The following is a 57,330-nucleotide window of genomic DNA, read 5'->3' as shown; positions in this document are numbered from 1 at the left end:
GTCGGCGGCGCGGACGCGCGCCAGCGCGCTGAGGCCGTCCGCCGCTTCTTCCACGTTGAAGCCCCATGCGCGCAGCCAGTGCACCAGATGGCGGCGATTGACCGGATGGTCATCCACCACCAGCGCCGGCAGGCCCGGCCAGGTGGCGGCAGGCGGCAGCGCGCGGCCGCCGTGGGCCGGCTCGGCGCGGCGCTTGAGCCGCACCGTGAAGTGGAAGGTGCTGCCCACGCCCGGCGTGCTATCCACCCAGATGCGCCCGCCCATCAGCCCGACCAGCCGCGCCGAGATCGTCAGCCCGAGGCCGGTGCCGCCGAAGCGCCGGGTGGTGGAGGTGTCGGCCTGGGTGAAGGCCTCGAAGATCTGCGCCTGCTGCTCGGGGTCGATGCCGATGCCGGTGTCGGAGACTTCGAAATGGGCGATCAGTGCGTCGCCGCCCGCGGCGGACGGCTCGGCACGCACCCGCACCGCGATCTCGCCGGCCTTGGTGAACTTGAGCGCGTTGTCGCACAGGTTGGTCAGCACCTGGCGGATTCGGCCGGAGTCGCCCGCCACCACCGCCGGCAGGTCCGGCGAGAGCTCGTAGGCGAAACGCAGTTTCTTGCGCTCGGCGCGCGTCGAGATGCTCTTCAGCGCCTCGGTGACCGCCACCGCCGGGTTGAAGTCGATCTCCTCGATCGCGAGCTTGCCGGCCTCGATCTTCGAGAAGTCGAGGATGTCGTTGACGATGACCAGCAGCGATTCGGCCGACGACAGCACGATGTTGAGGTAGTCGCGCTGGGTGGGGTCGAGCCGGGTGTCGAGCGCGAGTTCGGTCATGCCGATGATGCCGTTCATCGGCGTGCGGATCTCGTGGCTCATGTTGGCGAGGAAGTCGCTCTTGGCCTGGCTTGCCGCCTCGGCCAGCTGGCGCGCGCTCTCCAGTTCCTGCTCCACGCGCTTGCGGTCGGTGATGTCGATCACCGCGCCCACGAGGCCGGTCACCGTGCCGTCGGCGCGGGTCAGGCGCGCCTTCCAGAACAGGCCGTCGCGGTGCTGGCCGGTGCGGCGGTTGACGATGCGCGCCTCATAGCTCTGGTGGCCCCCGTCCTGCAGCAGTTCGAGATCCTTCTTGTGCATCAGGCGGCCTTCGTCGCCCGGTACCAGTTCCAGCACGCGGCGGCCATACCACTTTTCGCGGTCGATGCCGTACATCTCCTCGAACGCGCGGTTGAAGCGCAGGTAGCGGCCGTCGGCGTCCTTCAGGTAGATCGCGGTCGGGATCGATTCGAGCAGCAGTTCGGTGAAGTGCAGTTGCTCGGCCAGGCGCGCCTCGATGTCCTTGCGCTCGGTGATGTCGGTGCGGATCGAGATGAAGCGCTCGGGCACGCCGTCGGCGTCCGGCAGCGGCACGATGGTGGCGCTGACCCAGAACGGCTCGCCGCTCTTCGTGCGGTTCTTGATTTCGCCATGCCATACGCGGCCGGCGCGGATCGTCCGCCACATGTCGGCATAGAACTCCGGCGGGTGGTAGTCGGACTTGACGATGCGGTGGCTGGCGCCGAGCAGCTCTTCCCGGCTGTAGCCGCTGATCTCGCAGAAGCGGTCGTTGGCGTAGGTGATGAGGCCGGCGCGGTCGGTGATGCTGACGATGCCGTGCTGGTCGAGCGCGAACTTCTGGTGGTCGAGTTCGCGCCGGCCGGCTTCGCGTTCGGCGACCAGTTCGCCGATCGCGCGCGTCACCGTCTCGATGTCGTCCAGCGGGGCGCCGCCGGCCGGCGCGTCGGCCGGCAGGATGGTGCCGAGCAGCGCGCGCAGCGAGGCGAGCGTCTTTTCGCGTGCCTCCAGTTCGCGCCGCAGGCTGTCGGAGGTGCGCGCCAGCACCTCGAACATCGGGCGGAATTCCTCCGGCACCTCGTCGATCAGTTCGCGCCCCGAATCGCTGCCGCGCGCCTGGTCGGCCTCGAAGCTGCGTACCCGTTCGAGCGCGCCCAGCATGCGCCGCAGCGGATACCAGATCAGCAACAGGCCGCCGCTGATGCTGGCCGCGCCCAGCGCGAGCGCGCCGAGCAGCAGCGCCCACAGCTGGCTGGCGATCACCTCGCTGGCGAAGCTCAGGCGCAGCACGCCGTAATCGACCCCGCCGAGGACGATGTTGCGATTGACCTGCGAGAGCTGTTCGGACACGGCGTCGTCCAGCCAGCGCGGCGCCGGCCATTTCGGCTGGCGCGGGCGCTCCGCGCGCAGCACGCCGCCCTGCAGGTCGATGAAAACCGCCGATTCGAACTGGGAGCGCAGGATGGCCTTGTCCAGCGTGCGCTTGATCGTGTCGTAGTCGCCGATGACCGCGCTCTCGCCCAGTACCTGCGCCACGACCTCCACCAGCATCGAAGCCGACTCCTGCGCTTCCTCGATGTGGCCGCGGAACTGGTACTGGTAGAACAGCCCGATGCCCACGCCGACGAACAGCAGCAGCGTCAGCGACGTGAGCGCATACACGCGGGCAACCAGCGAGCGCGGCAGCAGGGCGTTCATGACGGCGCGGACGCGCGCGCGGACGGGGTGGAGCGGCATCAGCGCAACGAGGCCGGCGCGGTGTCGTAGAACTTGCGGTAGTTGGCGAAGTCGTCCTGCGTCGCGGGAACGAAGTAGCTGCCTTCGCTGATGCCGACCTCGGCCGCGGCACGCTGCAGGATGTCGCGCCCGCGCGCATCGTCGCGCATCTTGACGAAGGCGCTGGCGACCGCCTTGAGGTCCTTTTCCGGCACCTTGGCGGAGGCCATCAGCGCGAGGTCGTGATAGGGCTCGGAGGTCCACAGCACGCGGAACTTCTTGCCCTCCTTGTTGGCGTAGCCGTCGATCAGCGCCGAATTGCTGCCGACCGCCTTCGCGCGGCCGGCGAACATCTGGCTGAAGGCCGCGTTCTGGTTGCCGCCGAACACCACCTGCACGTCGATGCCCTTACCAAGGAGATAGGCGTAGGGCAGCTTGTAGCCGATGAAGGCTTCCGGCCCCGCGAAGGCGACCTCCTGGTCCTTCAGCTCCTCGATCCGGGTGATCGGCGAGTCGGCCGGCACCGCGATCGCACCGCGGATCTCGGACGGCTGGCGGCGCGCGAACACCTTCCAGCCGAGCTTCTGGCGTTCCGGGCTGAACAGGTGGTTGGTGAACACGAACTCCACCTCCTGCGCCAGCACGTAGGAGGTGGTGTCGGCCGAGGTGCGGCCGATCTTCAGCTCCAGCTTCACGCCGCTCTTTTCCGACACGTAGTTGATGATCGGATTCCAGTACGCGGCGGTCTTGTTGATGTCCCACTGGTTGACCGGCGAGAAGCGGTAGACCGCGTCCTGGGCGAGGGTGGCGGAGGAGATGAGGGCGGCGAATGCGCCGACTGCGAGCGAGCGGATCATCTATATCGTTCGTATTAGATCGAATCCGCATTATAGGCACCCCGGCGCGCTTCGCCAGCGCCACGCGCGCGGGGCACGTGAAGTGTTTCGCAGCGGCGGGGCGCGCGTGCGTCAGCCGGTTGCGGCGACACGGCCCAGGCGGCTGGAGATCTGCTCGGCGCAAGCCTTCACGCGGCGCGCGGTGGGGCCTTCCCAGTCGGGGTCGAAGGAGCCCGCGGGGCCCATCGCGGTGATCGCCAGCGCGAGATTGCCGCTGTGGTCGAACACCGGCGCGGAAAAGGCGTTGATGCCGGGGATGGGGTTGCCGAGCGCGCGCGCCATGCCGTGTTCGCGCACCTCGGCAAGCACCTCGTCCACATGGCGCTGCGACAGCCGCAGCGCCGGTTGCGGCGCGCTGGCGAAGGTGGCGAGTTCCTTCTCCACCAGCGGGCGGGTGACCCGCGCCGGCAGCAGCGCGGCGAACACGCGGCCGGTGGCCGACAGCAGCAGCGGGGTCATCACGGTGCCGGGCCGCATGTTCACATGGATGGGCTTGCTGCTTTCCTCGATGCGGACGATGGTGGGGCCATGGTTGCCCCACACCGCGATCGCGACGTTGAGCTGGATTTCGTCGGCGAGGCGCGAAATCTCCGCGGTCGCGGCCTTCAGCGGATCGAGCGCGTGCAGCGCGGTCAGACCCATCTGCAGCGAGAACGGCCCCAGCCCGTAGCGCCCGGTCAGCGGGTCCTGCTCGATCAGGCCCAGCTTGCCGAAGCTCACCAGATAGGGATGGGCCTTGGCCGGCGGCATGCCGGCTTCGCGCGCGAGGTCCTTCAGCATCATCGGCGCGCCCACGCGTACCAGCGCCTGCAGCAAGGCGCCGCCTACCTCGATCGACTGGATGCCGCGGCGTTCGCTGCCGCGTTCCTCCTGGGTTCCGTTGTTGTCCGCGTCCAAGCTGGTCTCCTGAATGACGCGATGGTAGCAGTTCCGCCCGCCCGCACCGGCTGCCCGGTGCAGAGCCCGCCGCCGCGCGCTTCGGCGTAACAAATTAAACAATAACGAAGATATTGACGATTAACAAACGTCGGCCTAGCATCAGTGCCGTCCACCCAAAAAACGGGAATCCCCACATGAACACCAAAGCATTCGCCTCCCAGGCCGACCTCGAAGAAAAGAAGATCAGCTGGGACAAGCTGTCCGACAACGCCTATGCCTACACCGCCGAGGGCGACCCCAACACGGGCGTCATCATCGGCGACGACTCGGTGATGATCATCGACGCCACCGCCACCCCGGTCATGGCGCAGGGCGTGATCGCCAAGGTGCGCGAGATCACCGACAAGCCGATCAAGTACGTGGTGCTGACCCACTACCACGCGGTGCGCGTGCTCGGTGCCTCCGGCTACAAGAACGAGGGCCTGCAGCAGATCATCGCCAGCCAGGACACCTACGATCTCATCGTCGAGCGCGGCCAGCAGGACATGGATTCCGAGATCGGCCGCTTCCCGCGCCTGTTCAACGCGGTGGAGAGCGTGCCCGGCCTGACCTGGCCGACGATCACCTTCCAGAAGGAAATGACCCTGTGGATGGGCAAGCTGGAGGTCAAGATCCTGCAGGTCGGCCGCGGCCACACCAAGGGCGACACCATCGTGTGGATCCCGTCGCAGAAGATCTGCTTCTCGGGCGACCTGGTCGAATACGACGCCGCCTGCTACACCGGGGATGCCTACCTCGCCGACTGGCCGCAGACGCTGGACAACCTTGCCGCGCTCGGCGCCGAAAAGCTGGTGCCCGGCCGCGGTCCAGCGCTGACCAGTCCTGACCAGGTGAAGAAGGGCCTGGCGTACACCAAGGCCTTCGTCAGCGCGCTGTACGGCAGCGCCCGCGAGGCGGTGGCGCAGGGCATGGACCTGAAGGCGACGATGGCGCTCACGCGCAAGAACATGGACCCGCAGTTCGGCCAGGTCTTCATCTACGAACACTGCCTGCCTTTCGACGTGACCCGCGCCCACGACGAAGCGAGCGGCATCCGCGACCCGCGCATCTGGACGGCGGAGCGCGACCAGCAGATGTGGCACGCGCTGCAGCAGGATTAAGCAGAGAGATACCAGCCGGTGACACGCCCGCAGATGGCGGCGCCGGCGAGACAAGACAGTAGGAGGAGACAGCCGTGCTGAGCACGTATCAATACCCGAAGTTCGCCTACCGGCAGCCGCCGGAAATCGCCGAGAACCGCGACGGCCACTACCCGGTGGTCGTCGTCGGCGCCGGCCCGGTGGGGCTGGCCGCCGCCATCGATCTCGCCATCCAGGGCAAGCCGGTGCTGCTGCTGGACAACGACGACACCGTGTCGATCGGTTCGCGCGGCGTGTGCTACGCCAAGCGCGCGCTGGAAGTGCTGGACCGCCTCGGCTGCGGCGAGGAGATGGTGCAGAAGGGCGTGTCGTGGAACGTCGGCCGCACCTTCTTCCGCGAGGAAGAAGTGTTCAACTTCAACCTCTGCCCGCAGCCGGACCACCACCGCCCGGGCATGATCAACCTGCAGCAGTACTACCTGGAAGACTACCTGGTTCAGCGCGCGCGCCAGCTGCCCAACCTGGAGATGCGCTTCAAGAACAACGTGATCGCGGTCGCCCAGGACGGCGACAAGGCCACGCTGCGGGTGGAAACCCCGGACGGCGCCTACACCCTCACCACCGACTGGCTGGTGGTGGCCGATGGCGCGCGCAGCCCGATCCGCCACATGATGGGGCTGGACATCGAAGGCAAGATCTTCATGGACCGCTTCCTGATCGCCGACGTGGTGATGAAGGCGGAATACCCCACGGAGCGCTGGTTCTGGTTCGATCCGCCCTTCCATCCCAACCAGTCGGTGCTGCTGCACCGCCAGGCCGACAACGTCTGGCGCATCGACTTCCAGCTCGGCTGGCAGGCCGATCCGGAAGAGGAGAAGAAGCCGGAGAACGTCATCCCGCGCATCAAGGCGATGCTCGGCGACGACCGTGAATTCGAGCTGGAATGGGTCAGCGTCTATACTTTCCAGTGCCGCCGCATGAACAGCTTCAACCACGGCCGGGTGCTGTTCGTCGGCGACGCCGCGCACCAGGTTTCGCCCTTCGGTGCGCGCGGCGCCAACTCCGGCATCCAGGACACCGACAACCTGGTGTGGAAGCTCAAGCTGGTGATGGACGGCAAGGCGCCGCCCACGCTGCTCGACACCTACACCGAGGAACGCGGTTTCGCGGCGGACGAGAACATCATGAACTCGACCCGCTCGACCGACTTCATCACGCCCAAGAGCACGGTCAGCAAGACCTTCCGCAACGCGGTGCTGGGCCTGGCGGAACACCACGCCTTCGCCCGTGCGCTGGTCAATTCGGGGCGGCTTTCGGTGCCGAGCTTCCTCACCGGATCGCGCCTCAACACCGCCGACGCCGACATGTTCGCCGGCGACATGGTGCCGGGCGCGCCGATGGACGATGCGCCGATCGAAACGGCGGGCGGCGCGCGCTGGCTGCTGCAGGCGCTGGGCAACCGCTTCCAGCTGCTCTACTACACCCCCGATGCCGGCACGCTCGACGCCGCCACCGTGCAGGCGCTCACCGGCCTGGCCGACGGCGCGATCCCGGTGGAAGCTGTCGTCGTCGCCGAACGCGGCAGCGCGCCCGCCGGCCTGAAGACGGTGATCGACAGCAAGGGCCGCATCCGCGAGCGCTACGACCTCACCCTTGGCAGCGCCTATCTCGCCCGTCCGGACCAGCATGTCGCCGCCCGCTGGCGCAGCCTCGACGCCGCCCGCGTGCGCTCCGCCGTCGCCCGCGCCACCTGCAACGCCTGAAGGAGCACGCTCATGGCCTTGAACACCCAGCCCAATTTCGCCGAACCCGGCAAGCGTTACTTCCGCGCCTTCAGCCCCGGCGACGACTTCTACGAAATGCTGATCGACACCCATCGCGACCTCACCGACGAGCAGAGCGCGATGCTCAATGCCCGCCTGATCCTGCTGCTCGCCAACCAAGTAGGCGACCTTTCGGTGCTGCGCGAAGCGATGCAGATCGCCCGCGAAGGCGTCTGAACAGATTGAGGAGATCCACACCATGATCCGCAAGATCCACCACGTCGCCTACCGCTGCCGCGACGCCAAGGAAACCGTCGAGTGGTACGGCAAGTACCTGAAGATGAACTTCATCCTGGCGATCGCCGAGGACGAGGTCCCCTCCACGAAGGAGCCGGACCCCTACATGCACATCTTCCTCGACGCCGGCGGCGGCAACGTGCTCGCCTTCTTCGAGCTGCCGACCCGGGCGCCGATGGACCGCGACCGCAACACCCCGACCTGGACCCAGCACCTCGCGCTCGAAGTCGGGTCGATGGAAGAGATGATGGAGACCAAGGCGCGCCTGGAAGCCGACGGCATCCAGGTGGTGGGGCCGACCGACCACACCCTGTTCAAGTCGATCTACTTCTTCGACCCCTCCGGCCACCGCCTGGAGCTGGCCTGCAACACCGCCACGCCGAAGATGAACAAGATGCTCGACGAGGTGAAGTGGGACATGCTCAACGAGTGGGCAAAGACCAAGAAGGCGCCCAAGCACGCCGCGTGGATGCACGACGGCAGCTATCAGGACTGAGGACGCGCCGGGGCGGGCAGGTCCCGCCCCATGCCCCCGACAACGGAGAAGACGCACGATGAAACTCGCCACCCTCAAGCACGGCGGCCGCGACGGCACCCTGGTCGTGGTCAGCCGCGACCTGACGCGCTGCCAGACCGTCGCCGGCATCGCCCGCACGCTGCAGGCCGCGCTCGACGACTGGGACACCGTGGCGCCCGAGCTGGAGCTGGTGTACGACATGCTCAACGCCGGCCACGCCCGCCATGCCATCCCGTTCGATCCGGCGCACTGCCATTCGCCGCTGCCGCGCGCCTACCAGTGGGCCGACGGCTCCGCCTACATCAACCACGTCGAGCTGGTGCGCAAGGCGCGCAACGCCGAGGTGCCGGCCTCGTTCTACACCGATCCGCTGATGTACCAGGGCGGCTCGGACAGCTTCATCGGCCCGCGCGACAAGATCGTCGCCGACGACAGCTGGGGCATCGACTTCGAGGCTGAGGTGGCGGTGGTGACCGGCGACGTGGCGATGGGCGCGACGCCCGCCGAGGCCGCAGCGTCGATCCGGCTGCTGATGCTGGTGAACGACGTCAGCCTGCGCAACCTGATTCCCAAGGAGCTGGAAAAGGGCTTCGGCTTCTTCCAGAGCAAACCCGCCTCGGCCTTCAGCCCGGTGGCGGTGACGCCGGACGAACTCGGCGTCGCCTGGGAGGGCGCCAAACTGCATCTGCCGCTGCGGGTGGAACTCAACGGCGCCGCCTTCGGCTGCCCCAATGCCGGCCAGGACATGACCTTCGACTTCGGCCAACTGGTGGCGCATGTCGCCAAGACACGCGAACTCGAAGCCGGCTCCATCATCGGTTCCGGCACGGTCTCGAACAAGCAGGGCGGCCTGTGGGGCTCGACCGTGGCCAACGGCGGCGTCGGCTACTGCTGCCTCGCCGAGCTGCGCATGTACGAGACCATCGAGCAGGGCAAGCCCGTCACGCCGTTCATGAAGGCCGGCGACCGGGTGCGGATCGAGATGCTGGACGAGGCCGGCAACAACGTGTTCGGCACCATCGACAACACGGTCGTACCGCTGGGCGGCTGAGCGCGGCCGGCACATCGCACATAACAAGGAGGAGACACCGATGCACAAGAAAATCGCCGCCACGCTGCTGGCCGCGTCCGCGCTGTTCGGCGCGGGCGCCGCGCAGGCCGAGGAGATCATCCTCAAGGTCGCGCACTTCTGGCCCACCACCGCGCTGTCGCACCAGAAGGTGTTGCTGCCCTGGTGCGACAAGATCGCCAAGGAGTCGGCCAACCGCCTGAAGTGCCAGATCTACCCGGCAATGCAGCTCGGCGGCACGCCGCCGCAACTGATCCAGCAGGCGGCGGATGGCGTCGCCGACATCGTGTGGACCCTGCCCGGCTACAGCGCCGGCCGCTTCCCCTCGGTGGAGGTGTTCGAGCTGCCCTTCATGTCCAAGAAGGCCGAAACCACCAGCCGCGCGCTGTGGGATTACGCCGAGAAGTACGGCCAGAAGGACTTCGCGCTGGTGAAGCCGCTGGCCTTCCATGTGCACGACAACGGCTATGTGCACGGCAAGAAGCCGATCAGCACGATGGCCGACTTCCAGGGCCTGAAGATGCGCGCGCCGACGCGGCTGACCAACAAGATGCTGGCGGCGTTCGGCGCGGCCCCGGTGGCGATGCCGCTGCCGGCGGTGACCGAGGCGATGTCCAAGGGCGTGATCGACGGTTACGTGCTGCCGTGGGAGGTGATACCGACCGTGAAGCTGCACGAACTCACCCGGTACCACTCCGAAACCCCGGCCAGCGAACCCGCGCTCTACACCGCGGTGTTCACGATCGCGATGAACAAGGCCAAGTACGCCAGCCTGCCGGACGACCTGAAGAAGGTCATCGACGCCAACTCGGGCGCGGAGTTTTCCGCGATGATCGGCCGCGTGTGGGACGAATCGGCTCCCGCCGCGCGCCAGCAGGCGGTGGCCAACGGCAACCAGTTCGGGATGATCTCCAGCGCCGAGCTGGCGGGCTGGCGCAAGGTGGGCGACCGGCTTGCGGCCGAATGGGTGGAGGAGATGAAGGGCAAGGGTTATCCGGCGCAGGAGATGCTGGATAGCGCACGCGGGCTGATCGACAAGTACAGCCGCTGATCGTCTTGCCGCGAGGATCGCGGGCGCGGGGCCGGACGTTTCACGTCCCGGCCCCGTTGCGTATGCTGCGTGCAGCGGCGCGTCGCGCCCACCCGGGACGTGAAGGAGACACCATGAAGCTCTACACCTATTTCCGCAGCTCTGCCGCCTACCGCGTGCGGATCGCGCTCAATCTGAAGGGGCTGGACTATCACCCGATGCCGGTGCATCTGGCGCGCGATGGCGGAGAACACCGCGGGGAGGACTATCTGGCGGTGAATCCGGCCGCGCTGGTGCCGGCCTTGGCCGAGGATGGCCGCGTGCTGACGCAGTCGATGGCGATCATCGAGTACCTCGACGAAACCCATCCCGCGCCGCCGCTGCTGCCGGGCGCGCCCACGGACCGCGCGCGCATCCGCGCAATTGCGCAGGCGATCGCCTGCGACATCCACCCGATCAACAACCTGCGCGTGCTGCAATACCTCGGGCGCGAATTCGGCGTCGATGAAGCCGGCCGCAACGCCTGGTACCGCCACTGGGTGGAAACCGGGCTGGCGGTCGTCGAAAAAATGCTGGCGGGCGATGCCCGCACCGGCGCGTTCTGCCACGGCGACACGCCGACGCTGGCGGACTGCTGCCTGGTGCCGCAGGTATTCAATGCCCGCCGCTTCAACTGCCGGCTGGAGCACATGCCCACGGTGCTGCGCATTGCCGAGCGCTGCGAGGCGGTGGAAGCCTTCCGCCGCGCCGCACCGGCCAACCAGCCCGACGCCGAGTAGCGCCGTCGGGCGGTTGCGGGGTGGCTCAGGCGTTGGGGCCGCCGTAGCGCACGATGCCCGGCTGGCCGGGGCCGAGCTTCACATGGTGGATGCTCGACCCGGTCGCGCTGCTGACCTCGACCGTGTATTCGCCCGGCGGCAGCGCGCCGACGCGGCTGCGGCCGTGCACCTGCGCCTGCACCAGGCGCTGGCCGCTGGTCGAGAAGATGCCGACGCGGACCTGCTCGGCCTCTTCGTGGCCGCTGCCGGTCTGCACCGGGGTGACGATCAGCGGGTACTGTTCGCCGCGGGCGGCCAGCGCAGGGGCGCTGAGCGTCAGGCCCAGCAGCGTGGTGGCGAGCGCCAGCGCCCCCGAGCGCACCGGCTGCTCCTTGCGGCCGGTGCGGGCGCTGCGGCCGCGCGCCGCGGCGGGCTTCACCTCGAGCGCGGTCGCGGCGGTGTGCAGGAAGTCGTCCACCACGGCCGGGTCGAGGCGTTCGGCGGCGGGCGTGGGGTTTGCGGTCTTGCGGATCTTCATCTTCATGTCTTTGTTCTCTCGTTCCGGGTCGCTAGTTGGGGGCGGTCGCGGGTTTATCAACCCAGCTCGACCGGTACGAATATGCGTGCTTCATCGCGCTGGACGAGCAGCGCGACATGCTTGCCAGCCTTGGCCACCAGCGCGCGCAGCTGGTCCACCGTTTCCACCGGCTGGCCGTTGATCGACAGGATGAGGTCGCCGCGCTGGATGCCGGCGCGGGCCGCGGGCCCTGCCACCTCGGTCACGACCAGCCCGCCCGGCAAGCCCGCCTGGCGCCGCTCCTCGCCCGACAACGCGCGCACCGCCAGCCCGAGGCGACCCTGGTCGGCCTTGCCGGTGCTGCTTGCCACCTGGCTGTCGTCCGGGAACTCGCCGACCTTCACCTCCAGGTCGCGGCTTTCGCCCTTGCGCCAGACCTTCATGCGCACCGTGTTGCCGGGGCGTACCGCTGCCACGCGCGGCGGCAGGTCAGCCGAGTTGACGATCTTCTCGCCGTTCAGTTCGATGATGACGTCGCCGACCTTCAACCCGGCCTTGTCGCCCGGCGCGCCGGGTTCGACCGAGCTGATCAGCGCACCGCCGGCGCTCTTGAGGCCGAAGGATTCCGCCAACGCCTGATTGACGTCCTGCACGGCGACGCCGATGCGGCCGCGCGTGACCTTGCCGTGGGCCACGATCTGGTCGCGCACGCCGGCCGCGACGTCGATCGGAATCGCGAACGAAAGGCCCTGGTAGCCACCCGAGCGCGAGTAGATCTGCGAGTTGATGCCTACCACTTCGCCGGCAAGATTGAGCAGCGGGCCGCCCGAGTTGCCGGGGTTGATCGCGACGTCGGTCTGGATGAAGGGCACGTAGCCTTCATTGGGCAGCGAGCGCGACTTGGCCGAGATGATGCCGGCCGTAACGGAGTTTTCGAAGCCGAAGGGCGCGCCGATCGCGAGCACCCAGTCGCCCACGTGCGCTTTCTGGGGATCGCCCAGCGGCACCGTGGGCAGGTTCTTGGCGTCGATGCGCAGCACCGCGACGTCGGTCGGTTTGTCGACGCCGAGCACCTTGGCCTTGAACTCGCGCTTGTCGGTCAGCTTCACGGTGACTTCGCTGGCGCCGTCGACCACGTGTGCGTTGGTCAGCACGATACCGTCGGCGCTGACGATGAAACCGGACCCCTGGCCGCGCACCGGGCCCTGCCCCGGCGGGTTGCCGAACTGGGGGCCGAGCGGCGGGCCGAAGCGACGGAAGAATTCGGAGAACGGATCATCCGGGCTGAGGCCGCCGGACGGGCCCCCGGTGCGCACCGGGCCTTCGGTGCTGATGTTGACGACCGCGGGGCCGACGCGCTGGATGATGGTGTCGAAGCTCGGCAGCACGATGCTGCCGGCGGGCAATCCGCGTGGAGCAGGCGCCTGCGCCAGCGCGTCGGTGCCGAAGGCGCCGGCGAGGGCGAGGATCAGGGCAGAGGCGGTGGTAGTGGCGCGCAGGGGGTGTTGCATGCTCGGTCTCCTGGAAGGCTCGGTATGCGGTTGTTCCGCTTGCCCGGCACCTTAAGGGAGGCCGACTTAAAGCAGACTTAAGGTTCTACCCCTGCCGTGTTACCGGATGTCTCTTCCGCCGCGACCGGCGCGGCCGGCAGGCCGACGCGGACCGCCAGTCCGCCGCGCGCCGATTCGTCGAGCCGCAGTTCGGCGCCGTGCCGGTCGGCAATCGCCTTCACGATCGCCAGTCCGAGGCCGCTGCCGGGTTGCTCCTGCCCGGCGCGGCGGTAGAAGCGGTCGAGCACCCGCTCGCGTTCCTCGACCGGGATGCCGGGCCCGTCGTCCGCGACCTCCAGCCACACGCGGCCGTTCTCGTGCCATACCCGCAGGTCCACCCGGCCCCCGGCGGGGGTGTAGCGGATCGCGTTGTCGATCAGGTTGACCACCAGCGTGCGCAGGCTGTCGCGGTCACCGTGGACGGTGCTGCCGCTGTCCAACTGCTCGGCGCCCAGGTCGATGCCGCGCGCTTCGGCCAGCGCTTGCAGTTCGGCGGTGACCAGCGCAACCAGTTCGACCAGGTCCACGACGGCCGGGGGCGCACCCGCCGCGGCGGCGTCCGGCGTCTGGCGCGCCAGCGTGAGCAGTTGCTGGACCACGCGGGTGGCGCGCAGCAGCCCCTGGCGCAGTTCGCCGAGGGCGGCGCGGCGCTCCGCTTCGGACCCGGCGCGTTCGGTCAGTTGCAGTTGCAGCTGGAGCGCCGCCAGCGGCGTGCGCAGCTCGTGCGCGGCGTCGGCGACGAAGGCACGCTGCGCGCTCATCGCGTGGTCGAGCCGGCCGAGCAGTCCGTTCAGCGCCTGCACCAGCGGCTGGGCCTCGTCCGGCACGCCCGCGACCGCGAGCGGTGCAAGGCTGTCCGGCCGGCGTTGGCCCACCGCGCGGGCCAGCCGCTCCAGCGGGCGCAGGCCGCGCCCCACGAGATACCAGATCAAGCCGGCCAGCAGCGGAAGGATCACCAGCAGCGGCGTCAGCGTGCGCAGCGCCGCCGCGGCGGCGAGACGGTTGCGGTGAGACATCGGCTGCGCCACCTGGACCACGCGGCTGCCCATCACGATGGAATAGGTGCGCCAGTCGCCTTCGGCCGTCGGTACCGTGGCGTAGCCGAGCTGCGCGCGGTCGGGCAGCGCGGTGTGGGGGCGCGACAGATAGAGGCGCAGCCCCTGTTCGTCCCACACCTGGATGACCATGTCGAAGAGCTGGTCGTCGGGGCCGAGCTCCGGTTGGGCGCCGTATTGCGGCGCCCGCAGCGAGAGCGCGAGCTGGCGCAGGTGGTAGTCCATGATCTCGTCCACCTCGCCGCGCGTGGTCTGGTAGGTGGCGAGGCTGCCGATCAGGAATACGCCGAGCACCGCGCCGAGCAGCGTGATCAGCAACTGGCGCCGCAAGGACAGCCAGCCGGGCCGGTGGCGCGGGCCGGCGCGCCGCGCGAGGCCGCGGCGGGCCGGCCGGGCGGGGGGCGTGCCCGCGTCATCCGGGTGCGGCCGGGGCGCTTCAGCGCCGTGGACGGGCGCACGCGCTTCGGGTTCGGGGGCTGCGTCGTTCATGCCTGCACCGGGACGAACCAGCCGACGCCGCGCAGGTTGCGGATGCGCTCGGCGCCCAGCTTGCGCCGCAAGGCGTGGATGTGCACCTCCACCGCGTTGCTTTCCACCTCCTCGCCCCATCCGTACAGGCGCTCTTCGAGCTGAGCGCGCGACAGCGGTTTGCCGGGGTGTTCGAGCAGGGCCTGCAGCAGCGCGAATTCGCGCGCGGACAGCCGCACCGGGGCGCCATCGACGGTGACGGCGTGGGTGGCGGGATCGACCACCAGGCCGGCCTGCCGCACCACCGGTTCGCTGCGCCCGGCACGCCGGCGCAGCAGCGCGCGCACCCGGGCGCCGAGTTCGTCGAGGTCGAAGGGCTTGACGAGATAGTCGTCGGCCCCGGCGTCGAGGCCGCGGATGCGGTCTGCCACCGCGTCGCGCGCGGTCAGCACCAGCACCGGCACCGTGTTGGCGGCGCTCCGGAGTTCGGCAAGCACCGCCAGTCCATCCTTGCCGGGCAGGCCGAGGTCGAGCAGCAGCAGGTCGTAGGGCGCTTCGCCTCCGGCGGCCGGGGTGGTCAGGGCCAGGACGCCGGCGGCGCCGTCGCGTACCCAGTCCACGGCGTACCCGTCCTGGCGCAGGCCGCGTTGCACGGCGGCCCCGATCATCGGGTCGTCTTCGATCAGCAGCAGGCGCATGGAGTCGGGGCGGACACGCGGCCGGGCCGCGGGGGATGCGATTCTAGCCCGTCGGCGCGGGGAGCGCCGCGCCCCGGGCTTACAGACGGGCGGGGCGGTTGATCGACGTGCGACGGCCCGTCAGACGCCCCACACGACAGGGACCTTGGCGCGCTGCGATTGCTCGAGCATGTCGAGCAGCGGCCACGCACGCTGTGCGAGGCTGACCGGCGCCGCCATGCCGGTACGGCCGGCTTCGCGGTCGGCGGCTTCGTCGTCCTCGTTGCGGCCGGCATTGCGGGCGCGGTCTTCCTCGATCGCGGCCCGCAGGCGCGAGATCGCGTCCGGCAGTTGTTCGACGGTGACGATGCCCTGGGTGTCGGTAGCGTCCTTGCCCAGGATCGCGATCAGTTTCCTGGCCGCGTCGCCGAGCATCAGGACCTCGGCGGCGGCGTCGGATTTGAAGGTGTACAGCATCGCGTGCTCCTCAGAGTCCCTTGACGGCGTAGATGCCCGGCGCGTTGCGCCAGTAGCCCTTGTAGTCCATGCCGCAACCGAACAGGAAGCGGTCGGCGATGTCCAGCCCGGTGAAGTCGGCCCGCATGCCGGGGTAGGCTTTGCGATCGTGCAGCTTGTGCACCAGCACGGCCGACAGGACTTCGCGGGCGCCTTCGGCTTTCAGGTGTTCGATGATGGCCTGCAGCGTGTGGCCCTCGTCGAGGATGTCGTCCAGCACCAGCACGCTGCGCCCGCGCAGGTCCTGGGTGGGCCGCACCCGCCAGTCGAGTAGCGTGCCCTGCAGCGCGTGGCCGTAGCGAGTGGCGTGCAGGTAGGCGACTTCGAGCGGAAACGGCAGCCGCGGCAGGATGCGGCCGGCGAGGATCAGGCCGCCGTTCATCACCGTGTAGATCAAAGGGTTGCTGTCCGCCATGCGGGCGGTGATCGCGGCGGCCATGCGGTCGAGTGCGGCCTCGACGGCCGCGGCATCCGCGAGGCAGTCTGCCTCTTCGCGCGCGCGCAGGATTTCGGCCATGTCCATCGGCATCGGGTGCAGCTCCGGCGGGTGTTTGTCGGAAGGGAAATACTGTCAATTCTAGACCACGGCCCCGTGGGAGAGGCCGGGCGGCGCGCGCACCGGGGAGGGCAGGGCGACGTGGAAGGCGGATTTGCGCCGGGCCGTTCAGGCCTCAGCGGCGCTGGCCGGCCCGCATCCGCGCCTGCAGCAGCGCGGCGGCTGCGCGCACCAGCGGCCACGCCAGCCTTGCGCTGAAAGCGCCGCTGTTGGTGGCCCGGTGTCGCAGCAGCAGCCAGGCCAGCCAGCCGCCACGCCGGGCCAGCCGCCACGCCCGGCGCGGGCGCAGCACCGCCACCAGCGCCGCCGCGCCGGCCACCAGGGGGGCGTGGCCGCGTATCCAATCCAGCCCGCTGCGGACGTGGTCGACTACATCAACGGCGGGCGCGATGCCGCCCATGCGGCGCGCGATGTCCTCGCGCTGGCGTTCGGCCTGCAACTGGAGCCGCTGCTTGCGCAGCGCGAGTTCGACCAGGCGCGGGTTCATTCGCCCCGTTCCAGGCGCTCGCGGTCGCGCGTCAGTTCGGCCAGGCTGGCCGCGAACAGCTGCGAGCCGCGCCGCATCTCGCGCGCCGCGTTGGCCGCCGCCAGCAGGCCGCCGCCCAGGCAGGCGAAGGTCGCCAGTCCGAGCGCGAGCAGCCGGTGTTCGTCCCAGAACAGCACCGTGAGGAATACGGCGAGGAAGACCGCGCCGAAGCCCACCAGCACGCCGGCGAGCACGATGTTGAACAGCAGGCTGCCGAGGCGGAGTTTTTCTTCCTGGACTTCGACCGCGAGCAGTTCGAGCCGGATCTGCGCGATCTGCAGCGCGGTGTCGAGAAAGCCGCGCAGGCTTTCGAGCAGGCGCGGCCTGCCGGGTTCGGCCATGGCGGTCAGCGGCGGCTGACGAGCAGTCCGAGCAGGAAACCCACGCCTGCCGCGACGCCCACCGACTGCCACGGGTGCTCGTGCACATAGTCGTCGGTGGCGTGAGCGGCGCGCCGCGTCTTGTCGACCAGCGCGGCCTCGGCTTCGATCAGGCGTTCCTTCGCGATCGCAAGGCGTTCGCCGAGGCGGACGCGCACGTCGCCGAGCTTGTCGCCGGCCTGGCCCGCGGTGAGCTTGAGGAGTTCTTCCGCATCCGATACCACGACCTTGAGGTCGGACATCAGCTTGTCTTTCGAAGGGGCGGTGTCGTTCATTTTGTTGCCTCCGTTGCTGGATTATGACAAGCGCGCGGGCGCCGTGAGGTGGGTCAACGCTAATCCCAATCCGGGGTGAAGGCAATGCCGCTTGCCCTAGTGCGCCGGTGCATGCGGCGGTGCCACGCGCGGCAGCAGCAGGCTGAAGCGGGTGCCGCTGGAAGCTCCGCCCTGCTGGCTTTCCACCTCGATCTGTCCGCCGAGCAGGTCGGTGACGATCTGGTGGGTGACGTGCAGGCCGAGCCCGGTGCCGCCGGCGTGGCGGCGGGTCGTGAAGAAGGGGTCGAAGACGCGCTCGATCGCATCCGCCGGGATGCCGACGCCGTTGTCGGCGAGCGTGATGCGGACGTGGTCCGGCCCTTCCGCCACGGCTTCGAGCGTGATCGCGCCGGGGCGCTGCTCCGGGAAGGCGTGGGTCAGCGCATTGTCGAGCAGGTTGGTGACGACCTGTCCGAGCGGGCCTGGGTAGCTCTCCATCTGCAGGCCGGGCGCCAGTTTCAGTTCGAGGCTGACGGGCGAACCCGGATTCCATCTGTGCAACCGGTGATCGGTATCGACGATGACTTCGGCGAGATCGAAGCTGCGCCGCTCCATCGTCGTGCGGTCTATCGCCACCTGTTTGAAGCGGCGCACCAGGTCGGCGGCGCGTGACACCGCGCGGTGGGCGAGTTCCAGTCCTTCGTGGCTGGTGGCGAGGAAGCTCGTGAGGTCCGACTTGCGCAGCCCGGTGCCGATCTGCGCCTCCAGCGTCGCAACGCCCTCGCGCGCGGTGCTCAGCGCCATCAACGCACTGCCGAGTGGGGTGTTCAGTTCGTGCGCCACGCCGGCCACCATCAGGCCGAGCGAGGAGAGTTTGTCCGCCCGCGCAAGCTGCGCCTGCAGCGCACGCAGGTTGACGATGTTGCGTTCCAGTTCCGTATTGGCGCGGGCGAGTTCGGCGCTGCGCGCTTCGACCTGATGGACCGACCACGCCAGCCGGGCCGACAGCCAGAACGCGGCGATCAGCGCGACCGCCGAGAGCAGCGCAAGCATCAGCAGCCAGCGCGACTCCACCGGAGCCAGGACGCCTTCGGGCACCTGGACGATCAGCGTCCAGGCCCGCTGCCCGTTGTCGGCGTCCTCCGCGGGCGAGAACCGGGCGTGGGCCCAGATGCCGTCGGGATCGCGGTGGAGTCCGCGCGCCTGACCGCCGATCTGTGTCCACAACGCGGGGCGCGCGACGGGCAGCGCCGCCGGCGCGTCGCCATTGCCCGGATGCATCAGCCAGCGGCCCTGGTGGTCGACGAGGAAGGTGTTGAAGTCCAGCGTGCGGCCCAGTCCGCCCAGCCGGTCGAGCAGGCGTTGCGCCTGATAATCGAGCACGACGAGGCCGCGGCGCTGTTCGCCGTCCATGACCGGCGTGACCGCTCGCAGCAGCGGCAGCGTGGTCGGCGCGCCGGGGAGCCCGGTGCCGAAGCCCGCGACATGGAATTGATCGGCGGTCAGTGTTCTTGCGTCCACGAAGTACGCCGCGCCCGCTTCGTTGCGCAGTTCGGCCGCGGCCGCGATACGGGCGTGGCCGTCACGCAGCTCGATCCGGATGCGTTCGTCGCCGCGTTCATCGACCCACCGGGTCTGGGCGTAATTGCCGCCGTTGGTGGTGACGGTGTACAGCAGCTTTGTCGCTACCGGCGTATCGCCCAGCCCGCCGCCCAGCATCTGGGCGAGGAAGGTCGCGTCGCGCCGTACGGTTGCGAGGGTGCGGCCGAGGATCTGGGTGCCCTGGTCGAGGAAGTCGGCTTGCGCGCGCAGCAGCGGCCGTTCCAGCGACTGTCTCAGCTCCTGCCATACCAGCGGGACGCCGATGCTGAAGATCGCCAGCCAGGGCAGGAAGAACAGCAGCAGGCGCCGCCGTACCGGGCGCAGCGCCCGCGCGGCCTGCAGTAGCCGTGTCATTGCAGTGCCGGGCCGGACTGCAGGCGCGCGATCAGCCCGGCGACCGGCTCGGGCCGGGCAAACAGATAGCCTTGCGCGTGGTGGCAGCCGCGCGTCTTCAGCCAGTCGGCCTGGGCGCTGTTCTCTACGCCCTCCGCGATCACCCGCATGTCGAGCCGGCGGCCGAGGCCGATGATCATGTCGGCGATCGTCTGCCGCTCCGGCGTCACGCCGATTTCCTGCACGAAGCTGCGGTCGATCTTGAGCGTGTGGGCGGGCAGCGTGCGCAGGTAGGCGAGCGACGAGTAGCCGGTGCCGAAGTCGTCGATCGCGATCGGAAAGCCGGCCTCGCACAGCCGCCCGAGCATGTTGCCGGTGGCGTAGCGCTCGTCCATCGCGATCGACTCGGTGACCTCGATCTCGAGGATGTGCGGATCGAGCCCGTGCGCTTCCAGCGTGGCGCGCAGTTCATCCAGCAGGCCGGTCTGCGCAAGTTGCAGCGCCGACACATTGACCGCGATCGGCAGGTGGCCGAAGCCGGCCGCGGCAAGGCGGGCGAGCGCCTCGCAGGTGAGTTCGATGATGTGCTTGCCCAGCGGCGCGATGAGGCCGTTGGCCTCGGCCAGCGGGATGAAGGTGGTGGGCGGGATCGGCGTGCCGTCGGCGCGCGTCCATCGCGCCAGCGCTTCGGCGCCGACCACGGTGCCGCTGGCGAGGTCGTACTGCGCCTGGAGCGCAATCCCGATTTCGCGGCCGCGCAGCGCGTGGTGCAGTTCGCGGGCGAGCTGGAAGCGCAGGTTGTGTGGCGTCTCCATGCCCGGCTCGTACTCCACGACGCGCCCCGGCCCCTGGCGCCGGCTCTGCTTCAGCAGCAGGCTGCCGGTGGCCATCGCGCTCTTGGCGGAGCCCTGGTAGTGGTCGAGGTCGATGCGGGCGGCGCCGAGGCTGATGAAAGGCGCCAGCTCGTTGTCGTCCACATCCCCGGCTTCCAGGCGGTCGAGATGGGCCAGATCGAGGGCCGCCGGCGGACCGAGGACGGCGAAGGTGTCGTCGTGCAGGCGCGCGACCAGCGCGGGCGGAGGAAAGCTGCGGCGTAGCCGGGCGGCCATGCGCGCGAGCAGCAGGTCGCCCTGCTCGATGCCGAGCGACAAACAGCTTTCGGAGTACTGGTCGAGGTCGATGAACAGCAACGCACGGTCGCGCGGCGCAGGGCGGGCGAGGACGCTGTCGAGGCAGCGCAGCAGCGCGTTGGCGTTGGGCATCGCCAGCAGGCTGTCCTCGTAGGCCATGCGGTCGAGCTGGCTGACCAGGGAGACGTTGATCAGTCCCGAGTTGATGTTGCTGGCAAAGACCCGCAGCAGCTCGAGTTCGGTGTCGTCGAGCGCGCGCAGGGTGGCGACATAGGTGGCGGCGCGCGGGCCGTCGCCGCTGCCGGGGAAGTACAGCACCTGGCTTTCGGCGTCGGCCAGCGACTGCTGTTCGGCAAGCGCCTGGCGCAGCAGCTCGCGGATGCGGGTGTCGTCGAGCACCGACAGCTGGCCCGCGACGAGGTGGGAAAAGCGCCCCGCGGCGCCGACGATGGTGGCGCTCTGCGGGTCGCTGCCGGGGCCGTCCTGCACGCACACCAGCCCTTCCGGCGCCAGCCGCAGCAGGCGCGCCAGCTCCTTCACCACGCGCCCGGAGAAGTCGTGCAGCGTGCGCGAGGAGGTCAGGCTGTTGCTGGCTTCCACGATCATCTGCAGGCCGCGGCGGGCGCGGTTGAGCGCGTCGATCTGCTCCCACGCCCGCAGCGCGCCGGTCAGGATGCCGTGCAGGCGCTCGCGGTTGAGGTCGGTCTTGAGCCAGTAGTCGTTGATGTCGAGCCGGGTCAGCGAGGTCTGCATCGGCGCGACGCCGGGCTGGCCGGTCAGCAGGATGATGCGGATTTCCGCGTTCCCGAGCAGCTCGCGGATGCTGGTCACCAGGCGCAGGCCGGCGTCGTCCGACTCCATCACGACGTCGAGCAGCACCACGGCGATGTCGTGCCGCGCCGCGAGCAGCGAAGCGGCTTCGTTGGCGGAGCCGGCGGTGAGGAATTCGATCGGCTGGTCGCGATAGCGGAAGCTCGCCAGCGCGTAGCGCAGGGAATGCTGGAAGGCCGCGTCGTCATCGACGGAGAGCACGCGAAACACCTGCCGGCGGGAGGCCGGGTGCGCGTCTGTCGGCGGTTCTTCCGCGGCGAAGGCGAAGTGATCGTCGTCGTCGACGGGGGAGGGCGAACCCGCAGGCTGGATCATCCATCTTCCTCCGCGAGAGGGCGGCGGACGGGCCTGCGTGGGCGCCGGGATTATCGCCGCGGAATATCAGTGTCTATTCATATCGAGAAGATGAGACTCACTGTTGTATAGCACCATGGCAAGGCAACGCAAAGGCGGGCAGGTCCTCACAGATCGCCGTCGTAGTCCACGACGAGCGGAGCGTGGTCGGAAAAGCGCTGCGCCTTGTACACCGAACCGGCGCGTGCGCGCGCGGCGATGCCCGGGGTGGCGATCTGGTAGTCGATCCGCCACCCGACGTTCTTGGCCCATGCCTGGCCGCGGTTGGACCACCAGGTGTAGCTGTCGCCCGTGGCCTCGGGGTACAGCGCGCGGTAGACATCCACCCAGCCGTGGGTGTCGAACAGCGTGCCGATCCAGGCGCGTTCCTCGGGCAGGAAGCCCGAGTTCTTCTGGTTGCTCTTCCAGTTCTTCAGGTCGATTTCGCGGTGGGCGATGTTCCAGTCGCCGCAGATCACGACCTCCTGGCCGCAGCGCCGCAGTTCGGCGAGGCGGGGCATGAAGCGCTCCATGAAGCTGAACTTGGCCTGCTGGCGTTCTTCCGAACTGGAGCCCGAGGGCAGGTAGAGCGAGATCACCGAGAGGGCCCCGAAATCGGCCTGCAGGTAGCGACCCTCGGCGTCGATGTCGGCGATGCCCAGCCCTTCCACCACCCGGTCCGGCGCCTTGCGGCTGTAGATGCCGACGCCGCTGTAGCCCTTCTTCTCGGCGTAGTGGAACCAGCCCTGGTAGCCCGCCGGGGCGCGCATCGCGTCGGTGAGGTCGCCTGCCTGCGCCTTGAGTTCCTGAACGCATACGACGTCGGCGTTTTGGGCGGGCAGCCAGTCGAGAAAGCCTTTGGTGGTGGCGGAGCGGATGCCGTTGAGGTTGGCGGAGATGATGCGTAACATGGTCCCGTTTTTTCCTTATGAACGGCGCGCCTGGGTGCCGTTCGATGCGAATTGGATAAAGTCGTGGAAGCCGTTCACAAGGGCCCGGATTCTAGCCGGGATTTCATCGCGCTCGCATGCCGCAAGGGCGTGCTCCGCTTCGGTTCGTTCATCACCAAGGCGGGCCGCAATTCCCCCTATTTCTTCAACGCCGGCCTGTTCGACGACGGCGCCTCGTTCCGCGAGCTGTGCGGCTACTACGCGGGCGCCATCCGCCGTGCCGGCGTGGCCTGCGACATGCTGTTCGGGCCCGCCTACAAGGGTATCCCGCTGGTGGCCGGCACCGCCATCCGGCTGGCCGAAGACGGACTGTCGCTGCCGTTCGCGTTCAACCGCAAGGAAGCCAAGGACCACGGCGAAGGCGGCACGCTGGTGGGTGCGCCGCTCGCCGGGCGCGTGCTGATCCTCGACGACGTGATCTCCGCCGGCACCTCGGTGCGCGAATCGGTGGACATCATCCGGGCGGCGGGCGCAACTCCGGCCGGCGTGGTGATCGCGCTCGACCGCATGGAGCGCGGCAAGGGCGCGCTGTCGGCCGTGCAGGAGGTGCGCGAGAGCTTCGGCATCCCGGTGATCGCCGTCGCCACGCTTGAAGACCTCATCGGCTATCTCGCGGACAGTCCGGAACTGGTCGCCAACCTCGAGGCCGTGCGGGCCTACCGGGAAACCTATGGGATTGCGTCGCAGTCTTGAAGCCGGTGCCGTCGGCACCGCGCTGCTGTTGCCGTTTGCGCCGCTGATGGCGGCCCAGACCATCTATTGCTGCGACGTCGGCGGCCAGCCGGTGTGCAGCGATGTGCTGCCGCCGGCCTGCTACGGCCAGGCCTATCGCGAGATCGGTCCGCAGGGAACGATACGCAAGAAGGTGCCTGCGCCGCCGTCGGCCAGCGACATTGCCCGCCGCAACGCCGAAGCCGAGCGCCTGAAGGAAGAAGAGGCGCGTGCCACCAAGGTTCGCCGGCTGGATCAGGCGCTGCTGCAGACCTACACCAGCGTCACCGACCTGGATCACCGCCGCGACCGGGCGCTGGCCGACATCGACCGCACTCTCGACGAACTGCGCGAACGCGAAGAACGGCTGCTCGAACGCCGCAAGGCACTGCTGCCCGAACAGGCCGGCCAGAAAGCCAAACCGCAGAGCAGGGCGCAAGCGGAAGCGCTGCGCGACCTCGACAGCGAACTTGCCGCCCACCGTTCGGTGGTGGACGCGAAAGTGCGCGAGCGCGAGGGTGTGCGCCAGCGCTACGCGGAAGACCGCGAACGCTACCTGGAGCTGACCGGGGCGCAGAAGGCCGCGCCGCGGCAGCAGGAAGGCGGCAAGCCCGAGGGCGCGCAGGAGTCGCGCTGACGCCGGCCTGAGGCTGCGGTACAGACGGCGCTGACGGCGCCGGGGAGCGTGCGATGAGTGAGTCTGTCGTTGTCCGCGCGGCGTGCCCGCACGATTGTCCCGACACCTGTGCAATGGAGATCGGCGTGCGCGACGGCCGCGCGGTGAGCGTGCGCGGTGCCGCCGACATGCCCTTCACCAACGGTGCCTTGTGCACCAAGGTGGCCCACTACCTCGAACGCGTCTATTCCGACCAACGCCTGAGGCATCCGCTGCGCCGGGTCGGCGCAAAGGGCGAGGGCCGCTTCGAGCGCATCCGCTGGGACGATGCGCTCGACATCATCGCCGAGCGCTTCCGCGCCATCGCCGCCGACGATCCGCGCGCGATCCTGCCCTACAGCTACGCCGGCACGATGGGGCTGGTGCAGAGCGAAAGCCTGGACCGGCGCTTCTTCAACCGGCTCGGCGCGGCGCGGCTCGATCGCACGATCTGCGCGGCGGCCGGCGCAATGGGCTGGAAGGCCACCGTGGGCGCGTCGATCGGCGCCGACCCCGAGGCCGTCGTCGATGCCCGGCTGATCCTGATCTGGGGCGGCAACCCGGTCGTCTCCAACGTCCACGGCTGGCGTTACCTGCAGGAAGCCAAGCGCCGCGGTGCGAAGCTGATATGCATCGACCCGCGCCGTTCCGAAACCGCGGCGAAGTGCCACCAGCACGTCGCGCCGCTGCCCGGCACCGACGGTGCGCTGGCCCTGGCGATGATGCAGGTGCTGATCGCCGAAGACCTGCTCGACCACGACTACATCGCGCGCTGCACGCTCGGTTTTGCGGAACTTGCCGAGCGCGTGCGCGGATGTACGCCCGAATGGGCGGCCGGCGTCACCGGGCTCGACGCGGTCACCATCCGGGAACTCGCGCAGGCCTATGGACGGAGCGCGCCGACCCTGATCCGCCTCAACTACGGACTCAACCGCAGCGGAGGCGGCGGCATGGCGGTACGCAACATCGCCTGCCTGCCGGCACTCACCGGCGCCTGGCGCCACGCCGGGGGCGGCGCGCTGCTGTCGACCTCGGGCAACTTTCCGCTCGACCGCCACGCGCTTGAACGGCCGGACCTCTACCGGCAAGACCCGAGCCGGCCGTCGCGCACGATCAACATGACGACGATCGGCGAGGCGCTGCTCGAAACCCGCGATCCGCCGATCCGCGCGCTCTACGTCTACAACGCCAACCCGGTGGCGGTGGCGCCCTATAGCGCGAAGGTCAGGGCCGGGTTCCGGCGGGAAGACCTGTTCTGTGTCGTCCACGAACTGTTCCAGACCGACACCGCGGACTACGCCGACATTCTGCTGCCTGCCACCAGCCAGCTCGAACACCACGACCTCCACACCTCCTACGGTCACTTCTACCTGGTCGCCAATCGGCCGGCGATCGACGCGCAGGGCGAGGCCCGCTCCAACACCGAGGTGTTCCGCCAGCTTGCCGCGCGGTTGGGGTTCGACGACACCGCCCTGTTCGAGACCGACGAAGCCATCGCGGCGGCGGCCTTGCGGCGCGAGGACGCGCGCTCGCTGGGCGTGGGCGCACGACTGGCGGAGCGCGGCTGGGCGCGGCTCAACCTGCCGCGGCCGTTCGCGCCCTTTGCCCGCGGCGGTTTTCCGACGCCGTCCGGCAAGTGCGAGTTCCTGTCGTCATTCCTGGCTGCGCAAGGTCTCGACCCGCTGCCGGCCTGGCACCCGCCGTATGAATCGGTGGTGAGCAATCCGGCGCTGGCCGCGCGCTATCCGCTCGCGTTGATCTCGCCGCCGGCGCGCAATTTCCTCAACAGCAGCTTCGCCAACCTGCTGCGCTTCAGCGCCGGGGAAGGCGGGCCGCGGCTCGACATCCATCCTGACGACGCCGCCGCGCGCGGCCTGACGGACGGCATGCGGGTGCGCATCCACAACGATCGGGGCGCCTTCCATGCGTACGCGCGGGTGACTGAGGCGGTGCGCCGGGGCGTGGTCGCGGCGCCATCGATCTGGTGGCAGAAGCGCTCGGGCGATGGCGAAAACGCCAACGCGGTAACTTCGGACGCCCTCACCGACATGGGCGGTGGCGCGGTGTTCTACGACTGCCTCGTCGAAGTCGCGGGCGCGCCGGCATGACTGGATGAGAATGCAATGTGGATATCCGCTGCGGTGCGCGCGTACCACGGCGGTATCATCCGTGCTTCGCTGACAGCCGGGTCCCGCCATGGACGAATCCGCCACCCTCGACGCCGTAGCGGCGCTGCTCGCCGACGCCTCCCGCATCCTGTTCATCACCGGGGCGGGCATCTCGGCCGACTCCGGTCTGCCCACCTACCGCGGCATCGGCGGGCTGTATCACGAGCGGCTGACCGCCGACGGGCTCACGATCGAGGAGGCGCTGTCGGGCCACATGATGGCGGCGCGGCCCGCGCTGACCTGGAAATACATCGCCGAGATCGAGGCCAACTGCCGCGGCGCGCAGCCCAATGCCGCGCACCGCGTGATCGCTGCGCTGGAGCGCGAGAAGCCCGACGCCTGGGTGCTGACGCAGAATGTCGATGGCCTGCATCGCGCGGCCGGCTCCACCCGGCTGATCGAAATCCACGGCACGGTGCACCACCTGCGCTGCACGGAATGTCGCCACGAACGCACGGTGGAAGACTTCGCCGGCCTGCGCCTGCCGCCGGAATGCCCGGCCTGTGGCGGCGTGCTGCGGCCCGACATCGTGCTGTTCGGCGAAATGCTGCCGGCCGCCGCCGTCGGGCGGCTGGAACATCTGATCGATGCCGGCTTCGACCTCGTCGTGTCGGTCGGTACCACCAGCGTGTTCCCGTACATCGCCGGCCCGGTGTGGTGGGCGCGCCAGGCCGGCGTGCCGGCGGTGGAGATCAACCCGGGCGACACCGAGGTGAGCCACCTCGTGCGGCATCGTCTGCGCATGCCGGCGGCGCGCGCCTTCGAGGAGCTGTGGCGCCGCCTGCACCCCGAAGCCGGCTGACGCGGCGCGGGGGCGCGCGGGCGCGCTGGTATCATGCCGGCGCTAACCCTAGGACGTTCCCCATGCACTTCATGACCGCCCTCCGCGCCGCCTGGCAGCAGCGCGACAGCCTGCTCTGCGTCGGCCTTGACCCCGATCCGGCCCGGTTCCCTGCCCATCTGCAGGGCCGCCGGGACGCCATCTTCGAATTCTGTGCGGCCATCGTCGATGCTACCGCCGACCTGGTGTGCAGCTTCAAGCCGCAGATCGCCTACTTCGCCGCGCGCCGCGCCGAAGACCAGCTCGAAGCGCTGATCGACCACATCCACGCCCATCATCCCGGCGTGCCGGTGATCCTCGACGCCAAGCGTGGCGATATCGGCAGTACCGCCGAGCAGTACGCGGTGGAAGCCTTCGAGCGTTTCAAGGCGGACGCGATCACGGTCAATCCCTATATGGGCCGCGACTCGGTCGATCCCTACCTCGCTTACCCGGACAAGGGCGTGATCCTGCTGTGCCGCACTTCCAACCCCGGCGGCTCCGACCTGCAGTTCCTCGACGTCGGTGGCGAGAAACTCTATGAGCGCGTCGCCCGCCTGGTGGCCGAGGACTGGAACGCCAGCGGCAACTGCGGCCTGGTGGTGGGCGCCACTTTTCCGGCGGAGATCGCCCGCGTGCGCGCGCTCACCGGCGAGATGCCGCTGCTGGTGCCGGGCATCGGCGCGCAGGGCGGCGACATCGAGGCCACGGTGAAGGCGGGCCGTACCGCCGCTGGCGGGGGGCTGATGATCAATTCCTCACGCGCCATCCTGTACGCCGGCAAGGGCGAGGACTTCGCTGCCGCGGCGCGTGCGGCCGCGCTGCAGACGCGCGATGCGATCAACGCCTACCGCTGAGGCCGGCTCATGAAATACGAGGACCTGCGCGACTTCATCGCCCAGCTCGAAGCCCGCGGCGAACTCAAGCGCATCGCCGCGCCGGTGGATACCCACCTGGAGATGACCGAGATCGCCGATCGCGTGCTGCGCGCCGGCGGCCCCGCGCTGCTGTTCGAGAAGCCGGTGACCCGAGGTGTGCCACAGGCCATCCCGGTGCTCGCCAACTTGTTCGGCACACCACAGCGGGTGGCGATGGGCATGGGCGAGGACGTCGCCGATGGCGACTGGAGCACGCCGCTGCGCGAAGTCGGCCGGCTGCTGTCCTTCCTGAAGGAGCCGGAGCCGCCCAAGGGCCTGAAGGACGCCTGGGAGAAATGGCCGGTGCTGAAGCAGGTGCTCAACATGGCGCCCAAGGAAGTGCGCTCGGCGCCCTGCCAGCAGGTGGTGTGGGAGGGCGACCAGGTCGATCTTGGCAAGCTGCCGATCCAGCACTGCTGGCCGGGCGATGCGGCGCCCTTGATCACCTGGGGCCTGGTGGTGACGCGCGGGCCGCACAAGAAGCGTCAGAACCTCGGCATCTACCGCCAGCAGGTGATCGGCCGCAACCGGGTGATCATGCGCTGGCTGGCGCACCGCGGCGGCGCGCTCGACTTCCGCGAACACCAGCAGGCGCACCCGGGCGAGCCCTTCCCGGTGACGGTGGTGCTCGGCTGCGATCCGGCCACCATCCTGGGCGCGGTGACGCCGGTGCCGGACACCATCTCCGAATATCAGTTCGCCGGCCTGCTGCGCGGCGCCAAGACCGAACTGGTGAAGTGCCTCGGCTCCGACCTGCAGGTGCCGGCGTCGAGCGAGATCGTGCTCGAAGGCGTGATCCATGCGGACGACATGGCGCCGGAAGGCCCTTACGGCGACCACACCGGCTACTACAACGAGGTCGCCGACTTCCCGGTGTTCACGATCGAACGCATCACGATGCGGCGCGATCCGATCTACCACTCCACCTACACCGGCAAGCCGCCCGATGAGCCGGCGATGCTCGGGCTGGCGCTGAACGAGGTGTTCGTGCCGCTGCTGCAGAAGCAGTTTCCCGAGATCACCGATTTCTACCTGCCGCCGGAGGGCTGTTCGTACCGGCTGGCGGTGGTGAGCATGAAGAAGCAGTACCCGGGGCACGCCAAGCGGGTGATGTTCGGCATCTGGAGCTTCCTGCGCCAGTTCATGTACACCAAGTTCATCATCGTCGTGGATGATGACGTGAACATCCGCGACTGGAAGGAAGTGATCTGGGCGATGACCACCCGGGTGGATGCCACGCGCGACACCACGCTGGTCGATAACACCCCGATCGACTACCTCGATTTCGCCAGCCCGGTGGCCGGGCTCGGCTCCAAGATGGGCATCGACGCGACCAACAAGTGGCCGGGTGAAACGAATCGCGAATGGGGGCGTCCCATCGTCATGGATGCGGCGGTCAAGCGTCGCGTGGACGAAATCTGGAGCACGCTGGGCCTGTAGCCTGCGCCAAGGCAGGCGCCGGGCGCCTGCCGGGAGCGAGGAGAACGGGATGGCCGATACCCCCTACACCGTTGCCAACACAGGAACACGCCCGTCGGGCGGGCAACTCACCCTGACCCACGTGATGTACGCGCTGCACGCGTTTGCCGTGATCACCGGTGTGCTCGGGTCGGCCACCATCGTCGTCAGCTTCATCGCCAGCCTGCCGTCGATTGCCGCCGTGGTGCTCAACTACTGGAACCGCGGCGCCGTGCGCGGCACCTGGCTCGACAGCCATTTCCGCTGGCAGCTGCGGACATTCTGGTTTGCGGTCTTGTGGGTTGCGGTGGCGCTTCTGTTCGCGGTCACGGTCATCGGCCTGCCGCTTGCCTTCGGCGCTGTGGTCGTAACCGGGCTGTGGGTGCTTTACCGCATGGCGCGCGGGTGGTGGGCGCTGAGCCAGCGCCAGCCGCTGCCTGTCGATTGACCGCGCGGGCGGGCGCTCAGCGTCCGGCCCACACCCACTCCACCAAGGCATCCTGCGCCGCCGCGCTGGCCGCTGCCTGGGGGTGATTCACCATCATGACGACGATGTGGCGCTGCCCGCGGGCGTCGGTCACATAGCCCGCCATTGCGCGCACGCCTTCCAGCGTGCCGGTCTTGAGGTGGGCGTAGCCGTTGGCGGGGCTGCCGTTGAGGCGGCGGCGCGCGGTGCCATCCACGCCCGCCACCGGCAGCGCGGCGATGTACTCGGGCATCCAGGGCCGTTGCCACGCGGCCAGCAGCGTTGCGGCCAGGGTGTCGGCGCGCACGCGTTCCAGGCGGGACAGACCGGCGCCGTTTTCGATCACCAGGCCGCTGGTGTCGATGCCGGCCGCCGCGAGCGCGCGCTGGGCCGCGGCCGCGCCGGCCTCAACCGCGTCCCCCGGCTGGTTCATGCCGAGCGTGGCAAGGAGCTGGCGCGCGATGACGTTGCTGGACCACTTGTTCATGTCGCGTATCACGTCGGCCAGCGGCCGCGATTCCTCGTCGAGCAGGATCGTCGCGCTGCCCGGCGTGACCGCCTCGCGCACCGCATTGCCGGCGGTGCCGCCGAGTTCTCCCCACACTGCACCGACCAGCGCCGCCGCATAGGCGGATGGCGCCAGAGGCGCGGCGCTCCAGTTACGGACACCGCATGCCACCGGCAGCGAACCGGACAGAACGAGGCCGCCTGCCGGCGAGAGCGCCGCCTCCAGGCCGCGCTGCCATGGTTCGCAGGCGCCGCTGCCGCCCACCAGCCGGTTCTCGAGCGCGAGGCCCGCCAGCGGCGGCTCCGCCACCACGGTGACCGGGCCGCCGGCTTCGGCGGGAAACAGCGCGAGCTGCAGGGTGTTGTAATGCATCAGCAGGCCGTAGGGGCCGCTGTTGTAGGGGCGCAGCGGGCGGCCGTCGAACAGTGCCGGGTCGTGCGGCGGCAGCGCCAACGCCGACGCATCGAGCACGATGCCGCCGGCGATGTGCTGGACGCCAAGTCCGCGCACCTTGCGCAGCAGGCGGCGAACCCGGTCCTCGTCGAGCATCGGATCGGCGCCGCCGATCAGGAAAAGCTCACCCTCGAGGCGGCCGTTGCGCACTTCCCCGGCGCGTGCGACGCGGGTGTGCCAGGTGTAGGCGGGGCCGAGCTGCGAGAACGCCGCAAACGCGGTCACCAGCTTCATCGTGGAGGCCGGGTTCATCGGGCGCGCGGCATTGTGCGCGAGGGCGGGCGGGCTGCCATCCACCGGCTGCACCCAGGCACTGACGGCTTCGGCGGGGATGCGTGCCGTGTCGAGCGCAGCGGCGACGGCGGGCGGCAGCTCGGCGAAAGCCGGTTGCGCGGTGGCCGCCACAAGCAGCACGGCGAGCCGGCGCAGCAGGCCGGCGGTGGCAGGGCGCCGTGCAACGCCGGCGCCCGTTGCGGGTTGTGCCCGGTAGAATCCGCGCTTCATCGCAAGGGCCGCGGCACCAGGCATGGCAAGGCGGCAGCGGGCGGAAAAGGATAGGTGGGCATGAGCGGCTTCGGACACTACGCGCGGGATGCAATCGAACTGGAGCGGGAAATCGTCAAGCGCGGCATTCTGCTCGACGTCGATTGGGAGGACCACGCCGCGCTGCGCACGATGGCCCATGAAGCGCTGACCTGCACGCCGGAGTGCAACTTGCAGATGCTGCGCGACCCGGATCCGAAGCGGCGGGCCCGCGCCGAGTTGTATGCGTTGGCCTCGCTGATGCTCGAGGTGATGCGGCAGAGCGCCGAGATTGGCGTCCACACCCACGGAGGGCCGGCCTGGAAGGCCTTCGGCAGGGCGCTGATCGAGGAGGCGGAGCGGCTCGGCCCGCGCCCGCCCCCGGCTTGAGGGCGCAGCGGGCCGGCCCGGGTCAGGGAAGCAGGTGTTCGCCCGCGTAGAGCGCCTCGACCGTTTCACGTTCGCGCACGAGATGCACCTGCCCGCCGTCGACCATCACTTCGGCGGCGCGCGGGCGTGTGTTGTAGTTCGAACTCATCGTCATGCCATAGGCGCCGGCCGACAGCAGTGCGACGAGGTCGCCGTCGCGCAGCGCAAGCTCGCGGTCATGGGCGAGGAAGTCGCCGCTTTCACAAATGGGGCCGACGATTTCGTAGCGTTGCCGCGGAGCGTCACTGCGGCAGACGGCCACCGCCTCGTGGTAGGCGTCGTACAGCGCGGGGCGCGCGAGATCGTTCATCGCCGCGTCGACGATTGCGAAGTTCTTTTCCTCGCCGTGCTTGAGGTACTCCACCCGGGTAAGCAGCAGACCGGCGTTGCCGACCAGGGAGCGACCCGGCTCGAAGCAGATCTCTTCGCGGCGGTCGCCGAAGGCGGCCAGCAGCGGTGCGAGGTACGCGGCCACGCTGGGCGGCGTTTCGTCGCGGTAGCGGATGCCGAGGCCGCCGCCGAGGTCGATGTGATCGAGCACGATGCCCTCGGCCGACAACTGGTCGACGAGCCCGAGGACCTTGGCCGTAGCTTCCGCGACGGGCGCGGGATCGAGCAGCTGCGAGCCGATATGGCAGGCGATGCCGCTGATCCGGAGGTGGGGCAGGGTTGCGGCGCGACGGTAGAGTTCGAGCGCTTCGCCGAACGCGACGCCGAACTTGTTGCTCTTCAGCCCGGTGGAGATGTACGGGTGGGTCTTCGGATCCACATCGGGATTGACCCGCAGTGCGATCGGGGCGCGCTGTCCCAGTTCGCCGGCCACCTCGTTCAGCCGCTCCAGCTCGGGGGCCGATTCGACGTTGAAGCAGCGGATTCCGGCGGCAAGGGCCTGGCGCATTTCGGCGCGGCTCTTGCCGACGCCGGAGAACACGACGCGGTCGGCGCGACCACCTGCTGCGATCACGCGCGCCAACTCGCCGCCCGAGACGATGTCAAACCCGGCGCCGAGTTGCGCAAACACCGATAGCACGCCAAGGTTGGAATTCGCCTTTACCGCATAGCACACCAGGCTGCGGCGCCCCGCAAGGGCAGCCTGCCAGTCGCGAAAGGCTGCGGTCAGCGCCGCCCGCGAGTAGACGTAGGTGGGCGTTCCGAAGCGTTCGGCCAGGGTGGCGAGCGGAACCTCTTCCAGCATCAGGCCGGCAGGGCCGTCGGACAGGGAAGGCAGCGGATAGGCGGCGGACGCGGTGGAACTCATTGGGTCGTGGGCGGAGTCGGTTTGATATTATCGGCGCCCCCTTGGGTCTGGGTGGCGGGCGCGGGGCGGGTCTTGGCGGGGTCCGGGTGGTAGAGCGGGCCCTTGATGCCGCAACCGGTGAGCAGCAGCACACCCGCGAGGGCGGCCGCGGGCAGGATGGCACGCATGGCGGTCGGTCAAAAAAACGAAATGCTAACAGAAGGAGTCGGCATGGATGAGTCGGTATTCGAGGCCCTGGCCGAGCGGGAACTGGAGCGCATCGAGGCCGCGCTGGAGGACTGCGGCGCTGAACTCGACATCGAGCGCAAGCCGGGTGGCGTGCTCGAGATCGAGTTCGAGGACGGCACCAAGATGATCATCAACCGCCACGCGATCGCCCGCGAAATCTGGGTGGCGGCGCGCAGCGGCGGATTTCATTTCCGGCCGGAAGGCGGGCGATGGGTATCGACCCGCGACGCCGCGGAAGATCTTTACGCCGTGATCTCCCGCGTGGTGAGCGAGCAGGGCGGCCACCCCGTCGCGCTGGCGCCGTCTAGCGATTGACCGGAACCGGCACCCGTTCGACGACCGGGGCCGGCGCCTGGTGGACCGGGGGCGCGGGCGGGATGGCTTCCTCGGGGGCTTCCAGCGCCGGCGAGCGGTCCGAGAACAGACTGGAGGGCAGGTCTTCGCGCGGGGGCGGCGCGACCGGCTTGTTCTCTTCGTAGATGTAGTCTTCGCGGCTTCCGTCGCCGGCAGGCACCGCCAGCAGCCCGTCCGGCCGTGGTTGCGAGGTCTCGGGGCGGCCCTGCAGCGCGGTCTTCATGTAGTTGATCCAGATCGGGAGCGCCGCTGCGCCGCCGGTTTCGCCCCGGCCCATGTTGCGAGGCTGGCTGAAGCCGACCCAGGCCACGGCTACCAGGTCCGGGTTGTAGCCGCAGAACCAGGCGTCGAGGTAGTCGTTGGTGGTGCCGGTCTTGCCCGCCAGATCGGAACGGTTGAGCGTGCGCGCGCGAGTGGCGGTGCCGCGCCTGACGACGTCCTGCATCATCGAATCCATCAACCAGGCGTTGCGTGGGTCGATCACGCGGGGGGCGCTCTCGCCGGCCACTGGAGGGTCGGTCCGCGCCACCAGACGGCCGTTGCCGTCGTACATTTCCTTCACCACATAGGGTTCGATGCGGTAGCCCCCATTGGCGAACACGGAGTAGGCGGTCGCCATTTCCCACGGGGTCACCGAGCCCGCGCCGAGCGCCATCGTCAGGTAGGGGGGGTGACGCGCGGGGTCGAAGCCGAACCGGCCCACGTAGTCCTGCGCATAGGTCGGCGTGATGTTCTGCAGCAGTCGGATCGACACCATGTTCTTCGAGCGCGCCAGTGCGTCGCGCAGGGTCATCAGGCCATCGAACTTGCCGTCGTAGTTCTTGGGTTCCCAGGCCTGGCTGCCGGTGACGCCCGCAGGGAAATAGAGCGGCGAGTCGTCCACCAGGCTGCCGGGCGCATAGCCGCGTTCGAGCGCCGCCGAGTAGATGAAGGGCTTGAAGCTGGATCCCGGCTGGCGCTGCGCCTGGGTGACGTGGTTGAACTTGTTGCGGTTGAAGTCGAAGCCGCCGATGAGTGCGCGGACGGCGCCGGTATGCGAGTCGACCGAAACGAGCGCCGCCTGCACGTCCGGCAGCTGCACGATCTCCCAGCCCTTGTCGTCGACTTCACGCAGGCGGACGACGGCGCCGGGGCGCAGCCGGCGCGACTGCGGAGCCTTTTCGTACAGCATCGGTTGAACGAACTTGAGGCCGTCGCCGGTGATCGTGAGAGTCTCGCCGTGGCGGTACACCCGCACCTTCTTGGGTGCCGCTTCCACCACGAGACCGACCAGCAAGTCGTCATGATCGCTGAAGTCGGCGAGGAGGTCGTCCAGGGTCTCGGGGTCGCGGCCGGCCGGCAGCTCGACGAAGGCTTCCGGACCGCGGTAGCCGTGGCGGCGGTCGTAGTCCATGACCCCCTTGCGCAAGGCCGCGTAGGCAGCCTCCTGATCGGCGCGGGTCACCGTGGTCACAATCCGGATGCCGAGGTGATACGCGTCCTCACCGAACTGCTCCACGGCGAGCTGGCGCGCCATTTCCGCCACGTAATCCCCGTGCAGCACCGAGGTGTTCTTGGCCGTGCTGGCGGCCGGTGCCGTTTTCGGTGCGTTTGCGGCGACGCGATAGGCCGCTTCGTCGATGAAACCCGCCTCGAGCATCCGCCGCAACACGTACTGCTGGCGCAGCGCTGCCCGCGCCGGGTTGGCGATCGGGTTGTAGGCGGACGGCGCCTTCGGCAAACCGGCAAGCATGGCCGCCTCCGCGAGCGTGATCTGCCCCAGATCCTTGCCGTAGTACGCCCGCGCAGCGGCGGAAAAGCCGTAGGCGCGCTGGCCGAGGTAGATCTGATTGACGTACAGCTCGAGGATCTGATCCTTGGTCAGGCTGCGCTCGATCTTGAGCGCAAGGAGGATCTCGTAGAACTTTCGGTTGAAGGTTTTCTCCCGCGACAGGAAAAAGTTCCGCGCGACCTGCATGGTGATGGTCGAAGCTCCCTGCCCACGTCCGCCGGAAGTAATATTGGCGAGCGCCGCTCGCATGATGCCGATCAGGTCGATGCCGGGATGCTCGTAGAAGCGCTCGTCCTCCGCCGCGAGGATGGCTTGCTTGAGCGCCGGAGGAACCGACTCGATTCGGACCACCGAGCGCCGCTCCTCGCCGAACTCGCCCAGCAGGTGGCCGTCCGCGGTGTAGATCCGCAACGGGATGCGGGGGCGGTAATCGGTAAGGGTCTCGAGCGACGGCAGGTTGGGCCAGGCCAGCAGCGAGATGGCGGCCAGGGTTGCAACGCCGAGAATCACCAGTGCGGTCAGGGCTGCCAGGGGGTAGAGAACCCAGCGCATGGGATTTCCCGAAAGTTGTGTGGGGTCGGCATTATACGGGGCGCCCGCGAGGCATCTTCAAGGCGGCTGTGACCTCATATGACGATAGTGCAGGCTCCCGTTTTGCTTTACAGCCCTCATCGTTGTTGCTAGGATTTGAGAGCCTTATTCAGCATCAGCGCCTAACATAAAGAAATTTAAGGATTTTCTTTGTGATTGATTTCTCCCTGTTCGGTTCCAAGGCGCGCCAGCTCGCAGGTCTCGATATTTCATCTTCATCCGTCAAGCTGGTCGAGTTGTCGGGCGGGGACAAGGAAGGTTACAAAATCGAGCGCTACGCGATCGAACCGCTCCCGCGCGATGCTGTGGTGGACGGCAACATTGCAAACCTCGATGTCGTCAGCGAAGCCGTGCGCCGCGCTTTGCGTCGCTTCGGGGCAGGTGTAAAGAACGTCGCGATGGCGCTCCCTGCGTCGTCGGTCATCACCAAGAAGATCATCCTTCCGGACGGCCTGCGCGAGCAGGAAATGGAACTGCAGGTCGAGTCGGAAGCGAATCAGTACATTCCGTTTGCGCTGGACGAGGTCAACCTGGATTTCCAGGTGATCGGCCCTGCCCCCTCCGGAGCGGGCGAGGTCGAAGTCCTCATCGCCGCTTCCCGCAAGGACAAGGTCGAGGATCGCGTGGCGGCGGCGCAGGCTGCCGGGCTCAAGGCCGTCGTGGTCGATGTCGAGTCGCTCGCGATCGAATCGGCATTCGAGCTGGTAAGCCGGCAGTTCGCGAAGGGGGCTGACGACAAGGTCGTCGCGCTGATCGACATCGGCGCCAGCGTCATGAACGTCACGGTGCTGCGCGGCGGTCAGCAGGTCTATTCCCGCGAGCAGGCCTTTGGCGGCTTCCAGCTCACCCAGGATATCGCCCGCCAGTACGGGATGAGTTTCGAAGAGGCCGAAACGGCCAAACGCTCGGGTGCGCTGCCCGACGACTACGCGCGCGACCTGATGCGACCGTTCATGGACAGCCTGGCGCTCGAAGTGTCCCGCGCGCTGCAGTTCTTCTTCACGTCGACCCAGTTCAATCAGGTGGATTACCTCGTGCTTGCCGGCGGATGTGCTGTCATGCCCGGCCTCGCGGAGGTCGTCGCTGGTCGTACCCAGGTCGAAACCATCATAGCCAACCCCTTTGCAGGCATGACGCTTTCATCGAAGGTGCGCTCCAAGAACCTGCTGGCCGACGCTCCCTCGCTGATGGTGGCTTGCGGCCTCGCCCTGCGGAGATTCGACGCATGATACGGATCAATCTGCTGCCGCATCGCGAAGCGAAGCGGCGTGAGCGCAGGCAGCAGTTCTACGCCATTTCCGGCGCCATGGTCATTGGCGGCCTGGTCGTCGCGCTCGTCGTGCATCTCGTTTATGCAGGCTACATCGAGCGGCAGGAGCGCAAGAATGCCTTCCTGAAGGCGGAGATCGCCAAGCTCGACCAGGAGATTGCGGAGATCAAGCGTCTGCGCGAGCAGATCGACGCCCTGCTTGCCCGCAAGCAGGTGATCGAATCCCTGCAGGGGCGTCGAGCGGAAGCTGTCCATCTCTTCAACGAATTGGCTAAGGCGACGCCGGACGGCGTCTATCTCAAGTCGGTCAAGCAGGTGGGCGGACGTATCACGCTCGTGGGCTATGCGCAGTCGAACGCACGCGTGTCCAGTCTGATGCGCAATCTTGATGAGTCGCCTTTCCTCGAACAGCCTGGTCTGGTGGAAGTGAAAGCCGCCACCGTCAACAATCGCCGGGTCAGTGAGTTTACCTTGGGGATCAGTATCGAGCGGCCCAAGACCGAAGAGCCTCAGGCGGCGAAGCCGGCCGCGAAGCGCAAGGGAGGACGGTCATGAAGGGCCCGAACAAGTTGGGCAGCTTCGACTTCGAGCGTCTGGCACAAGACTTCAAGGGTCTTAACGCCAACGACCCCGGAACTTGGCCGCTCGCGCCGCGGGTCGCCGTGTTCGTGGGTCTCCTGGCCGTCACGCTGGCGGCGGCATGGTGGTTCGACTGGCGTGACCAGGCGCAGACGCTCACGCAGCGCGAGGCTGAAGAGGTTCAGCTGCGGCAGGACTGGGTTTCCAAGAAGAAGCAGGCCATCAGTCTCGACGAGCACAAGCGGCAGCTGGCCGAGATCGACCGGCAGTTTGGCGCTTTGCTCAAGCAGCTTCCGAATCGGGCTGAAATGGACTCGCTTCTGTCCGACATCAACCAGGCGGGGCTGGGGCGCGGACTTCAGTTCGAACTGTTCAAGCCGGGCGCGGATCAGGTGAAGGACTTTTATGCGGAAATGCCGATCGACCTGATCGTGACCGGTGGTTATCACGATCTTGGTGAATTCGCCGCCGACGTGGCGCGGATGCCGCGTATTGTCACCCTGAACAACGTCGCGCTCGAGTCGGCCAAGGACGGCCGTCTCAAGCTGAACGCCAAGGCGATCACCTACCGCTACCTGGACGAGGAAGAACTGGCGCGCAGGCGTCAGGCCGAATCGGCGAAGAACGCGAAGGGGAAGAAGCGATGAGAGCCGTCTGGTTGGCACTGTGCTGCGCCTGCCTGGCCGGCTGTTCCAGCGACCAGGAGAATATTCAGGCGTGGATGGAACACGAGGCCAAGGACATGCAGCCGTCCGTAAAGCCTCTCCCCGAGATCAAGCCGTTCCCGGGCGTGGATTATTCCGCGGCAGCCTTGGTCGAGCCTTTCCTGGCGGCGCGCATCGAGCCGGAAAAGAAGGGTGGCGGCGGGGTACGCCCGGATATGGATCGCCGACGCGAGCCCCTCGAGGCCTTCCCCCTCGAGTCGCTCAAGATGGTCGGCCTGCTGATGCAGGGCAAGGTGGTCCATGCTCTGATCCAGGCCGACAAGAGCTTGTATCAGGTCAAGGTCGGCAATTACATGGGGCAGGACTTCGGAGTGGTCACTTCCATTACCGAAGCCGAGGTGACGCTTAGGGAACTGGTTGAAGACATGAACGGCGATTGGGTTGAGCGTACCAGTACGCTGCAGTTGCAGGAGCGCCCGGAGGGCAGAAAATGAAGAACGGAATCCGTGCGCTGCTGTCCGCGGCGATATTGAGCCTCGTCGTCCCGGTCACGTCGGCCGTGGCGCAGGGCGAGGTGCAGTCGGCCGTCGCCAATCAGATCAAGGCTTTGGAAGTTGCGGAGCAGGGTGGCAGCCTTTACGTCCGGGTGGAAATGAAGGAGGCGCTGAGCGCGCCGCCCGCGAGCTTCAGCGTCGCCAACCCGGCGAGGATCGCCTTCGACTTCCCGGGTACCGCAAACGCGCTGGGACGCAGCGTCCAGGAGATCGGACAGGGGGAATTGCGTTCCGCCAACATCGTGCAGGCGGGGGATCGCACTCGACTGGTCCTCAACCTGGTCAAGATGACGCCTTACCAGGCACGGGTTGATGGCCGGAACGTCATCATTCAGCTCAACCCGATCAGCGAATCCGCCGTGTCGATGACTTCGTCGGCGCAGTCCTTCGCGAATTTCTCGGATTCCCGGGCAAGCGTGGGAGACGGAAACAGCATCCGCGACGTGAATTTCCGCCGTGGAAAGGACGGCGAGGGGCGCGTCATCGTCCAGCTCTCCCATCCCGATACCGGCATCGACATCCGCCAGCAAGGTGGGAAGCTGATCGTCGACCTCCTCAAGACGTCGCTGCCCGAGCATCTGCGTCGCCGCGCCGACGTGACCGACTTTGCGACGCCGGTGACCTCGGTGGAGTCCCAGCAGCAGGGCGACAAGGTCCGGCTGGTGATCACGCCGACCGGGCAGTGGGAGCATAACGCCTACCAGAGCGACAACCAGTTTGTGGTCGAGGTCAAACGCGTGGTCGACGATCCGACCAAGCTGGTGCAGCGCGGCCAGTATCAGGGCGAAAAGCTCTCGCTGAACTTCCAGAACATCGACGTGCGCTCGGTGCTGCAGGTCATTGCGGACTTCACCAACTTCAACATCATTACGTCCGACACGGTACAGGGCAACCTGACGCTGCGTCTGAAGGATGTGCCGTGGGATCAGGCGCTGGATATCATCCTTCAGGCCAAGGGTCTGGACATGCGCAAGAACGGCAACGTGATCTGGATTGCGCCGGGTGAGGAGTTGGCCACCCGTGAGAAGCTGCAACTCGAAGCCAAGGCCCAGATCGGTGATCTGGAGCCCCTGCAGACCGAGAGCTTCCAGGTGAACTATCACAAGGCCAAAGAGATTTTCGACTTCCTCAAGAACAAGGACCAGTCGATTCTCTCCAAACGCGGCTCGGTGGTGGTGGACGAGCGCAGCAACAAGCTGTTCGTGACCGACGTTGCGGCCCGTCTGGGTTCGCTGCGTCGCTTGATCAATGAAATCGATGTCGCGCCGCGGCAGGTGTTGATCGAGGCGCGGATCGTCGAGGCGAGCAAGGAATTCGCCCGCGACCTCGGCGTCCGCCTTGGCTATGGCGATGCCAAGGACAAGAGCCTGGGTGGCGGTGCAAAGCTGGGGTTCGGCTCATCCGAGTTCGTCAGCTCCACGACCACGGCTGGAACGGTGGATTTCCAGCGCAATGTGGGCGAGTCGGCCACCAGCGGCTCCGGCTTCCTTCCCACCGGTTTCGGCAGTCTCAACCTTACGCTGTTCAACAGCAGCCTGACCCGCTTCCTGAACCTCGAATTGGCGGCGCTCGAATCCGACGGTCGCGGTCGTGTGGTCTCCAGCCCCCGCGTGCTGACGGCCAACCAGGTGGAGGCGTCGATCGAGCAGGGTACGGAAGTGCCTTACCTGCAGGCGTCGAGTTCGGGTGCGACCAACGTGGCGTTCAAGAAGGCCGTGTTGTCGCTCAAGGTCAAGCCGCAGATCACGCCCGACGGCCGGCTGCAGTTGTCGATCGAGGTCAACAAGGATCGCCCGCTGTTCGAGTCGGCTGTGCTCAACGTCCCTCCGATCGAAACCAAGAACGTCAAGAGCGAGGTTCTGATCGACAACGGCGGCACGGTGGTGATCGGTGGGATCTATGAAGAGGAAGAAACCAATAACGAAGACCGGGTGCCTATCCTGGGCGAACTACCCGTGGTCGGCTTCCTGTTCCGCACCCGCAGCAAGATTTCGAACCGCAAGGAACTTCTCGTGTTCATTACGCCGAAGATCGTGTCGGACAGCCTGACGCTGCGGTAAGCGACACGCTGCTGCTACAATCCGGGGGCGGCCGCCTGAAGAGGGGCCGCCCCGTGCTTTTAGGAACTCCCGGCGAGTGCATGTGAGCTGCTTGATACTGATCGGCATGATGGGCGCCGGAAAGACCACGGTCGGACGGGAACTCGCGAAACGCCGCGGCATGCGCTTCGTCGACTGCGATCACGAAATCGTTGCCCGCACTGGCGTCAGCATCCCGACCATCTTCGAGATCGAGGGCGAGGCCGGCTTCCGCAGGCGCGAGGCGCAGACCATTGACGAGCTGACGCGTGAAGGCGAGTTGATCCTCGCGACCGGTGGGGGCGTCGTGCTCGACCCGGCCAATCGTGCGCTTCTCGCTCAGCGCGGAATCGTTGTCTATCTCAACGTGCCGCCCCACATCCTGTGGGAACGCACCCGCCACGACCGGAACCGCCCCTTGCTGCAGGTCGAGAATCCGCGGCAGCGAATCGAGCAATTGCACAAGGAGCGCGATCCGCTCTACCGCGAAGTTGCGGACATCATTGTGGATGGGGGCAGGGGGAACCCTGGCGCCATGGTCCGGCAGATTGAAAAAGCCCTGTCGTCGGTGAAGAAGCCCATATGCGAACACTGAACGTTGCGCTTGGCGACCGTAGTTATCCGATTCACATCGGTGCAGGCCTGCTGGCGCGACCCGAACTGATCGTGCCGCTGCTGCGCACGCCGCGGGTTGCCATCGTCACGAACACCGTCGTAGGACCGCTGTATCTCGAGCGCCTCACCGCCGGACTGGAATCCCACGGTATTGCCGTGTCCACCGTAGTGCTTCCGGACGGAGAGGCGCACAAGGACTGGACCACGCTCAACCGCATCTTCGACATGCTGCTGGAGTCACGCTGCGAGCGTTCGACCACGCTGCTCGCGCTCGGCGGTGGTGTCGTTGGGGATATGGGCGGCTTTGCGGCTGCCACCTATCAGCGCGGCATGCCCTTCATGCAGATTCCGACTACCCTGCTGTCGCAGGTCGATTCTTCAGTCGGGGGGAAGACCGCGATCAATCATCCGCTCGGCAAGAACATGATCGGCGCGTTCTACCAGCCCCGTCTGGTCCTGGCCGACATCGAGGTATTGAATACCTTGCCCGATCGCGAGCTTTCCGCGGGTCTGGCCGAGGTTATCAAGTACGGCCTGATTCGCGACCCCGCGTTCTACGCGTGGCTTGAGGAGAACATCGAGCGCCTGCGGGCGCGCGACCCTGAGGCGCTTGCCTATGCGATCGAGCGCTCATGCCGCAACAAGGCGGAGGTCGTGGCCGCGGACGAGACGGAGCAAGGGGAGCGTGCCTTGCTCAACCTCGGCCACACGTTCGGCCACGCCATCGAAACGGGCATGGGTTACGGTGAATGGCTGCACGGGGAGGCGGTTGCGGCCGGCACCATGATGGCCGCGGAGCTGTCCCGGGCGCTTGGCTGGCTGACGGACGACGACGTGAATCGCATCGAAGCGCTGTTCGTGCGTGCCGGTCTTCCGGTGCGTGCGCCGGCGCTGGGCATCGAACGCTATCTGGAACTGATGGCTCACGACAAGAAGGTCGAGTCCGGCCGGCTGCGGCTGGTTCTGCTGGCGTCCATCGGCAAGGCGCTGATGTTCGGGGATGCCAATGCCGGCGAAATCGGTGCGGCGATTTCCCGCCGCTGCGAGTGAAGGACGCCGTGGAACTGGCTAGCTATGCGGTCAGCGAGGCGGTTTCTCGCGGGCGGGTGCATCCCGAGGCGGCTCCCCGCGAACGTGGCGAGTTCCAGCGCGACCGTGACCGTATCGTGCATTCCACGGCGTTTCGCCGCCTCGAGTACAAGACCCAGGTCTTCGTCAATCATGAAGGCGACCTGTTCCGCACCCGGCTGACCCACACGATCGAGGTCGCCCAGCTCACTCGCAGCCTCGCGCGTGCGCTTGGGCTCAACGAAGACCTCGCGGAGGCGATCGCGCTCGCCCACGATCTCGGGCATACGCCTTTCGGTCATGCCGGCCAGGATGCGTTGCACGCCTGCATGAAGGACTACGGCGGCTTCGAGCACAACCTGCAGTCGCTGCGGACGGTGGAATTGCTGGAAGACCGCTACGCCGCGTTCGACGGACTCAACCTGCTGTTCGAAACCCGGGAAGGGATCCTCAAGCACTGTTCCCGGCCCAATGCGGAAAAGCTCGGCGAACTCGGCGCGCGCTTCCTCAATGGCACCCAACCGTCGCTCGAGGCGCAACTGGCCAATCTCGCCGACGAGATCGCCTACAGCAATCACGATGTAGATGACGGGCTCCGCTCCGGCTTGATCACGCTGGAGCAACTGGACAGCATCGACGTTTTCGCCGAGCACCGGCGCGCGGTCCAGTTCCGCTGGCCGGGGCTTGCGGGGCGCAAGCTGATCAGCGAAACCGTGCGCAGCATGGTGAATGCGATGGCGCTCGACCTGATCGCGCAGACGCGGGCGAACATTGCCGATGCGGGCGTCCGCACGGTGGACGATGTGCGGGCCGGCCCCAGGCTGGTGGCGTATTCGTCCAGTTTGCAGCCGCGCCTGCGCGCGCTGAAGGGTTTTCTGCGCGAAAACCTCTACTGGCACTATCAGGTGCTGCGCATGACGGACAAGGCGCGCCGGATCATCGGTGACCTCTTTGGCGCCTTCATGGCCGATCCGCGCCTGCTGCCGCCGCAGTACCAGGAAAAGGCGCGGACGGACAAGCCGCGCGCCATCGCTGACTACATCGCCGGCATGACCGACCGCTACGCCATGAAAGAGCATCGCAGGCTCTTCGCGGTGGGCGAAATCCATTGAATCATCATAGTGTTACCGCAGTGCAAAAACCTCTTGAATCGAAAGATTCGGGGGGGTATATTCGATGATCCGTTTGTTGTGTTCGTAGCGATCGCGCAACCGTAAGTCGATCGTGCAGAGCCGGCGTGCCTTTGCGCCCGGCTTTTTTGTGTCCGCACGTCCTGCGTGCGGCTTTGGCAAGCGACGAGTATTCAACCACTTGCGTCGCCAACCTGCGCCGGAACCCTAGCCGGCGCGCGAGTTGTTTCGAGGAAGAACGAGATGGATCTCCCCCAGAAGCAGGGTTTGTACGACCCGGCCAACGAACACGATGCCTGTGGTGTGGGCTTCATCGCCCACATCAAGGGCCAGAAGAATCACGATATCGTCCTGCAGGGCCTCGAGATCCTGAAAAACCTGGACCACCGGGGTGCGGTGGGTGCCGATCCGCTGCAGGGCGACGGTGCGGGCATCCTCATCCAGCTTCCCGACGCGCTCTATCGCGAAGAAATGGCCAAGCAGGGCGTCACCCTGCCGTCGCCGGGCAACTACGGCGTGGGCATGGTCTTCATGCCCAAGGAGCAGGCTTCGCGCATCGCCTGTGAAGAGGAAATGGAACGCGCCGCGCGCGCCGAAGGCCTGGCCGTGCTCGGCTGGCGCGACGTGCCGGTCAATCCCGACATGCCGATGTCGCCGACGGTCAAGGCCAAGGAGCCGGTGATCCGCCAGTTCTTCGTCGGCCGCGGTCCCGACATCATGGTCACCGAAGCGCTCGAACGTAAGCTCTACGTCGCCCGCCGTCGTGCCGCCAATGCCATCAACGCGCTCAACCTCAAGCACGGCCAGGAGTTCTACGTCGTGTCGATGTCGGCGCGCACCGTCAACTACAAGGGCCTGCTGCTCGCCACCCAGGTCGGCGAGTACTACCTCGACCTTGTCGACCCGCGCACCGTGTCGGCGCTCGCACTGGTGCACCAGCGCTTCTCGACCAACACCTTCCCGAAGTGGAACCTGGCGCACCCGTTCCGCTACATCGCGCACAACGGCGAGATCAACACCGTCCGCGGCAACTACAACTGGATGCGCGCGCGCGAAAAGGGCGTGCATTCGCCGCTGCTCGGCGATGATCTGCAGAAGATCTGGCCGCTGATCTATCCGGGCCAGTCCGACTCCGCTGCATTCGACAACGCGCTCGAACTGCTGGTGATGAGCGGTTATTCCATGGCCCACGCGGTGATGATGATGATCCCGGAAGCCTGGGAATCGCACACCCAGATGGACGAGAAGCGCCGCGCCTTCTACGAATACCACGCCGCCATGATGGAGCCGTGGGACGGCCCGGCCGCGGTCGCGTTCACCGACGGCCGCCAGATCGGCGCCACGCTGGACCGCAACGGCCTGCGCCCGGCGCGCTATCTCGTCACCGACGACGACTACGTGGTGATGGCGTCCGAATCCGGCGTGCTGCCGATCCCCGACAGCAAGATCGTCAAGAAGTGGCGCCTGCAGCCCGGCAAGATGTTCCTGATCGACATGGAACAGGGCCGCATCATCGACGACAAGGAAATCAAGGACAGCCTGGCGGCGGTCAAGCCCTATACCGACTGGCTGGCCCGCATCAACATCAAGCTGGACGGCCTCGAAGCGCCGGCGGATGCCGCCGCGCCCGAATGCGCCGCGCCCATGCTCGATCGCCAGCAGGCCTTCGGCTACACCCAGGAAGACATCAAGTTCATCCTCGAGCCGATGGGCAAGTCGGGCGAGGAAGGCACCGGCTCGATGGGCAACGATTCGCCGCTGGCGGTGCTGTCGTCCAAGGAAAAGCCGCTCTACAACTACTTCCGCCAGCTCTTCGCGCAGGTCACCAACCCGCCGATCGACCCGATCCGCGAGCAACTGGTGATGTCGCTGGTGTCCTTCATCGGTCCCAAGCCCAACCTGCTCGAGATCAACGAGATCAACCCGCCGTTCCGCCTCGAAGTCACCCAGCCGGTGCTGGACTTCGGCGACATGGCGAAGATCCGCAACATCGCCCAGTACACCAAGAACAAGTTCCGCTCGGCCGAACTGGACATCTGCTATCCGGTGGCCTGGGGCAAGGAAGGCGTCGAGGCGCGCCTGGCCTCGCTGTGTGCCGACGCTGAAAGCGCGGTGCTCGGCGGCTACAGCATCCTCATCGTCTCCGACCGCAAGGTCGACGCCGACAACGTCGCCATCCCGGCGCTGCTGGCACTGTCCGCCATCCACCAGCACCTGGTCACCAAGGGCCTGCGCACCCGCGCCGGCCTGGTGGTGGAAACCGGCTCCGCGCGTGAAACCCACCACTTCGCGGTGCTCGCCGGCTATGGCGCCGAGGCGGTCCATCCCTACCTCGCGCTGGAAACCCTGCAAACCATGGCGGGTGGCGGCGAAGCGGGCGAGAAGTACATCAAGCACTTCGTCAAGGGCGTGGGCAAGGGCCTGATGAAGGTCATGTCCAAGATGGGCATCTCGACCTACATGTCCTACACCGGCGCGCAGATCTTCGAAGCCGTCGGCCTGCAGCAGGCGCTGTGCGACCGCTACTTCACCGGCACCACCAGCCAGGTGGAAGGCATCGGCGTGTTCGACGTGATGGAAGAGACCATCCGCCTGCACAAGAAGGCCTTCAGCCCCGATCCGGTGCTGGCCACCATGCTCGACGCCGGCGGCGAGTACGCCTTCCGTGTCCGCGGTGAAGAGCACATGTGGACCCCGGATGCGATCGCCAAGCTGCAGCACTCGACCCGCTCCGGCAAGTTCGACACCTACAAGGAATACGCCCGCATCATCAACGACCAGTCCAAGCGCCACATGACGCTGCGCGGCCTGTTCGAGATCAAGCCGGCGGGTCCCCCGGTGGCCCTCGACGAAGTCGAGTCGGCCAAGGAGATCGTCAAGCGCTTCGCCACCGGCGCGATGTCGCTCGGCTCGATCTCCACCGAAGCCCACACCACGCTCGCGATCGCGATGAACCGCATCGGCGGCAAGTCGAACACCGGCGAGGGCGGCGAAGATCCGATGCGCTTCAAGCCGATCACCCAGGCGATGAAGCTGTCGCAGATCATCGGCGAGAGCCGTGTCGAGCGCGACATCGAGCTCGCCGCCGGCGATTCGCTGCGCTCCTCGATCAAGCAGGTCGCCTCGGGCCGTTTCGGCGTCACCACCGAGTACCTGGTCAATGCCGACCAGATCCAGATCAAGATGGCGCAGGGCGCCAAGCCGGGCGAAGGCGGCCAGCTGCCGGGTCACAAGGTGTCCGAGTACATCGGCTACCTGCGTCACTCGGTGCCGGGCGTCGGCCTGATCTCGCCGCCGCCGCACCACGACATCTACTCGATCGAGGATCTGGCCCAGCTGATCCACGACCTGAAGAACGCCAACCGCAACGCGGACATCTCGGTCAAGCTGGTGTCGGAAATCGGCATCGGCACCGTGGCAGCGGGTGTGGCCAAGGCCAAGGCCGACCACATCGTGGTTGCCGGCCATGACGGCGGCACCGGCGCTTCGCCGTGGTCGTCGATCAAGCACGCCGGTTCGCCGTGGGAACTCGGCCTGGCCGAAACCCAGCAGACCCTGGTGCTCAACCGCCTGCGTTCGCGCATCCGCCTGCAGGTCGATGGCCAGATCAAGACCGGCCGCGACGTCGTCGTCGGCGCGCTGCTCGGCGCCGACGAGTTCGGCTTCGCTACCGCGCCGCTGGTCGTCGAAGGCTGCATCATGATGCGCAAGTGCCACCTCAACACCTGCCCGGTGGGCGTGGCCACGCAGGATCCCGAGCTGCGCAAGCGCTTCTCCGGCCAGCCGGAGCACGTGGTCAACTTCTTCTTCTTCATCGCCGAAGAAGTGCGCGAACTGATGGCCCAGCTCGGCATCCGCAAGTTCGACGACCTTATCGGCCGCGCCGACCTGCTCGACATGAAGAAGGGCATCGAGCACTGGAAGGCCAAGGGGCTGGACTACTCGCGCGTGTTCTACCGCCCGAACGTGCCGGCCAGCGTGCCGCGCCTGCACACCGAGTTCCAGGATCACGGCCTCGAGAAAGCGCTCGACAACCAGCTCATCGGGCTGGCCAAACCCGCGTTGGAGAAGGGCGAGAAGGTCGAGATCGACCTGCCGGTGCGCAACATCAACCGTACCGTCGGCACCATGCTGGCTGGTGAAGTGGCGCGCCGCTACGGCCACGCCGGTCTGCCGACCGACACCATCCACGTCAAGCTCACCGGCACCGCCGGCCAGGCTTTCGGCGCCTTCCTGGCCCGCGGCGTGACGCTGGAGCTGGTCGGTGAAGGCAACGACTACGTCGGCAAGGGCCTGTCGGGCGGCCGCATCATCGTCCGTCCGCAGAGCGAGTTCCGTGGCAACACTGGCGAGAACATCATCGTCGGCAACACCGTGCTCTACGGCGCGACCGAAGGCGAGGTCTACTTCGCCGGCGTCGGCGGCGAGCGCTTCGCGGTGCGCAACTCCGGCGCCACCGCGGTGGTGGAAGGCGTGGGCGATCACGGCTGCGAGTACATGACCGGCGGTACCGTGGTCGTGCTCGGCCAGACCGGCCGCAACTTTGCCGCCGGCATGTCGGGTGGTGTGGCCTACGTGCTGGATGAGGACGGCAGCTTCGGCGGCCGCTGCAACATGGCCCAGGTCGCGCTCGAGCCGCTGCCGGAAGAGGTCGAAGCCCGCAAGGGTTCCGAGTCCGGCGACGAACTCGAATCGCACGGCCGGGTGGATATCGACCACCTCACCATGGGCGACGAACTCATCCTCAAGGGTCTGATCGAGCGCCATGCCCGCTTCACCGGCAGCGCCCGCGCCCGCGAGATCATCGACAACTGGAGCACCTGGCGGACGAAGTTCGTCAAGGTGATGCCGCACGAATACCGTCGCGCGCTGGCCGAAATGGCCGAGCAGCGCCAGCAGCAACTGGAGGCCGCGTAAGAATATGGGCAAGCCCACAGGTTTTCTCGAGTACCAGCGTCTGTCGGAGGCCTACCAGCCGGTGACGGCGCGGCTGAAGAACTACAAGGAGTTCGTCGCTGCGCTGTCCGACGAGCAGGCCGCCATCCAGGGCGCGCGCTGCATGGACTGCGGCATCCCGTTCTGCAATAACGGCTGCCCGGTCAACAACATCATTCCGGACTGGAACGACCTGGTCTATCGCGGCAACTGGCGCGAAGCGATCGAGGTGCTGCACTCGACCAACAACTTCCCGGAGTTCACCGGCCGCATCTGTCCGGCGCCCTGTGAAGCCGCGTGTACGCTGAACATCAATTCGGACGCGGTCGGCATCAAGTCGATCGAGCACGCGATCATCGACAAGGCCTGGGCGCAGGGCTGGGTGCAGCCGCAGCCCGCCGCGGTCAAGACCGGCAAGAAGGTTGCGGTGGTCGGCTCCGGCCCCGCCGGCCTGGCGGCTGCGCAGCAGCTCGCGCGTGCCGGCCATGACGTCACCGTGTTCGAGAAGAACGACCGCATCGGCGGTCTGCTGCGTTACGGCATCCCCGACTTCAAGATGGAGAAGGGTCTGATCGACCGCCGTGTCGAGCAGATGCAGGCCGAAGGCGTGGTGTTCCGCACCGGCGTGGTGGTCGGGGCGAAGGATCTGCCCAAGGGCATCGTCAGCGACGCCACGGAAGTCGTCAGCGCGGAACAGCTGCGGAAGGATTTCGACGCGGTCGTGCTGGCTGGCGGCTCCGAAGTGCCGCGCGATCTGCCGGTGCCCGGGCGCGAACTCGAGGGCGTGCATTTCGCGCTCGAATTCCTCATCCCGCAGAACAAGCAGGTGGCGGGCGATGCGCCCAACCCGATCTCCGCGGCCGGCAAGGACGTGGTGGTCATCGGCGGTGGCGACACCGGTTCCGACTGCGTGGGCACCAGCTACCGTCATGGCGCCACCTCGGTCACCCAGTTCGAGGTGATGCCGCAGCCGCCCGAGCAGGAGCACAAGCCGCTGACCTGGCCGTACTGGCCGATCAAGCTGCGCACCTCGTCCTCCCACGTGGAAGGCGACACCCAGCGCGAGTACGCCATCGGCACCAAGGAGTTCGTCGGCGAAAACGGCAAGCTCACGGGTGTGCGCACCGTGCGCCTTGAATGGAAGGACGGTCGCATGGCCGAGGTGCCCGGCACCGAGAAGCTGTTCCCGGCGCAGCGCGTGTTCCTGGCGATGGGCTTCACCAACCCGGTGGGTGGAGTGCTCGAAGCCTTCGGCGTCGACAAGGATGCCCGCGGCAACGCCAAGGCCACCACGGACGGCGAGGGCTGCTACGCCACCAATGTCGAGAAGGTCTTCGCCGCCGGCGACATGCGCCGTGGTCAGTCGCTGGTGGTGTGGGCGATCCGCGAGGGCCGTCAATGCGCCCGCGCGGTTGACGAGTTCCTGATGGGCGAAAGCGTTCTGCCGCGCTGATCGAGGCGGCGGCAATCTAAGGGCGACCTGCGGGTCGCCCTTGTTTTTTGGAGCGGACGATGGAAATGGATGTCACCGGCTGGATCGTCACCGCGATTGCGATCCTGCTGACCGGCATTTCCAAGTCCGGCCTCGGCGGGGCCCTGGGTGGGCTGGCCGTGCCCTTCATGTCGATGTGGATATCGCCACGCGATGCGGTGGCGGTCGTGCTGCCGATCCTGATCGCGATGGACATGGCTGGCATCCGTGCCTGGCGGGGGAAGGCCGAATGGCGCGAACTGCGGGTGCTGATACCTGCAGCGCTGGCGGGCATCGGCCTTGGGGCGCTGGCCTTCGGCGTGATGTCCGACCGCATGGTGGTCGGCGCACTCGGGGCGATTTCGGTGGTGTTCGCCGCCGACCGGTTGCTGCGGCGGACGAAGCCCGCAGCTGCGGCAGCCGCTGGCGAGGCCCGGCCGCTGCGGCGGGCCTGGGCGGCCGCCTGCGGCGCCACCTCGGGCTTCACCAGCACGCTGTCGCACGCCGGTGGGCCGCCGCTGCTGATCTACCTGCTCGGCCGCGGTTTGCCGCGCGAGCGGTTCGTCGCCACCTCGGTGTTCTTCTTCGCCGCGATCAACATCGCCAAGCTGCCGTTCTACCTGTCACTGCAGCTTTTCAACCCTGACACGCTGATGATGTCGGCGATCCTGCTGCCGCTGGTGCCGGTCGGCGTGTGGTTGGGGATGCGCCTGCTCAAGCGCATCCCCGAACGGCCCTTCTACCTGTTCTCCACGGCAATGCTGGGCCTGTCCGGCCTCAAGCTGCTGTGGGATGCGGTCGCCGGCTGAGGCGCCGGCCGCAGGTCTTACAGGCCGAGCACGTCCACCGTGTAGCGCGCGATCATGCCTTCCTCATTGGTCGGCACCACCGCGACCGCCACCTTGCTGCCGGCGCGGTCGAGCCGGCTGGCGTCGCGGGCGTTGGCGTCGCTGTCGATGTCGATACCGAGCCAGGCCGACAGTCGTGCCACCTTTTCGCGCACCGGCGCGGCGTGCTCGCCGATGCCGCCGGTAAACACCAGCGCATCGAGCCCGCCGGCCGCCGCCGCCAGCGATCCAAGCTCGCGGGCGATGCGGTAGCAGTACAGATCCACCGCTTCCGCCGCCTCCGGCGCGTCGGACGCGAGCAGGGTGCGCATGTCCTGGCTGATGCCGGAGACGCCGAGCAGGCCGGATTCCTTGTAGAGCAGCCGGGTCAGCGCCTTGGCGTCCATGCCTTTCTCGTCCATCAGGTAGAGCAGCACGCCGGGGTCCAGGCTGCCGGTGCGGGTGCCCATCACCAAGCCTTCGAGCGCGGTAAAGCCCATGGTCGAGGCGACGCTCTTGCCGTCGCGCAGCGCGCACATCGACGAACCATTGCCGAGGTGGCAGATCACCACCGCGCCGCTCGCCTTGTCGCCGATCACCGCCGGCAGCTGGCGGGCGACGTAGTCGTAGGACAGGCCGTGGAAGCCGTAGCGCTTGACGCCTTCGGCGCTGATCGCGCGCGGCAGCGCGAAGGCCTGCGCGACCGGCGCCTGGGTGGTGTGGAAGGCGGTGTCGAAGCAGCCGACCTGGGGAATGTCCGGCGCGAGCGCGGCGATCGCCTGCACCGCGTTGAGGTTGTGCGGCTGGTGCAGCGGCGCCAGCGGCACCAGCTTTTGCAACTGGCGCAGGATGTGGCCGTAGAGTTGCACCGGTTCGCTGTACTTGTCACCGCCATGCACGATGCGGTGGCCGGCCGCAGCGATCTCCAGCGCGGGGTTGTGGGCCTGCAGCCAGTCGAGCAGGAAGGTGAGCGCTTCGCGGTGCTGTTCGCGCTGGCTGTCCGAGTTGCTCGGCACTGTTTCGTGGAAGCGTTCGCCGGCGGCGGTCTTGGCGCTGAATTCCGGCGTCGCGCCGATGCCTTCGACCTGGCCGGACAGCGCGGCGTGGTCGGCGAGCGCCGGCTCGATCGGAAACAGCGCGAACTTCAGGCTGCTGGAGCCCGCATTGAGGACGAGGACGGCCTTCATTTGTTGGCCTCACGCTTCTTGTGCGCCATCAGCTGGGCGATCGCGCACGAAGCGGCGCGGGTTTCGGCGGTGTCGGCGCGGCTGGTCAGCACGATGGGCACGCGGGCGCCGAGCACCACGCCGGCCATCAGCGCATCGGCCAGGTATTCGAGCTGCTTGGCCACCATGTTGCCGGATTCGAGGTCGGGCACCACGAGGATGTCGGCGTTGCCGGCGACCGCGGAGCGGATGCCCTTGGTCTTGGCGGCGACCAGCGACACCGCGTTGTCGAAGGCGAGCGGACCGTCGAGCAGGCCGCCCTTGATCTGGCCGCGGTCAGCCATCTTGCACAGCGCGGCGGCTTCCAGCGTGGAGCGCATCTTGGGGTTCACGGTTTCCACCGCCGCCAGGATCGCGACCTTGGGCTCCGGCAGGCCGAGCACCTGGGCGAGGTCGATCGCGTTCTGGATGATGTGCACCTTGTCCTCCAGCGTCGGCTCGATGTTGATCGCGGCGTCGGTGATCATCAGCGGGTGCGGGTAGGTCGGCACGTCGGCGAGGAAGACGTGGCTGATACGGCGCGAGGTGCGCAGCCCGTTGGCCTTCGAGACCACTTCGCTCATCAGCTCGTCGGTATGCAGCGAGCCCTTCATCAGCGCCTCGGCGACGCCGTCACGGCACAGCGCCACGGCGGTCTCGGCCGATGCGTGGCTGTGCTCCACGTCGACGATGCGCAGGCCCTTCAGGTCGTAGCCGAACTCTTCCGCCACCGCGCGAATCTTGGCTTCCGGCCCGACCAGGATGGGGGCGACCAGCCCGGCCTGTGCGGCCTGGATCGGCCCGCCGAGCGACTCCTTGTCGCAGGGGTGCGCGACCGCGATCGGAATCGGCGCAAGGCCGGCGGTGATGGAGAGCAGGTGGCGATAGCGCAGTTCGCGATCGGAAATGGTCACCTCGGGCAGCACCACGCGGTTGCGCATCACCTTTTCGGTCGGCGCGGCGACTTCGGCGGTACCGTCGATGACTTTCAGGCCGTCCTGGTTCAGTGCCACGCAGTCGAACACGATGTGGTGGTTGTGCTGGTACTTCTCACGGCAGGTCACGGTGATGGTCAGCGTGTCGCCGATGGTGACCGGACGCCAGAAATTGAGGCTTTGCGACACATACACCGTGCCCGGGCCGGGAAACTCGGTGCCCAGTACGGTGGAGATCAGCGTGCTGCCCCACATGCTGTGGCCCACGACCTCGCGAAACTGGCTGGAGTGCGCGAATTCGGGGTCGACGTGGGTGGGATTGACGTCGCCGGACATCACGGCAAACAGGTGGATGTCTTCCGGGCGCAGGGTGCGCAACAGCTGGGCGAAGTCGCCGATCTGGATTTCGTCGAACGTCCGGTTCTGGATCAACTGCTGTGCCGCATGCTCCATGTTTGCTCCTTTGCGTCGTGATAAGGGGATTCTAGCGGCAGATAGGTGAAATCTTGTGTGTCACACGCCGCGGATTTTGCGCCGCAGCATGCTGTCCGGGCACGCCAATGCCATGCGCGTGAGCGCGGAGGCGTAACAGGCGCGTGCTAGAATTTCGGCCCGTTCTGATTCCACGCGGAGCCCCAATGGAAGTCGTCATCCTCGCTGCCGGCCAGGGCAAGCGCATGCGCTCGGTGTTGCCCAAGGTGCTGCAGCCACTCGCCGGCAAGCCGATGCTCAGCCACGTGCTCGATGCCGCACGCACGCTGGCCGCGCGCCGTATCTGCGTGGTGTACGGGCATGGCGGCGAAGTGGTGCGCGAACGGCTCGACGCGGCCGATCTCGCGTGGGCGCGGCAGGAACCGCAACTGGGTACAGGTCATGCGGTGCAGCAGGCGCTGCCCCATCTCACCGATGGCGACCTCGCGCTCGTGCTCTACGGCGACGTGCCCCTGATCGGCGTGCCCACGCTGCAACGGCTGGCGGCCGCGGCGGGCGATACCCGACTCGCCTTGCTGACCGTGGAGCTGGACAACCCCACCGGCTACGGCCGCATCCTGCGCGACGCGGCGGGGCGCGTGGTCCGCATCGTCGAGGAAAAGGACGCCAGCGACGCCGAGCGTACGGTGCGCGAGGTGAACACGGGCATCCTGGTGGCACCTGTCGCGCGGCTGCGGGCCTGGCTGGGCCGCTTGCGCAACGACAACGCGCAGGGCGAGTACTACCTGACCGACATCATCGGCATGGCGGTGGCCGAAGACATCGAAGTCGTCACGGTGCAGCCCGACGCCGTCAGCGAAACGCTGGGCGTCAACAGCAAGCCCCAGCTCGCCGAGCTGGAGCGCATTCACCAGCGCAACATTGCGCAACGCCTGATGGAAGACGGCGTCACCCTGATCGACCCGGCGCGCATCGACGTGCGTGGCAAACTGGTCTGCGGGCGCGACGTCGAGATCGACGTCAATTGCGTGTTCGAAGGCCGCGTCGAACTCGGCGACGGCGTACGGATCGGCGCCAACTGCGTCGTCCGCGACGCGCGCATCGGCTCCGGCACGCGGGTGGCGCCGTTCTCGCACATCGAGCAGACGGTCATGGGGCCGGCCTGCGTGATCGGCCCCTACGCCCGCACCCGGCCGGGCACCGAGCTGGGCGAGGACGTGCATCTCGGCAACTTCGTCGAGGTCAAGAACAGCGTGATCGCGGCCCATTCCAAGGCCAACCACCTGGCCTATGTGGGCGACGCCGACGTCGGCCAGCGCGTGAATATCGGCGCCGGCACCATCACCTGCAATTACGACGGCGCCAACAAGTTCCGCACCGTCATCGAGGACGACGTCTTCATCGGCTCCGACACCCAGCTGGTTGCGCCGGTGCGCGTGGGCCGCGGGGCCACGCTGGGCGCCGGCACCACGCTCACCAAGGATGCGCCGCCGGAGCAGCTTACGGTGTCGCGCGCCAAGCAACTCTCCATCGCCGGGTGGAAGCGCCCGGTCAAGCAGCGCTGACCTTCCCGTCCGGATCACCGGCCCAACCTAGGAACCGCCGTCATGTGTGGCATCGTCACCGCCATCGCTAGCAACAACGTCGTCCCCGTACTGCTCGAAGGCCTGCGCAAGCTGGAGTATCGCGGCTACGACTCGGCCGGCATCGCCGTGCTCGGACAGCAAGGGCTGCTCCGGCTGCGATCCACCGGCCGGGTTGCCGAGCTTGCCTCGCTGGCCGATGCCCGCCAGCTCACCGCCAACATCGGCATCGCGCATACCCGCTGGGCCACCCACGGCGTGCCGTGCGAACGCAATGCCCACCCGCACATCTCGGAAGGGCTCGCGGTGGTGCATAACGGCATCATCGAGAACTTCGAGGCGATCAAGTCCGAGCTGCAAGGGCGCGGCTACGTGTTCGAGTCCGACACCGATACCGAGGCGATCGCCCACCTCGTCCACGCCAAGCTGCGCGAGACGCCCGACCTGTTCGAGGCAGTGCGGCTCGCCACCAACGAACTCGTCGGCGCCTACGCGATCGGCGTGGTGGCGGAAGCGGACCCGTTCCGCATCATCGTTGCCCGCCGCGGTTCGCCGCTGCTGCTCGGCGTGGGCGAACACGGTACCTACGCCGCGTCCGACACGGCGGCGCTGCTGCAGGTGACCCGCAAGGTGATCTACCTGGAAGACGGCGATCTCGCCGAACTGCGGCTCGATGGCTACCGCGTCGTGCGGCCGGACGGCACGCCGGTGGAGCGCGAGATCCATATCTCCAGCCTGTCGGCCGACGCGGTGGAACTGGGGCAGTTCCGCCACTACATGCAGAAGGAAATCTTCGAGCAGCCGCAGGCGCTGGGCAACACGCTGGAGATGATCGCCGGCGGCGGCGCCATCGCGCCGCAGGTGTTTGGCGCGGCGGCGCCCGAGGTGCTGGGCGGTGCCCGACGCGTGCTGGTGCTGGCGTGCGGCACCAGTTACCACGCGGGGCTGGTGGCGCGTTACTGGCTGGAGTCGGTCGCGAAGATTTCCTGTACCGTGGAGATCGCCAGCGAATACCGCTATCGCGAGTCGGTGCCCGACGCCGACACGCTGGTGGTGGTGATTTCCCAGTCGGGCGAAACCGCCGACACGCTGGCGGCGCTCAAGCACGCCAAGGGCCTCGGCATGGCGCGCACGCTGGCAATCTGCAACGTGCCGGAATCGGCCATCGTGCGCGAGACCGCGCTGCGCTTCATTACCCGCGCCGGCCCCGAAATCGGCGTGGCCTCCACCAAGGCCTTCACCACCCAGCTCGCCGCGCTCGCGCTGCTCACGCTCGCACTCGCCAAGCTCAACGGCCGCCTGCCCGAAGCGGAGGAAAACCGCCATCTCACCGCCTTGCGCCATCTGCCGGTGGCGGTGCAGAAGGTGCTGGAACTGGAAGACGCGATTGCGAAGTGGGCGCAGCGTTTCGCCGGCAAGCAACACGCGCTCTTCCTGGGCCGCGGCCGTCACTGGCCCATCGCGATGGAAGGCGCGCTCAAGCTGAAGGAAATCTCCTACATCCACGCCGAGGCGTACGCCGCGGGGGAACTCAAGCACGGCCCGCTCGCGCTGGTAGACAAGGAGATGCCGGTCATCGCCATCGCCCCGGCGGACGAACTGCTTGAAAAGCTCAAGTCCAACCTGCAGGAAGTGCGCGCACGCGGTGGCGAACTCTATGTGTTCGCCGACGCCGGCAGCGAAATCGCGGAATCGGAAGGGGTGCACATCCTGCAACTGCCCGAGCACTACGGCATGCTGTCGCCGGTGCTGCACGTGATCCCGCTGCAACTGCTCTCGTACCACGCCGCGCTGGTAAAGGGCACCGACGTCGACAAGCCGCGCAACCTGGCCAAGAGCGTCACGGTGGAATAAGCCCAGCCTGTCACGGCAAATGCCAGAACGCCCGACCCGAGTGTCGGGCGTTTTTCATTCCGGCCCCTAGGACTCGTTGCGCGCGAACTCCAGCGCAAAGTGATGGCTGCTCAGCCGAAAGCCCTTGTTCAGGTACAGCCGATGCGCCGCGTGGCGGGCATAGCCGCTGTCGAGGTGGACGGCCTTGCAGTCCTTGGCGCGCGCGTGCTCGATCAGCCAGTCGAGCAGGGCGCCGGCGTAGCCCTGCGCGCGCGCTTCCGGCAGC

General features: G+C 67.6%; 51 protein-coding genes (2 of these 51 cut by a window edge). 29 read left to right on the top strand and 22 right to left on the bottom strand.

Features of this window, described 5'->3' with window-relative positions; translation table 11 throughout:
* From dqs_RS18890 to dqs_RS18880, 3 genes are all read right to left on the bottom strand, one after another.
* A protein-coding gene (locus tag dqs_RS18890) for a response regulator (protein ID WP_236778706.1) crosses the window boundary here: on the bottom strand, positions 1–2,511 show its 5' portion. It extends 1,080 nt beyond the left edge of the window; the window shows 2,511 of its 3,591 coding nt (coding positions 1–2,511); it begins with the start codon at positions 2,509–2,511; its stop codon lies off the left edge, out of view.
* 38 nt (positions 2,512–2,549) lie between these two features.
* Complete coding sequence (locus dqs_RS18885) at positions 2,550–3,386, bottom strand: phosphate/phosphite/phosphonate ABC transporter substrate-binding protein (protein ID WP_011767406.1); 837 nt, start codon at positions 3,384–3,386, stop codon at positions 2,550–2,552.
* A gap of 111 nt (positions 3,387–3,497) precedes the next feature.
* Positions 3,498–4,322 carry an IclR family transcriptional regulator gene (locus dqs_RS18880; protein ID WP_011767405.1) on the bottom strand — a complete coding sequence of 275 codons (825 nt, stop codon included), beginning with the start codon at positions 4,320–4,322 and terminating at the stop codon, positions 3,498–3,500.
* A gap of 176 nt (positions 4,323–4,498) precedes the next feature.
* Here dqs_RS18880 and dqs_RS18875 point away from each other — a divergent pair, with 176 nt between their 5' ends.
* From dqs_RS18875 to maiA, 7 genes are all read left to right on the top strand, one after another.
* Positions 4,499–5,464, top strand: a complete 966-nt coding sequence (locus dqs_RS18875; protein ID WP_011767404.1) for an MBL fold metallo-hydrolase — start codon at positions 4,499–4,501, stop codon at positions 5,462–5,464.
* Between the two features lie 74 nt (positions 5,465–5,538).
* The gene (locus dqs_RS18870) at positions 5,539–7,206 is read left to right on the top strand and encodes an FAD-dependent oxidoreductase (RefSeq protein ID WP_065341412.1); all 1,668 of its coding nucleotides are present in this window, start codon (positions 5,539–5,541) and stop codon (positions 7,204–7,206) included.
* Between the two features lie 12 nt (positions 7,207–7,218).
* A complete protein-coding gene (locus dqs_RS18865; RefSeq protein ID WP_065341411.1) occupies positions 7,219–7,443 on the top strand; it encodes a DUF2783 domain-containing protein in 225 nt (74 codons plus the stop codon).
* A 22-nt stretch (positions 7,444–7,465) separates the two neighbouring features.
* Complete coding sequence (locus dqs_RS18860) at positions 7,466–7,999, top strand: VOC family protein (protein ID WP_011767401.1); 534 nt, start codon at positions 7,466–7,468, stop codon at positions 7,997–7,999.
* 58 nt (positions 8,000–8,057) lie between these two features.
* Entirely contained in the window at positions 8,058–9,071 is a 1,014-nt protein-coding gene (locus dqs_RS18855; protein WP_011767400.1) for a fumarylacetoacetate hydrolase family protein, read from the top strand.
* 40 nt (positions 9,072–9,111) lie between these two features.
* Positions 9,112–10,140: a TRAP transporter substrate-binding protein gene (locus dqs_RS18850; protein WP_065341410.1), complete on the top strand. Its 1,029-nt coding sequence runs from the start codon at positions 9,112–9,114 to the stop codon at positions 10,138–10,140.
* A gap of 113 nt (positions 10,141–10,253) precedes the next feature.
* Positions 10,254–10,898 (top strand): maleylacetoacetate isomerase, encoded by a 645-nt coding sequence (gene maiA, locus dqs_RS18845; RefSeq protein WP_065341409.1) that lies wholly within the window; start codon positions 10,254–10,256, stop codon positions 10,896–10,898.
* 25 nt (positions 10,899–10,923) lie between these two features.
* Here the strand turns inward: maiA and dqs_RS18840 are convergent, their stop codons facing one another.
* From dqs_RS18840 to dqs_RS18785, 12 genes are all read right to left on the bottom strand, one after another.
* Positions 10,924–11,421, bottom strand: a complete 498-nt coding sequence (locus dqs_RS18840; protein WP_011767397.1) for a hypothetical protein — start codon at positions 11,419–11,421, stop codon at positions 10,924–10,926.
* A gap of 50 nt (positions 11,422–11,471) precedes the next feature.
* A complete protein-coding gene (locus dqs_RS18835) occupies positions 11,472–12,905 on the bottom strand; it encodes a DegQ family serine endoprotease (RefSeq protein WP_011767396.1) in 1,434 nt (477 codons plus the stop codon).
* Positions 12,906–12,982: 77 nt separating this feature from the next.
* Positions 12,983–14,488, bottom strand: coding sequence for an ATP-binding protein (locus tag dqs_RS18830; protein ID WP_148268777.1), 1,506 nt, complete (start codon positions 14,486–14,488; stop codon positions 12,983–12,985).
* Positions 14,485–15,165: a response regulator gene (locus tag dqs_RS18825; protein WP_065341408.1), complete on the bottom strand. Its 681-nt coding sequence runs from the start codon at positions 15,163–15,165 to the stop codon at positions 14,485–14,487. The genes dqs_RS18830 and dqs_RS18825 overlap by 4 nt, the downstream gene beginning before the upstream one ends.
* A gap of 120 nt (positions 15,166–15,285) precedes the next feature.
* Entirely contained in the window at positions 15,286–15,621 is a 336-nt protein-coding gene (locus dqs_RS18820; protein WP_011767393.1) for a DUF1840 domain-containing protein, read from the bottom strand.
* A 10-nt stretch (positions 15,622–15,631) separates the two neighbouring features.
* Complete coding sequence (locus tag dqs_RS18815) at positions 15,632–16,189, bottom strand: hypoxanthine-guanine phosphoribosyltransferase (RefSeq protein WP_065341407.1); 558 nt, start codon at positions 16,187–16,189, stop codon at positions 15,632–15,634.
* Between the two features lie 142 nt (positions 16,190–16,331).
* Positions 16,332–16,703 (bottom strand): YqjK family protein, encoded by a 372-nt coding sequence (locus tag dqs_RS18810; protein WP_011767391.1) that lies wholly within the window; start codon positions 16,701–16,703, stop codon positions 16,332–16,334.
* Positions 16,700–17,083, bottom strand: coding sequence for a phage holin family protein (locus dqs_RS18805; RefSeq protein WP_065341406.1), 384 nt, complete (start codon positions 17,081–17,083; stop codon positions 16,700–16,702). The genes dqs_RS18810 and dqs_RS18805 overlap by 4 nt, the downstream gene beginning before the upstream one ends.
* 5 nt (positions 17,084–17,088) lie before the next feature.
* On the bottom strand, positions 17,089–17,397 hold the full coding sequence (locus dqs_RS18800; protein ID WP_011767389.1) for an ElaB/YgaM/YqjD family protein: 309 nt from the start codon (positions 17,395–17,397) through the stop codon (positions 17,089–17,091).
* A 96-nt stretch (positions 17,398–17,493) separates the two neighbouring features.
* Entirely contained in the window at positions 17,494–19,332 is a 1,839-nt protein-coding gene (locus dqs_RS18795; protein ID WP_065341405.1) for a sensor histidine kinase, read from the bottom strand.
* Positions 19,329–21,587 (bottom strand): EAL domain-containing response regulator, encoded by a 2,259-nt coding sequence (locus dqs_RS18790; protein WP_084018698.1) that lies wholly within the window; start codon positions 21,585–21,587, stop codon positions 19,329–19,331. Before dqs_RS18790 ends, dqs_RS18795 begins: the two co-directional genes overlap by 4 nt.
* Positions 21,588–21,733: 146 nt before the next feature.
* Complete coding sequence (locus tag dqs_RS18785; protein WP_011767386.1) at positions 21,734–22,516, bottom strand: exodeoxyribonuclease III; 783 nt, start codon at positions 22,514–22,516, stop codon at positions 21,734–21,736.
* A 63-nt stretch (positions 22,517–22,579) separates the two neighbouring features.
* On the opposite strand from dqs_RS18785, the gene pyrE reads away from it, so the two are divergent.
* The 7 genes from pyrE (at position 22,580) to dqs_RS18750 (ending at position 29,732) form a co-directional block, all read left to right on the top strand.
* Complete coding sequence (pyrE, locus tag dqs_RS18780) at positions 22,580–23,248, top strand: orotate phosphoribosyltransferase (RefSeq protein ID WP_011767385.1); 669 nt, start codon at positions 22,580–22,582, stop codon at positions 23,246–23,248.
* Positions 23,226–23,903, top strand: a complete 678-nt coding sequence (locus dqs_RS18775; protein WP_065341404.1) for a DUF4124 domain-containing protein — start codon at positions 23,226–23,228, stop codon at positions 23,901–23,903. The genes pyrE and dqs_RS18775 overlap by 23 nt, the downstream gene beginning before the upstream one ends.
* Before the next feature lie 53 nt (positions 23,904–23,956).
* Positions 23,957–26,029: a molybdopterin-containing oxidoreductase family protein gene (locus dqs_RS18770; protein ID WP_084018695.1), complete on the top strand. Its 2,073-nt coding sequence runs from the start codon at positions 23,957–23,959 to the stop codon at positions 26,027–26,029.
* 88 nt (positions 26,030–26,117) lie between these two features.
* Entirely contained in the window at positions 26,118–26,891 is a 774-nt protein-coding gene (locus dqs_RS18765) for an NAD-dependent deacylase (protein ID WP_065341402.1), read from the top strand.
* A 62-nt stretch (positions 26,892–26,953) separates the two neighbouring features.
* Positions 26,954–27,766 carry an orotidine-5'-phosphate decarboxylase gene (gene pyrF, locus dqs_RS18760; protein WP_065341401.1) on the top strand — a complete coding sequence of 271 codons (813 nt, stop codon included), beginning with the start codon at positions 26,954–26,956 and terminating at the stop codon, positions 27,764–27,766.
* Positions 27,767–27,775: 9 nt separating this feature from the next.
* A complete protein-coding gene (gene ubiD, locus dqs_RS18755; RefSeq protein ID WP_065341400.1) occupies positions 27,776–29,266 on the top strand; it encodes a 4-hydroxy-3-polyprenylbenzoate decarboxylase in 1,491 nt (496 codons plus the stop codon).
* A gap of 49 nt (positions 29,267–29,315) precedes the next feature.
* A complete protein-coding gene (locus dqs_RS18750; RefSeq protein WP_065341399.1) occupies positions 29,316–29,732 on the top strand; it encodes a DUF4870 family protein in 417 nt (138 codons plus the stop codon).
* A gap of 16 nt (positions 29,733–29,748) precedes the next feature.
* Here the strand turns inward: dqs_RS18750 and dacB are convergent, their stop codons facing one another.
* A complete protein-coding gene (dacB, locus tag dqs_RS18745) occupies positions 29,749–31,215 on the bottom strand; it encodes a D-alanyl-D-alanine carboxypeptidase/D-alanyl-D-alanine endopeptidase (protein ID WP_084018692.1) in 1,467 nt (488 codons plus the stop codon).
* A gap of 60 nt (positions 31,216–31,275) precedes the next feature.
* Between dacB and dqs_RS18740 the strand changes: the two genes are divergently transcribed.
* Positions 31,276–31,623: a hypothetical protein gene (locus dqs_RS18740; RefSeq protein ID WP_011767377.1), complete on the top strand. Its 348-nt coding sequence runs from the start codon at positions 31,276–31,278 to the stop codon at positions 31,621–31,623.
* 22 nt (positions 31,624–31,645) lie between these two features.
* Here the strand turns inward: dqs_RS18740 and lysA are convergent, their stop codons facing one another.
* Positions 31,646–32,920, bottom strand: coding sequence for a diaminopimelate decarboxylase (gene lysA, locus dqs_RS18735; protein WP_065341398.1), 1,275 nt, complete (start codon positions 32,918–32,920; stop codon positions 31,646–31,648).
* The gene (gene lptM, locus dqs_RS20580) at positions 32,917–33,087 is read right to left on the bottom strand and encodes an LPS translocon maturation chaperone LptM (RefSeq protein ID WP_011767375.1); all 171 of its coding nucleotides are present in this window, start codon (positions 33,085–33,087) and stop codon (positions 32,917–32,919) included. Before lptM ends, lysA begins: the two co-directional genes overlap by 4 nt.
* A 43-nt stretch (positions 33,088–33,130) precedes the next feature.
* Here lptM and cyaY point away from each other — a divergent pair, with 43 nt between their 5' ends.
* On the top strand, positions 33,131–33,463 hold the full coding sequence (cyaY, locus tag dqs_RS18730) for an iron donor protein CyaY (protein ID WP_065341397.1): 333 nt from the start codon (positions 33,131–33,133) through the stop codon (positions 33,461–33,463).
* Here the strand turns inward: cyaY and dqs_RS18725 are convergent.
* Positions 33,453–35,825: a penicillin-binding protein 1A gene (locus dqs_RS18725; RefSeq protein WP_065341396.1), complete on the bottom strand. Its 2,373-nt coding sequence runs from the start codon at positions 35,823–35,825 to the stop codon at positions 33,453–33,455. The genes cyaY and dqs_RS18725 overlap by 11 nt on opposite strands.
* 191 nt (positions 35,826–36,016) lie before the next feature.
* Between dqs_RS18725 and dqs_RS18720 the strand changes: the two genes are divergently transcribed.
* The 11 genes from dqs_RS18720 to dqs_RS18670 all read left to right on the top strand — a co-directional run bounded on the left by dqs_RS18720 (position 36,017) and on the right by dqs_RS18670 (position 51,038).
* The gene (locus dqs_RS18720; RefSeq protein WP_065341395.1) at positions 36,017–37,093 is read left to right on the top strand and encodes a pilus assembly protein PilM; all 1,077 of its coding nucleotides are present in this window, start codon (positions 36,017–36,019) and stop codon (positions 37,091–37,093) included.
* Positions 37,090–37,689 (top strand): PilN domain-containing protein, encoded by a 600-nt coding sequence (locus dqs_RS18715; protein WP_065341394.1) that lies wholly within the window; start codon positions 37,090–37,092, stop codon positions 37,687–37,689. Before dqs_RS18720 ends, dqs_RS18715 begins: the two co-directional genes overlap by 4 nt.
* Positions 37,686–38,360: a type IV pilus inner membrane component PilO gene (locus dqs_RS18710; protein WP_065341393.1), complete on the top strand. Its 675-nt coding sequence runs from the start codon at positions 37,686–37,688 to the stop codon at positions 38,358–38,360. The genes dqs_RS18715 and dqs_RS18710 overlap by 4 nt, the downstream gene beginning before the upstream one ends.
* Positions 38,357–38,872: a pilus assembly protein PilP gene (locus dqs_RS18705; RefSeq protein WP_065341392.1), complete on the top strand. Its 516-nt coding sequence runs from the start codon at positions 38,357–38,359 to the stop codon at positions 38,870–38,872. Before dqs_RS18710 ends, dqs_RS18705 begins: the two co-directional genes overlap by 4 nt.
* Positions 38,869–40,992, top strand: a complete 2,124-nt coding sequence (pilQ, locus tag dqs_RS18700) for a type IV pilus secretin PilQ (RefSeq protein ID WP_065341391.1) — start codon at positions 38,869–38,871, stop codon at positions 40,990–40,992. The genes dqs_RS18705 and pilQ overlap by 4 nt, the downstream gene beginning before the upstream one ends.
* Positions 40,993–41,074: 82 nt before the next feature.
* Positions 41,075–41,605, top strand: coding sequence for a shikimate kinase (locus dqs_RS18695; RefSeq protein ID WP_041642861.1), 531 nt, complete (start codon positions 41,075–41,077; stop codon positions 41,603–41,605).
* Entirely contained in the window at positions 41,593–42,675 is a 1,083-nt protein-coding gene (gene aroB, locus dqs_RS18690; protein ID WP_065341390.1) for a 3-dehydroquinate synthase, read from the top strand. Before dqs_RS18695 ends, aroB begins: the two co-directional genes overlap by 13 nt.
* Positions 42,666–43,805 carry a deoxyguanosinetriphosphate triphosphohydrolase gene (locus dqs_RS18685; RefSeq protein WP_179948035.1) on the top strand — a complete coding sequence of 380 codons (1,140 nt, stop codon included), beginning with the start codon at positions 42,666–42,668 and terminating at the stop codon, positions 43,803–43,805. Before aroB ends, dqs_RS18685 begins: the two co-directional genes overlap by 10 nt.
* Before the next feature lie 261 nt (positions 43,806–44,066).
* A complete protein-coding gene (gltB, locus tag dqs_RS18680; protein ID WP_065341389.1) occupies positions 44,067–48,740 on the top strand; it encodes a glutamate synthase large subunit in 4,674 nt (1,557 codons plus the stop codon).
* 4 nt (positions 48,741–48,744) lie between these two features.
* On the top strand, positions 48,745–50,211 hold the full coding sequence (locus dqs_RS18675; protein WP_065341388.1) for a glutamate synthase subunit beta: 1,467 nt from the start codon (positions 48,745–48,747) through the stop codon (positions 50,209–50,211).
* Positions 50,212–50,270: 59 nt separating this feature from the next.
* Positions 50,271–51,038: a sulfite exporter TauE/SafE family protein gene (locus tag dqs_RS18670; RefSeq protein WP_084018689.1), complete on the top strand. Its 768-nt coding sequence runs from the start codon at positions 50,271–50,273 to the stop codon at positions 51,036–51,038.
* A 17-nt stretch (positions 51,039–51,055) separates the two neighbouring features.
* On the opposite strand, the gene dqs_RS18665 is transcribed toward dqs_RS18670, so the two are convergent.
* Together dqs_RS18665 and dqs_RS18660 are read right to left on the bottom strand one after the other, a co-directional pair.
* Positions 51,056–52,243: an acetate/propionate family kinase gene (locus tag dqs_RS18665; protein ID WP_065341387.1), complete on the bottom strand. Its 1,188-nt coding sequence runs from the start codon at positions 52,241–52,243 to the stop codon at positions 51,056–51,058.
* Positions 52,240–53,649, bottom strand: a complete 1,410-nt coding sequence (locus dqs_RS18660) for a bifunctional enoyl-CoA hydratase/phosphate acetyltransferase (protein ID WP_011767360.1) — start codon at positions 53,647–53,649, stop codon at positions 52,240–52,242. The genes dqs_RS18665 and dqs_RS18660 overlap by 4 nt, the downstream gene beginning before the upstream one ends.
* Before the next feature lie 185 nt (positions 53,650–53,834).
* Between dqs_RS18660 and glmU the strand changes: the two genes are divergently transcribed.
* Positions 53,835–55,193, top strand: a complete 1,359-nt coding sequence (glmU, locus tag dqs_RS18655) for a bifunctional UDP-N-acetylglucosamine diphosphorylase/glucosamine-1-phosphate N-acetyltransferase GlmU (protein ID WP_065341386.1) — start codon at positions 53,835–53,837, stop codon at positions 55,191–55,193.
* 42 nt (positions 55,194–55,235) lie between these two features.
* Entirely contained in the window at positions 55,236–57,065 is a 1,830-nt protein-coding gene (gene glmS, locus dqs_RS18650) for a glutamine--fructose-6-phosphate transaminase (isomerizing) (RefSeq protein WP_065341385.1), read from the top strand.
* A gap of 66 nt (positions 57,066–57,131) precedes the next feature.
* Here the strand turns inward: glmS and dqs_RS18645 are convergent, their stop codons facing one another.
* Positions 57,132–57,330, bottom strand: the 3' portion of a protein-coding gene (locus tag dqs_RS18645) for a GNAT family N-acetyltransferase (RefSeq protein ID WP_041644034.1). It continues 242 nt past the right edge of the window; 199 of the gene's 441 nt are visible here — the last part of the coding sequence; its start codon lies off the right edge, out of view; the stop codon is at positions 57,132–57,134.

Source organism: Azoarcus olearius (assembly GCF_001682385.1).
Lineage (GTDB): Bacteria > Pseudomonadota > Gammaproteobacteria > Burkholderiales > Rhodocyclaceae > Azoarcus > Azoarcus olearius.
Note: the sequence above shows the minus strand (reverse complement) of the source record. Positions and strands in the feature narration are given on the sequence as shown.

Coding starts and splice junctions, on each gene's coding strand:
- dqs_RS18885 (WP_011767406.1), bottom strand. CDS start 3,386: ATGATCCGCTCGCTCGCAGTCGGCGCATTCGCCGCCCTCATCTCCTCC.
- dqs_RS18875 (WP_011767404.1), top strand. CDS start 4,499: ATGAACACCAAAGCATTCGCCTCCCAGGCCGACCTCGAAGAAAAGAAG.
- dqs_RS18865 (WP_065341411.1), top strand. CDS start 7,219: ATGGCCTTGAACACCCAGCCCAATTTCGCCGAACCCGGCAAGCGTTAC.
- dqs_RS18860 (WP_011767401.1), top strand. CDS start 7,466: ATGATCCGCAAGATCCACCACGTCGCCTACCGCTGCCGCGACGCCAAG.
- dqs_RS18855 (WP_011767400.1), top strand. CDS start 8,058: ATGAAACTCGCCACCCTCAAGCACGGCGGCCGCGACGGCACCCTGGTC.
- dqs_RS18850 (WP_065341410.1), top strand. CDS start 9,112: ATGCACAAGAAAATCGCCGCCACGCTGCTGGCCGCGTCCGCGCTGTTC.
- maiA (WP_065341409.1), top strand. CDS start 10,254: ATGAAGCTCTACACCTATTTCCGCAGCTCTGCCGCCTACCGCGTGCGG.
- dqs_RS18840 (WP_011767397.1), bottom strand. CDS start 11,421: ATGAAGATGAAGATCCGCAAGACCGCAAACCCCACGCCCGCCGCCGAA.
- dqs_RS18835 (WP_011767396.1), bottom strand. CDS start 12,905: ATGCAACACCCCCTGCGCGCCACTACCACCGCCTCTGCCCTGATCCTC.
- dqs_RS18830 (WP_148268777.1), bottom strand. CDS start 14,488: ATGAACGACGCAGCCCCCGAACCCGAAGCGCGTGCGCCCGTCCACGGC.
- dqs_RS18825 (WP_065341408.1), bottom strand. CDS start 15,165: ATGCGCCTGCTGCTGATCGAAGACGACCCGATGATCGGGGCCGCCGTG.
- dqs_RS18820 (WP_011767393.1), bottom strand. CDS start 15,621: ATGCTGTACACCTTCAAATCCGACGCCGCCGCCGAGGTCCTGATGCTC.
- dqs_RS18815 (WP_065341407.1), bottom strand. CDS start 16,189: ATGCCGATGGACATGGCCGAAATCCTGCGCGCGCGCGAAGAGGCAGAC.
- dqs_RS18810 (WP_011767391.1), bottom strand. CDS start 16,703: ATGAACCCGCGCCTGGTCGAACTCGCGCTGCGCAAGCAGCGGCTCCAG.
- dqs_RS18805 (WP_065341406.1), bottom strand. CDS start 17,083: ATGGCCGAACCCGGCAGGCCGCGCCTGCTCGAAAGCCTGCGCGGCTTT.
- dqs_RS18800 (WP_011767389.1), bottom strand. CDS start 17,397: ATGAACGACACCGCCCCTTCGAAAGACAAGCTGATGTCCGACCTCAAG.
- dqs_RS18795 (WP_065341405.1), bottom strand. CDS start 19,332: ATGACACGGCTACTGCAGGCCGCGCGGGCGCTGCGCCCGGTACGGCGG.
- dqs_RS18790 (WP_084018698.1), bottom strand. CDS start 21,587: ATGATCCAGCCTGCGGGTTCGCCCTCCCCCGTCGACGACGACGATCAC.
- dqs_RS18785 (WP_011767386.1), bottom strand. CDS start 22,516: ATGTTACGCATCATCTCCGCCAACCTCAACGGCATCCGCTCCGCCACC.
- dqs_RS18775 (WP_065341404.1), top strand. CDS start 23,226: ATGGGATTGCGTCGCAGTCTTGAAGCCGGTGCCGTCGGCACCGCGCTG.
- dqs_RS18770 (WP_084018695.1), top strand. CDS start 23,957: ATGAGTGAGTCTGTCGTTGTCCGCGCGGCGTGCCCGCACGATTGTCCC.
- dqs_RS18765 (WP_065341402.1), top strand. CDS start 26,118: ATGGACGAATCCGCCACCCTCGACGCCGTAGCGGCGCTGCTCGCCGAC.
- pyrF (WP_065341401.1), top strand. CDS start 26,954: ATGCACTTCATGACCGCCCTCCGCGCCGCCTGGCAGCAGCGCGACAGC.
- ubiD (WP_065341400.1), top strand. CDS start 27,776: ATGAAATACGAGGACCTGCGCGACTTCATCGCCCAGCTCGAAGCCCGC.
- dqs_RS18750 (WP_065341399.1), top strand. CDS start 29,316: ATGGCCGATACCCCCTACACCGTTGCCAACACAGGAACACGCCCGTCG.
- dacB (WP_084018692.1), bottom strand. CDS start 31,215: ATGAAGCGCGGATTCTACCGGGCACAACCCGCAACGGGCGCCGGCGTT.
- dqs_RS18740 (WP_011767377.1), top strand. CDS start 31,276: ATGAGCGGCTTCGGACACTACGCGCGGGATGCAATCGAACTGGAGCGG.
- lysA (WP_065341398.1), bottom strand. CDS start 32,920: ATGAGTTCCACCGCGTCCGCCGCCTATCCGCTGCCTTCCCTGTCCGAC.
- lptM (WP_011767375.1), bottom strand. CDS start 33,087: ATGCGTGCCATCCTGCCCGCGGCCGCCCTCGCGGGTGTGCTGCTGCTC.
- cyaY (WP_065341397.1), top strand. CDS start 33,131: ATGGATGAGTCGGTATTCGAGGCCCTGGCCGAGCGGGAACTGGAGCGC.
- dqs_RS18725 (WP_065341396.1), bottom strand. CDS start 35,825: ATGCGCTGGGTTCTCTACCCCCTGGCAGCCCTGACCGCACTGGTGATT.
- dqs_RS18715 (WP_065341394.1), top strand. CDS start 37,090: ATGATACGGATCAATCTGCTGCCGCATCGCGAAGCGAAGCGGCGTGAG.
- dqs_RS18710 (WP_065341393.1), top strand. CDS start 37,686: ATGAAGGGCCCGAACAAGTTGGGCAGCTTCGACTTCGAGCGTCTGGCA.
- dqs_RS18705 (WP_065341392.1), top strand. CDS start 38,357: ATGAGAGCCGTCTGGTTGGCACTGTGCTGCGCCTGCCTGGCCGGCTGT.
- pilQ (WP_065341391.1), top strand. CDS start 38,869: ATGAAGAACGGAATCCGTGCGCTGCTGTCCGCGGCGATATTGAGCCTC.
- aroB (WP_065341390.1), top strand. CDS start 41,593: ATGCGAACACTGAACGTTGCGCTTGGCGACCGTAGTTATCCGATTCAC.
- gltB (WP_065341389.1), top strand. CDS start 44,067: ATGGATCTCCCCCAGAAGCAGGGTTTGTACGACCCGGCCAACGAACAC.
- dqs_RS18675 (WP_065341388.1), top strand. CDS start 48,745: ATGGGCAAGCCCACAGGTTTTCTCGAGTACCAGCGTCTGTCGGAGGCC.
- dqs_RS18670 (WP_084018689.1), top strand. CDS start 50,271: ATGGAAATGGATGTCACCGGCTGGATCGTCACCGCGATTGCGATCCTG.
- dqs_RS18665 (WP_065341387.1), bottom strand. CDS start 52,243: ATGAAGGCCGTCCTCGTCCTCAATGCGGGCTCCAGCAGCCTGAAGTTC.
- dqs_RS18660 (WP_011767360.1), bottom strand. CDS start 53,649: ATGGAGCATGCGGCACAGCAGTTGATCCAGAACCGGACGTTCGACGAA.
- glmU (WP_065341386.1), top strand. CDS start 53,835: ATGGAAGTCGTCATCCTCGCTGCCGGCCAGGGCAAGCGCATGCGCTCG.
- glmS (WP_065341385.1), top strand. CDS start 55,236: ATGTGTGGCATCGTCACCGCCATCGCTAGCAACAACGTCGTCCCCGTA.